Origin of the sequence: Actinomadura macra NBRC 14102 (assembly GCF_001552215.1) — a bacterium.
GTDB lineage: Bacteria > Actinomycetota > Actinomycetes > Streptosporangiales > Streptosporangiaceae > Spirillospora > Spirillospora macra.
This window is the reverse complement of the sequence record NZ_BCQT01000005.1, coordinates 57473-115143: the sequence shown is the minus strand read 5'-3', so window position 1 is coordinate 115143 and position 57671 is coordinate 57473. Positions and strand designations below refer to the sequence as shown.

Annotated in this window: 52 protein-coding genes and 1 pseudogene (2 of these 53 running past the window's edge); 33 read left to right on the top strand and 20 right to left on the bottom strand. The window is 70.7% G+C overall.

Annotated elements, in window-relative coordinates; genetic code table 11:
• The 3 genes from AMA02S_RS08495 to AMA02S_RS08485 all read left to right on the top strand — a co-directional run.
• Positions 1-423, top strand: the end of a protein-coding gene (locus AMA02S_RS08495; RefSeq protein ID WP_067454334.1) for a malate dehydrogenase. 567 nt of this gene lie to the left of the window's left edge; 423 of the gene's 990 nt are visible here — the last part of the coding sequence; its start codon lies off the left edge, out of view; the stop codon is at positions 421-423.
• A 137-nt stretch (positions 424-560) separates the two neighbouring features.
• Positions 561-2330, top strand: a complete 1770-nt coding sequence (locus AMA02S_RS08490; protein WP_067454331.1) for an HSP90 family protein — start codon at positions 561-563, stop codon at positions 2328-2330.
• Positions 2327-5113 (top strand): hypothetical protein, encoded by a 2787-nt coding sequence (locus AMA02S_RS08485; protein ID WP_067454328.1) that lies wholly within the window; start codon positions 2327-2329, stop codon positions 5111-5113. Before AMA02S_RS08490 ends, AMA02S_RS08485 begins: the two co-directional genes overlap by 4 nt.
• Positions 5114-5170: 57 nt before the next feature.
• Here AMA02S_RS08485 and galK read toward each other — a convergent pair whose 3' ends face one another.
• Positions 5171-6346, bottom strand: coding sequence for a galactokinase (galK, locus tag AMA02S_RS08480; protein ID WP_067454326.1), 1176 nt, complete (start codon positions 6344-6346; stop codon positions 5171-5173).
• Positions 6343-7296 carry a UDP-glucose 4-epimerase GalE gene (gene galE, locus AMA02S_RS08475; RefSeq protein WP_067454325.1) on the bottom strand — a complete coding sequence of 318 codons (954 nt, stop codon included), beginning with the start codon at positions 7294-7296 and terminating at the stop codon, positions 6343-6345. The genes galK and galE overlap by 4 nt, the downstream gene beginning before the upstream one ends.
• Before the next feature lie 84 nt (positions 7297-7380).
• Here galE and AMA02S_RS08470 point away from each other — a divergent pair, with 84 nt between their 5' ends.
• The 4 genes from AMA02S_RS08470 to AMA02S_RS08455 all read left to right on the top strand — a co-directional run bounded on the left by AMA02S_RS08470 (position 7381) and on the right by AMA02S_RS08455 (position 11189).
• Positions 7381-8376, top strand: coding sequence for a hemolysin family protein (locus AMA02S_RS08470; RefSeq protein ID WP_084264886.1), 996 nt, complete (start codon positions 7381-7383; stop codon positions 8374-8376).
• 18 nt (positions 8377-8394) lie between these two features.
• Positions 8395-9498: a tryptophan--tRNA ligase gene (gene trpS / locus AMA02S_RS08465; RefSeq protein WP_067454320.1), complete on the top strand. Its 1104-nt coding sequence runs from the start codon at positions 8395-8397 to the stop codon at positions 9496-9498.
• A complete protein-coding gene (locus AMA02S_RS08460; protein ID WP_245667412.1) occupies positions 9434-10102 on the top strand; it encodes a 2'-5' RNA ligase family protein in 669 nt (222 codons plus the stop codon). Before trpS ends, AMA02S_RS08460 begins: the two co-directional genes overlap by 65 nt.
• A gap of 100 nt (positions 10103-10202) precedes the next feature.
• Complete coding sequence (locus AMA02S_RS08455) at positions 10203-11189, top strand: YihY/virulence factor BrkB family protein (protein ID WP_067454315.1); 987 nt, start codon at positions 10203-10205, stop codon at positions 11187-11189.
• On the opposite strand, the gene AMA02S_RS08450 is transcribed toward AMA02S_RS08455, so the two are convergent.
• Positions 11168-12412: a D-alanyl-D-alanine carboxypeptidase family protein gene (locus AMA02S_RS08450; RefSeq protein WP_245667411.1), complete on the bottom strand. Its 1245-nt coding sequence runs from the start codon at positions 12410-12412 to the stop codon at positions 11168-11170. The two genes, AMA02S_RS08455 and AMA02S_RS08450, sit on opposite strands and share 22 nt — an antisense overlap.
• 451 nt (positions 12413-12863) lie before the next feature.
• Here AMA02S_RS08450 and AMA02S_RS08445 point away from each other — a divergent pair, with 451 nt between their 5' ends.
• From AMA02S_RS08445 to AMA02S_RS43440, 10 genes are all read left to right on the top strand, one after another.
• The gene (locus AMA02S_RS08445) at positions 12864-14030 is read left to right on the top strand and encodes a glutamate--cysteine ligase (protein ID WP_067454763.1); all 1167 of its coding nucleotides are present in this window, start codon (positions 12864-12866) and stop codon (positions 14028-14030) included.
• A gap of 499 nt (positions 14031-14529) precedes the next feature.
• Positions 14530-15774: a M20 family metallopeptidase gene (locus tag AMA02S_RS08440; RefSeq protein ID WP_084264883.1), complete on the top strand. Its 1245-nt coding sequence runs from the start codon at positions 14530-14532 to the stop codon at positions 15772-15774.
• 268 nt (positions 15775-16042) lie between these two features.
• Positions 16043-17098 (top strand): BMP family lipoprotein, encoded by a 1056-nt coding sequence (locus AMA02S_RS08435; RefSeq protein ID WP_067454310.1) that lies wholly within the window; start codon positions 16043-16045, stop codon positions 17096-17098.
• A gap of 116 nt (positions 17099-17214) precedes the next feature.
• A complete protein-coding gene (locus tag AMA02S_RS08430) occupies positions 17215-18753 on the top strand; it encodes an ABC transporter ATP-binding protein (RefSeq protein ID WP_067454308.1) in 1539 nt (512 codons plus the stop codon).
• On the top strand, positions 18750-20096 hold the full coding sequence (locus tag AMA02S_RS08425; protein WP_245667410.1) for an ABC transporter permease: 1347 nt from the start codon (positions 18750-18752) through the stop codon (positions 20094-20096). The genes AMA02S_RS08430 and AMA02S_RS08425 overlap by 4 nt, the downstream gene beginning before the upstream one ends.
• Positions 20093-21442: an ABC transporter permease gene (locus tag AMA02S_RS08420; RefSeq protein WP_067454306.1), complete on the top strand. Its 1350-nt coding sequence runs from the start codon at positions 20093-20095 to the stop codon at positions 21440-21442. Before AMA02S_RS08425 ends, AMA02S_RS08420 begins: the two co-directional genes overlap by 4 nt.
• A gap of 12 nt (positions 21443-21454) precedes the next feature.
• A complete protein-coding gene (locus tag AMA02S_RS08415; RefSeq protein ID WP_245667409.1) occupies positions 21455-21892 on the top strand; it encodes a cytidine deaminase in 438 nt (145 codons plus the stop codon).
• A 25-nt stretch (positions 21893-21917) separates the two neighbouring features.
• Entirely contained in the window at positions 21918-23192 is a 1275-nt protein-coding gene (locus tag AMA02S_RS08410; protein WP_067454304.1) for a thymidine phosphorylase, read from the top strand.
• Positions 23193-23281: 89 nt separating this feature from the next.
• Positions 23282-25132 carry a Xaa-Pro dipeptidyl-peptidase gene (locus AMA02S_RS08405; protein ID WP_245667408.1) on the top strand — a complete coding sequence of 617 codons (1851 nt, stop codon included), beginning with the start codon at positions 23282-23284 and terminating at the stop codon, positions 25130-25132.
• Positions 25133-25314: 182 nt separating this feature from the next.
• Complete coding sequence (locus AMA02S_RS43440; protein ID WP_067454301.1) at positions 25315-27210, top strand: eCIS core domain-containing protein; 1896 nt, start codon at positions 25315-25317, stop codon at positions 27208-27210.
• Positions 27211-27246: 36 nt separating this feature from the next.
• Here AMA02S_RS43440 and AMA02S_RS08395 read toward each other — a convergent pair whose 3' ends face one another.
• The 3 genes from AMA02S_RS08395 to AMA02S_RS08385 form a co-directional block, all read right to left on the bottom strand.
• Positions 27247-27861: a TetR/AcrR family transcriptional regulator gene (locus AMA02S_RS08395; RefSeq protein WP_084264881.1), complete on the bottom strand. Its 615-nt coding sequence runs from the start codon at positions 27859-27861 to the stop codon at positions 27247-27249.
• Positions 27862-28009: 148 nt separating this feature from the next.
• Entirely contained in the window at positions 28010-28312 is a 303-nt protein-coding gene (locus AMA02S_RS08390; protein ID WP_067454296.1) for a hypothetical protein, read from the bottom strand.
• A gap of 79 nt (positions 28313-28391) precedes the next feature.
• Positions 28392-28622, bottom strand: coding sequence for a hypothetical protein (locus AMA02S_RS08385; RefSeq protein WP_067454291.1), 231 nt, complete (start codon positions 28620-28622; stop codon positions 28392-28394).
• A gap of 122 nt (positions 28623-28744) precedes the next feature.
• On the opposite strand from AMA02S_RS08385, the gene AMA02S_RS40035 reads away from it, so the two are divergent.
• Positions 28745-29485, top strand: a complete 741-nt coding sequence (locus tag AMA02S_RS40035) for a helix-turn-helix domain-containing protein (protein ID WP_169806796.1) — start codon at positions 28745-28747, stop codon at positions 29483-29485.
• A gap of 90 nt (positions 29486-29575) precedes the next feature.
• Positions 29576-29788, top strand: a complete 213-nt coding sequence (locus AMA02S_RS08380; RefSeq protein ID WP_067454287.1) for a DUF397 domain-containing protein — start codon at positions 29576-29578, stop codon at positions 29786-29788.
• Between the two features lie 81 nt (positions 29789-29869).
• Here the strand turns inward: AMA02S_RS08380 and AMA02S_RS08375 are convergent, their stop codons facing one another.
• Positions 29870-31111 (bottom strand): MFS transporter, encoded by a 1242-nt coding sequence (locus tag AMA02S_RS08375; protein ID WP_245667407.1) that lies wholly within the window; start codon positions 31109-31111, stop codon positions 29870-29872.
• Between the two features lie 117 nt (positions 31112-31228).
• On the opposite strand from AMA02S_RS08375, the pseudogene AMA02S_RS44925 reads away from it, so the two are divergent.
• Both AMA02S_RS44925 and AMA02S_RS44010 read left to right on the top strand, forming a co-directional pair.
• A pseudogene (locus AMA02S_RS44925) lies at positions 31229-31330 on the top strand (hypothetical protein); the annotation flags it as partial.
• Positions 31331-31349: 19 nt separating this feature from the next.
• Positions 31350-31487 carry a hypothetical protein gene (locus AMA02S_RS44010; protein WP_245667421.1) on the top strand — a complete coding sequence of 46 codons (138 nt, stop codon included), beginning with the start codon at positions 31350-31352 and terminating at the stop codon, positions 31485-31487.
• Positions 31488-31538: 51 nt separating this feature from the next.
• On the opposite strand, the gene AMA02S_RS08370 is transcribed toward AMA02S_RS44010, so the two are convergent.
• The 4 genes from AMA02S_RS08370 to AMA02S_RS08355 form a co-directional block, all read right to left on the bottom strand.
• Positions 31539-32624, bottom strand: coding sequence for a CapA family protein (locus AMA02S_RS08370; RefSeq protein ID WP_218004890.1), 1086 nt, complete (start codon positions 32622-32624; stop codon positions 31539-31541).
• Positions 32625-32950: 326 nt separating this feature from the next.
• Complete coding sequence (locus tag AMA02S_RS08365) at positions 32951-33394, bottom strand: SRPBCC family protein (protein ID WP_067454281.1); 444 nt, start codon at positions 33392-33394, stop codon at positions 32951-32953.
• Positions 33395-33408: 14 nt separating this feature from the next.
• Positions 33409-33762 carry an ArsR/SmtB family transcription factor gene (locus tag AMA02S_RS08360; RefSeq protein ID WP_067454278.1) on the bottom strand — a complete coding sequence of 118 codons (354 nt, stop codon included), beginning with the start codon at positions 33760-33762 and terminating at the stop codon, positions 33409-33411.
• Complete coding sequence (locus AMA02S_RS08355) at positions 33759-34211, bottom strand: SRPBCC family protein (protein ID WP_067454742.1); 453 nt, start codon at positions 34209-34211, stop codon at positions 33759-33761. Before AMA02S_RS08355 ends, AMA02S_RS08360 begins: the two co-directional genes overlap by 4 nt.
• 126 nt (positions 34212-34337) lie before the next feature.
• Between AMA02S_RS08355 and AMA02S_RS08350 the strand changes: the two genes are divergently transcribed.
• Complete coding sequence (locus tag AMA02S_RS08350) at positions 34338-36968, top strand: AAA family ATPase (protein WP_067454276.1); 2631 nt, start codon at positions 34338-34340, stop codon at positions 36966-36968.
• Positions 36969-37064: 96 nt separating this feature from the next.
• On the opposite strand, the gene AMA02S_RS08345 is transcribed toward AMA02S_RS08350, so the two are convergent.
• A complete protein-coding gene (locus tag AMA02S_RS08345) occupies positions 37065-37394 on the bottom strand; it encodes an RICIN domain-containing protein (protein ID WP_067454272.1) in 330 nt (109 codons plus the stop codon).
• A gap of 451 nt (positions 37395-37845) precedes the next feature.
• Here AMA02S_RS08345 and AMA02S_RS08340 point away from each other — a divergent pair, with 451 nt between their 5' ends.
• On the top strand, positions 37846-38205 hold the full coding sequence (locus AMA02S_RS08340; protein WP_245667419.1) for a cupin domain-containing protein: 360 nt from the start codon (positions 37846-37848) through the stop codon (positions 38203-38205).
• A 113-nt stretch (positions 38206-38318) separates the two neighbouring features.
• Here AMA02S_RS08340 and AMA02S_RS08335 read toward each other — a convergent pair whose 3' ends face one another.
• Positions 38319-39350 carry a S1 family peptidase gene (locus AMA02S_RS08335; protein ID WP_218004889.1) on the bottom strand — a complete coding sequence of 344 codons (1032 nt, stop codon included), beginning with the start codon at positions 39348-39350 and terminating at the stop codon, positions 38319-38321.
• Positions 39351-39848: 498 nt separating this feature from the next.
• On the opposite strand from AMA02S_RS08335, the gene AMA02S_RS08330 reads away from it, so the two are divergent.
• Positions 39849-40736, top strand: coding sequence for a S1 family peptidase (locus AMA02S_RS08330; RefSeq protein ID WP_169806793.1), 888 nt, complete (start codon positions 39849-39851; stop codon positions 40734-40736).
• 443 nt (positions 40737-41179) lie between these two features.
• The gene (locus AMA02S_RS08325; RefSeq protein WP_245667406.1) at positions 41180-41542 is read left to right on the top strand and encodes a bleomycin resistance protein; all 363 of its coding nucleotides are present in this window, start codon (positions 41180-41182) and stop codon (positions 41540-41542) included.
• A 49-nt stretch (positions 41543-41591) separates the two neighbouring features.
• Here AMA02S_RS08325 and AMA02S_RS41515 read toward each other — a convergent pair whose 3' ends face one another.
• Positions 41592-41741: a hypothetical protein gene (locus tag AMA02S_RS41515; protein WP_157430470.1), complete on the bottom strand. Its 150-nt coding sequence runs from the start codon at positions 41739-41741 to the stop codon at positions 41592-41594.
• Positions 41742-41812: 71 nt separating this feature from the next.
• Here AMA02S_RS41515 and AMA02S_RS08320 point away from each other — a divergent pair, with 71 nt between their 5' ends.
• Positions 41813-42904, top strand: a complete 1092-nt coding sequence (locus AMA02S_RS08320) for an adenosine deaminase (RefSeq protein WP_067454258.1) — start codon at positions 41813-41815, stop codon at positions 42902-42904.
• A 7-nt stretch (positions 42905-42911) separates the two neighbouring features.
• Complete coding sequence (locus tag AMA02S_RS08315) at positions 42912-43586, top strand: PH domain-containing protein (RefSeq protein WP_067454255.1); 675 nt, start codon at positions 42912-42914, stop codon at positions 43584-43586.
• Here AMA02S_RS08315 and AMA02S_RS08310 read toward each other — a convergent pair.
• The 3 genes from AMA02S_RS08310 to AMA02S_RS08300 are packed head-to-tail and all read right to left on the bottom strand — an operon-like array spanning position 43579 to position 46511.
• Positions 43579-45213: a phospho-sugar mutase gene (locus AMA02S_RS08310; protein ID WP_067454253.1), complete on the bottom strand. Its 1635-nt coding sequence runs from the start codon at positions 45211-45213 to the stop codon at positions 43579-43581. The two genes, AMA02S_RS08315 and AMA02S_RS08310, sit on opposite strands and share 8 nt — an antisense overlap.
• A complete protein-coding gene (locus AMA02S_RS08305; protein WP_067454250.1) occupies positions 45210-46010 on the bottom strand; it encodes a purine-nucleoside phosphorylase in 801 nt (266 codons plus the stop codon). Before AMA02S_RS08305 ends, AMA02S_RS08310 begins: the two co-directional genes overlap by 4 nt.
• A 48-nt stretch (positions 46011-46058) precedes the next feature.
• A complete protein-coding gene (locus AMA02S_RS08300) occupies positions 46059-46511 on the bottom strand; it encodes a gamma-glutamylcyclotransferase family protein (protein WP_067454736.1) in 453 nt (150 codons plus the stop codon).
• Positions 46512-46582: 71 nt separating this feature from the next.
• On the opposite strand from AMA02S_RS08300, the gene AMA02S_RS08295 reads away from it, so the two are divergent.
• A complete protein-coding gene (locus AMA02S_RS08295; RefSeq protein WP_067454733.1) occupies positions 46583-47968 on the top strand; it encodes an NAD(P)H-quinone dehydrogenase in 1386 nt (461 codons plus the stop codon).
• 164 nt (positions 47969-48132) lie between these two features.
• On the opposite strand, the gene AMA02S_RS08290 is transcribed toward AMA02S_RS08295, so the two are convergent.
• Positions 48133-49521 (bottom strand): hypothetical protein, encoded by a 1389-nt coding sequence (locus tag AMA02S_RS08290; RefSeq protein WP_084264871.1) that lies wholly within the window; start codon positions 49519-49521, stop codon positions 48133-48135.
• Positions 49522-49691: 170 nt separating this feature from the next.
• Positions 49692-51461 carry an acetyl/propionyl/methylcrotonyl-CoA carboxylase subunit alpha gene (locus AMA02S_RS08285; protein ID WP_067454247.1) on the bottom strand — a complete coding sequence of 590 codons (1770 nt, stop codon included), beginning with the start codon at positions 51459-51461 and terminating at the stop codon, positions 49692-49694.
• 219 nt (positions 51462-51680) lie between these two features.
• Here AMA02S_RS08285 and AMA02S_RS08280 point away from each other — a divergent pair, with 219 nt between their 5' ends.
• The 5 genes from AMA02S_RS08280 to AMA02S_RS08260 all read left to right on the top strand — a co-directional run bounded on the left by AMA02S_RS08280 (position 51681) and on the right by AMA02S_RS08260 (position 55486).
• A complete protein-coding gene (locus tag AMA02S_RS08280) occupies positions 51681-52727 on the top strand; it encodes an SPFH domain-containing protein (RefSeq protein WP_245667405.1) in 1047 nt (348 codons plus the stop codon).
• Positions 52728-52734: 7 nt separating this feature from the next.
• On the top strand, positions 52735-53064 hold the full coding sequence (locus AMA02S_RS08275; RefSeq protein ID WP_067454244.1) for a hypothetical protein: 330 nt from the start codon (positions 52735-52737) through the stop codon (positions 53062-53064).
• Between the two features lie 162 nt (positions 53065-53226).
• On the top strand, positions 53227-54333 hold the full coding sequence (locus AMA02S_RS08270; protein WP_067454240.1) for a GTP-binding protein: 1107 nt from the start codon (positions 53227-53229) through the stop codon (positions 54331-54333).
• A 44-nt stretch (positions 54334-54377) separates the two neighbouring features.
• On the top strand, positions 54378-54920 hold the full coding sequence (locus tag AMA02S_RS08265; RefSeq protein ID WP_067454237.1) for a hypothetical protein: 543 nt from the start codon (positions 54378-54380) through the stop codon (positions 54918-54920).
• A 293-nt stretch (positions 54921-55213) separates the two neighbouring features.
• Entirely contained in the window at positions 55214-55486 is a 273-nt protein-coding gene (locus AMA02S_RS08260) for a WXG100 family type VII secretion target (protein ID WP_067454234.1), read from the top strand.
• 178 nt (positions 55487-55664) lie between these two features.
• Here the strand turns inward: AMA02S_RS08260 and AMA02S_RS08255 are convergent, their stop codons facing one another.
• On the bottom strand, positions 55665-57671 hold the end of the coding sequence (locus tag AMA02S_RS08255) for an FtsK/SpoIIIE domain-containing protein (protein ID WP_067454230.1). 2520 nt of this gene lie beyond the right edge of the window; the window shows 2007 of its 4527 coding nt (coding positions 2521-4527); the start codon falls outside the window, past its right edge; its stop codon occupies positions 55665-55667.

Below are 57671 nucleotides of genomic sequence, written 5' to 3'. Positions count from 1 at the left end.
GCCACCCAGTACCCGGACATCTTCCACGCCGAGATCGCCGGCAAGAACGCCGCCGAGACGGTCAACGACCAGAACTGGCTGGAGAGCGACTTCATCCCGACTGTCGCCAAGCGCGGCGCCGCGATCATCGAGGCGCGGGGCGCGTCGTCGGCCGCGTCGGCCGCGTCCGCCGCGATCGACCACGTCCACACCTGGGTGAACGGCACCGCCGAGGGCGACTGGACGTCCATGGCGGTCGTGTCGGACGGCTCGTACGGCGTCCCCGAGGGTCTGATCTCCTCGTTCCCCGTCACCACGAAGGACGGCGAGTGGGAGATCGTCCAGGGTCTGGAGATCGACGACTTCTCGCGCGCCCGCATCGACGCGTCGGTGGGCGAGCTGTCGGAGGAGCGCGACGCCGTCAGCAAGCTCGGCCTGATCTGAGCACGGTCATCTGAACACACGAACGAGCCCCGGACCCGGTCAGGTCCGGGGCTCGTTCGTGTGAGAAATGCGGTCAAGGGGTCGGTACCGGTCGCTAGGGTGTGATCGCTCTTACAGATGATCGGGGAGGCAGGCGAGTGGCGGAACAGGCTTTTCAGGTCGATCTGCGTGGCGTGGTGGATCTGCTGAGCCGCCACCTCTACGCCAGCCCGCGGGTCTACCTGCGGGAACTCCTACAGAACGCGGTGGACGCGATCACCGCGCGCGGTACCGGCGGTGGCCGGGTGGTCATCGAGACCGGCGGCGACGCGCTGCGGGTCCACGACGACGGGATCGGCCTCACCGAGGACGAGGTCCACACCCTGCTGGCGACGATCGGACGCTCGTCCAAGCGCGACGAGCTGGGGTTCGCGCGGCACGACTTCCTCGGCCAGTTCGGGATCGGGCTGCTGTCGGCGTTCCTCGTCGCGGACGAGATCGAGGTGGTGACGCGGTCGGCGCGCGGCGGTGACGCGGTGCGGTGGACGGGGCTGGCCGGTGGCAGCTACCGGGTCGAACCCGCGGAGCGGGAGGAGCCGGGCACGACGGTCACGCTCCGGGCGCGGTCCGGGTCGGCGGAGCTGTTGAGCCCGCCGGTGGTGGCGGATCTCGCCCGCACCTACGGGGCGCTGCTGCCGGTCGAGCTGACCGTGGACGGTGTGCGGATCACCGGCGACGGCCCCGCCTGGCGGGCCGGCCACCGCGACCCGGCCGAACGGCGGCGGGCACTGGAGCAGTACTGCGAGGAGCTGTTCGGGTTCACGCCGTTCGACGTGGTCGACCTGGAGGTCCCGGAGGCGGGGCTGACGGGTGTCGCGTTTGTCCTGCCGCATCCGGTCGCCCCGACGGCCCGTGCCGCGCACCGCGTCTACCTGAAGCGGATGCTGCTGGCGGAGAACGTCGAGGGACTGCTGCCCGAGTGGGCGTTCTTCGCCCGCTGCGTCGTGGACGCGGGGGAGCTGCGGCCGACCGCGAGCCGTGAGGCGCTCTACGAGGACGAGCTGCTGGACTCTGTGCGCGAGGGGCTGGGCGAGGTCCTGCGGCAGTGGCTGGTGAAGCTGGCGGAGACCGATCCGGCGGGGCTGGGCGGGTTCCTGCGGCTGCACCAGCTCGGTGTGAAGGCGATGGCGCTGCACGACGACGACATGCTCCGGATCGTCGACCGCTGGCTGGAGTACGAGACCTCCGCCGGGCCGATGACGCTGGCCGAGTTCCGGCGACGCCACCCGGACGGCCGGTTCACCACGAGCGTCGATGAGTTCCGGCGGCTGTCCGCGGTCGCGGGCGCGCAGGGCGTCGGGCTCGTCAACGGCGGCTACGTGCACGACCTGGAGATCATCGAGCGGCTGCCGGACCTCGATCCGGAGATCCGGATGGCCCGGCTGGACGCGGCGGAGCTGACCACCACGTTCGGGATGCTGGACCCGGCGGCGGAACTGGCGCTGCGGCCCTTCCTGGCGGCGGCGCAGCGGGCGGTGGACCGGCTCGGCTGCGAGGTGGTCGTCCGCGACTTCGATCCGGCGTCGCTGCCCGCGCTGTATCTGACCAGCCGGGACGCGCAGTTCCAGGACGAGCTGGCGCGGGCGCGGGACGAGGCGGACGAGCTGTGGGCGGACGTGCTCGGCGCGGTCGGCGCGCGCGCCGTCGCCGACCGCGCGCAACTGGTGCTCAACTACCGCAACCCGCTGACCCGCCGCGTCACCTCGCTCGGCACGGAGGGACCGGTCGAGGCGGCCGTCCAGGCGCTGTACGGGCAGGCGCTCCTGCTCGGCCACCATCCGCTGCGGCCCGCGGACACCGCGGTACTGAACCGTTCGTTCATCGGCCTGCTGGAGTGGGCCGTCCATCCCCCGGAGGCGGGCACGTGAGCACGGAGGACGTCAACGGCCTGATGGCCCGGTCGCAGGAGCTGCCCTACGGGGAGGCCCGGACCGTCCTGGTGGAGGACGCGCTGCGGCGGGCGGAGGCGACGGGCGACGAGACGCTGGCGTTCTGGGTGCGGCTCCAGCTGACCAACGCCTACCAGTACGGCGGCGAGCCCGCCAAGGCGTTCGCGACGTTCAGCCGGACGATGGCCGACAACGACCGCGATCCCGGCCGCTTCGAGGGGACGCGCCGCCTGCTCTGGCAGATGAAGGCGATCGTGAACTCGCTGACGCTGTTCCCCGAGGTCCCCCTCGACCGGACCTACGCGGTGCTGGACGACATGGAGCGCCGCTACCGGGAGGGCGGGTACAGCCTCCAGGCGGTGTACCACTACCGCAACGCCGTCGCGTTGCATGTCGGCGATGACTCGGCGGACGAGTGGTATCTGAAGTGGCGGGCCGCGCCGCGCGACGAGCTGTCGGACTGCGCGGGCTGCGATCCGACCAGCATGGTGGAGCATCTGGTCCGGCAGGGACGGTACGAGGAGGCGTTCGAGGTCGCGGCGCCGGTGCTGGGCGAGGAGCTGAACTGCACCGAACAGCCGCAGGGCATCCAGACCGCGATGCTGCCGGTCTACCTGCGCACCGGCCGCGCCGAGCAGGCCCGCGACGCGCACCGCCGCGCCTACCGGACGCACCGGATGCACCTCGCCGACCTGGACGAGATCACCGAGCACGTGGAGTTCTGCGCGGTCACCGGGAACGAGGCGCGCGCGCTGGAGATCGTCCAGCGGCATCTGGGGTGGCTCGACCGGGCGCCGAGCCCGCACGCGGAGATGCGGTTCGCCGCGGCGGCCTCGATGGCGCTGCGGAGGTTGACCGAAGCCGGGCACGGCGCGGTGACCGTCCGGCGACCAGAGTTCGGGGATCGCGTGGCGGCCGACGTGCCGCTGGACGAGCTCAGCGCGGAGCTGGCGGGAGTCGCCACGAGCCTGGCGCAGCGCTTCGACGCCCGCAACGGCACGTCCTGCCAGGGTGACCTGATCCGGGCGATGCTGGCGGCCGAGCCGGTCGTCGACTTCCTGCCGCTCGGCGAGCATCACCGGCGCAGCGCGGCGCCGGCGCCGGCCCCGGCAGCCGAGGACCTGTCCTCCGAGACGGATCTGGACGCGCTGCTGGACGAGGCCGACCGGCGTCGCGTCCGCCGCGACATGTCCGGCGCGGCGGCGCTGTGGCGGAGGTTCGACGATGTCGCCGAGACGGTGGAGCCGACGCCGCTCCAGCGGGCACGGCGCGTGGACGGGCAGGGCGGTCAGCTGGCCGTGCGGGGCGACTTCGCGGCGGCGATCGAGTGCTGGGAGGAAGCGGCGGCGTCGTTCACCGGGTTGGGCGAGCAGACGCGGCGGTACCGGACGCTCAGCCGGCTCGGCGCGGCGCGCGTCCAGGCGCGTGACCGCGAGCCCGCGCCCGGCGGCGAGCCCGTGCAGGCTGGTGAAACGGTGCAGGCTGGTGAGGCGGTGCAGGCTGGTGAGGCGGTGCAGGCTGGTGAAGCGGTGGGCCTCGCCGAGCTGGAGGCTGCCGCCGACCATTTCGCCGCCCACCCGACCGAGGACGGCGACGCGACCATCGCGCTCATCCGGCTGGCCCGCGCCTGCCTGGACCTCGAACGCCCGGCCGAAGCCCTCGCCGCGCTGGACCGGGTCGTCCCCGATGACTCGCCCGGTGACGTCGGCGAGCTCGCCTTCCTGCGGGGAAGCGCGCTGCTGATGACCGGTGAGGCCGGCGGCGCGGTCACGGCGCTGCGGGAGGGGGTCGCGGCGGCACGTGGGGCCGGCGATCCGGAGTTGCTGGCCCGTCCGGCGCTGCTGCTCTCCCAGACGCTGAACCAGATGGCGCACAACGGCGATCCCGGCGGCGAGGTCCTCGACCAGGACCCCACCGAGGAGGTGCTGGCCCTGCTCGGCGAGGTGATCGAGGCGCAGCCGGGCCCCTCGCCGCTCCTCGCCGCGGCGCACGCCGAGCGCGGCCTCACGCTGCTCGTCGGCGACCGTCCCGCCGAGGCCGTCGCCGACCTCGCCGAGGCCGTGGCGGGCTGGACGGCGGCGGGCCTGCACGAGCAGGCCACCTACCTGCGGGTGGACCTGGCCGCCGGCTACCTGGCCGCCGGGCGTCACCTGGAGGCGGCGGAGGTCGGGGAGGAGGCCCTGCCCAACGTCACGGAGGAGCTGGAGCGGCGCTGCCGCCTGGTCCTCGCGCACGCGCAGAAGCAGCTGGGCGAGGAGGAGGCCGCCGGGCTGTTCGCGTCGCTCGCCGAGGACGCCGCGAAGGACGGGGAGCCGGGTGCGGTCGGGCATTTCCTGGAGGAGTCAGGCGAGGTCCTGACGAACCTGGACAAGGACGCCCTTGCCGCGGAGCGGTTCGCCGGTGCCGCCGACGCCTACGCGGAGGTCCCGGACCCCTACGGCGTGGTGCGGACCAGGCGCCGCGCGGCGATGTGCCTGCTGTGGTGCGGCGAGACGGCGGAGGCCGCCACGGTGATGGAGGTGGCCCGCGCCGCGCTGTCGGGCCTGCCCGCCGGCAACGAGCCCGCGCGGATCTGGGAGACGGCCCTGGTCTCCTTCGACCAGGCCCGCGTGCTTGCCCAGGCCGGTCGCTTCGCCGAAGCCGAACCCCACGCGTCCGCCGCCGTGGACGAGTTCCGCGCCCTGGACGAGACCGGCCCGGCCGAGGAGGCCACCGCCCTCCTGAACGACATCAGGTCCGCGATGAACACCGCATCGGAGTGACACCGCATCGGAGTGACACCGCATTTGACTGACACTGCGGGGGAGTGGCCTCGCGGGTCAGTTGACGCGGTGGGCGCCGGCGGAGGGGATCGCGTCGAGGAAGCGCGGGGGTGGCCAGCCTCGTCGCTCATAGCTCGACGTGATCGCCTCGCGGACGCGTGCGGCGCGGTCGGTGGCCGTGAGGACGATGACCGAGCCGCCGAACCCGCCGCCGACCATCCGGCCGCCGCGCGCGCCGGCGCGCAGCGCGGCGTCCACGGCGGCGTCGGCCTCGGGCCAGGAGACCTGGAACTGGTCGCGCAGGGACAGGTGCGAGGCGTTCAGCAGGGCGCCCAGCTCGGTGACGGCCCCGGCGCGCAGGAGGCCGACGGTGGCCTCCACACGGTGGTTCTCGGTGACGACGTGCTGGACGCGGCGGCGCAGCACGGGGTCGCGGAGCGAGCCGAGCGCCCCCGCGAGGTCCTGCACGTCGCGCAGCGCGGCGACGCCCAGCTGGGACGCCGCCTCTTCGCACTCGGCGCGGCGGCGCCCGTAGCCGCCGCCGGTCAGGGTGTGGCTCGCGCGGGTGTCGGCCACCAGCAGGGTCAGCCCCGCGTCGGCGGGGGCGAAGGGCACCGGGGACGACAGGCCGCTGCGGCAGTCGAGCATCAGCGCGTGGCCGGACGTGCAGAGCAGGGACGCGGACTGGTCCATGAGCCCGCACGGCACGCCGACCTGCTCGTTCTCGGCGCGCTGCGCGAGCAGCGCCAGTTCCGCGCGCTCGATCTCGATGCCGTGCAGGTCGCAGAGGGCGAGGGCGGTGGCGCACTCCAGGGCGGCGGACGAGGAGAGCCCGGCGCCCTGGGGGAGGTCGGAGTCGATCAGCAGGGATGCGCCGCCGGTCCCGCGCTCGCTGAGGACGCGCGCGACGCCGACGGGGTAGGTGGCCCAGGCGTGCTCGGGCGGCCAGCCCTCGGCGACGACCGTGCCGCCCGTGACGGGGGCGGTGACAAGGGTCCCGCCGGTCTGCGCCGAGCGGACCTCGACGACGCCGTCGTCGCGCCGTGCGGCGGCCACGGATACGCCGTGGGACAGCGCGAACGGCAGGACGAGACCGTCGTTGTAGTCGGTGTGCTCACCGATCAGGTTGACCCGCCCGGGGGCGTGCCAGACGCCGTCCGGGGGGCGCCCGTACGCCGCGGAGAACGCGGCGGCGAGGGCGCCGGGGGTGGTGTCGGCGACCGCGCCGGTCATCGTGAGCGCAGGAAGGTCCACGCGTCCGACACCATCGCCTGAAGGTCGCGCTCCGGCTTCCAGCCGAGCTGTGACTGGATCTTCTCCGAGGACGCCACCAGAACGGCCGGGTCGCCGGGACGGCGCGGGCTCACCTCGGCGGGGATGTCGCGCCCGGTGACCTCGCGGCAGACGTCGATGACCTCGCGGACGGAGTTGCCGTTGCCGCTGCCCAGGTTGAAGATCTGGTGGAACCCGGGCGTGCAGGCGTCCAGCGCGAGCAGGTGGGCGCGGCCGAGGTCGGCGACGTGGATGTAGTCGCGCAGGCAGGTGCCGTCCGGCGTCGGGTAGTCCTCGCCGAAGACGTGCACGGACTCCCGCTCGCCCAGCGCGACCTTCAGCACGTTCGGGATCAGGTGGGTCTCGACGGTGTGCCGCTCGCCCTGCCGGCCGTAGGCGCCCGCGACGTTGAAGTAGCGCAGCGACACCCCGCCGATGCCGTGCAGCCGGGCGTACTCGGCGAGGGTGGTGTCGATCGCCAGCTTGGACGCGCCGTAGGGGTTGGTCGGGCGGGTCGGGTCGGTCTCCAGGATCGGGGTGGACTCCGGCTCGCCGTAGGTCGCGGCGGTCGAGGAGAACACGATCCGCGGGACGGCCGAGATCCGCATCGCCTCCAGCAGGGCGAGGGACTCGCCGAGGTTCTTGTCCCAGTACAGGCCGGGCTTTTCCACCGACTCGCCCACCAGGGACTTGGCGGCGAAGTGCAGGACCGCGTCGAAGCCCGCGCCGCCCAGGACGTCCGCGGCGGTCTCGCGCAGCGTGCCGCGCACCAGCCGGGCGCCCTCGGGCACCGCGTCCTCGTGGCCGGTGGACAGGTCGTCCAGGACGACGACCTCGTGTCCCGCCTCCAGGAGCAGGGCGGAGACGACGCTGCCGATGTAGCCGGCGCCTCCGGTGACGAGCAGCTTCACGAACGGACCTCCAACGGACGGCTATGGGACAGGCGGGGGTGTCCTCCAGGCTAGCCGTAACCGCGAACGGGGAAGGTTTAACACATGGACCGGACGCCGCCAATGCCGCAGCAGCCGCAGTCCCAGCCGCCGAGGCGGCTCGTCCGGCCCCTGATCTGGCTGCTGTCGGGCTCGACCGACCTGGTCGTACGGCTCGCGGGCGGCGATCCGAGGGCACTGCGCGAGGAGCTGACCGCCGAGCGGATGCGGGCGCTCATCGCGGAGAACACCCTGATCACCGCGGATGAGCGGGCGCTGATCGGGGAGGTGTTCGCGGCGGGCGAGCGGCCCCTGCGGGAGGTGCTGGTGCCGCGCACCGAGGTCGAGTTCCTGGACGCGGAACTGCCGCTGCGGGCGGCGGCGCGGGTCGCGGCGGGCAGCCCGCACTCGCGGTTCCCCGTCTGCCGGGACTCCCACGACGAGGTGATCGGCTTCGTGCACATCCGGGACCTGCTGCTGACCGACGGCCCCGACTCGCCGGGCGAGGACGGGCCGGTGGGCGAGCTGGTCCGTCCGGTGAAGTTCCTGCCCTCCTCCAAGCGGGTGCTTCCGGCGCTCTCGGAGATGCGCCGCGAGGGCTGCCATCTGGCGATCGTCATGGACGAGTACGGCGGCGTCGCCGGGATCGTCACGTTGGAGGACCTCGTGGAGGAGCTCATCGGCGACATACGCGATGAATATGATGTGCAGGACGCGCAGGCTCGGCGCCTGCACGGTGGGGTGGTCGAGGTCGACGGCCTGCTCAACCTCGACGACTTCGCCACCGAGACCGGGATCCGGCTGCCCGCCGGGCCCTACGAGACGGTCGCCGGTCACATCATGGCGGTCCTCGGCCGGGTGCCCGCGAAGGGCGACTCGGTGGAGGCCGGGGGCCGGCTGCTCGCGGTCGCCCTGATGGACGGCCGGCGGGTGGCCCGTGTGCGCGTCACACCGCGGGCGACGCCGCAGCCCATGCCGGCGGCGCCCGCGCCGCCGCCCGCGGCCCCGCGGGCGGTCGCCCCGCGAGAGACGCCGGCCCCGAACGGGTCCGGCGGCACCTGAGAGAATCGGTCCGTGCACATGCCCGAAGCGTCCAGCCCCGCTGAAGCCGCCGCGCGCCGCGACAGCGCCCCCCGCGTGCTGTCGGGCATCCAGCCCACCGCCGACTCGTTCCACCTCGGCAACTACCTGGGCGCGTTGCGGCAGTGGGTCGCCATGCAGGACTCCCATGACGCGTTCTACTGCGTGGTCGACCTGCACGCGATCACCGTCGAGCACGATCCGGCCGTTCTGCGCCGCCGCACGAAGGTCGCCGCCGCGCAGCTGTTCGCGATGGGCGTGGACCCCGAGCGGGCCGCCGTGTTCGTGCAGAGCCATGTCCCCGAGCACGCGGAGCTGGCGTGGGTGCTGGGCTGCCTGACCGGGTTCGGTGAGGCCGGGCGGATGACCCAGTTCAAGGACAAGTCGTCCAAACAGGGGACGGCGGGCACGAGCGTCGGCCTGTTCACCTACCCGATCCTCCAGGCGGCCGACATCCTGCTCTACACGCCCGAGCCGGGCCCGGACGGGCGGGCGCTGCGCGTGCCGGTCGGCGAGGACCAGCGGCAGCACCTGGAGCTCACGCGCACGCTCGCCGGGCGCTTCAACCACCGGTTCGGGGAGACGTTCGTCGCGCCGGAGGCGTTCATCCCCGCCGACGCCGCGAAGATCACTGATCTTCAGGAGCCGACCGCGAAGATGAGCAAGTCGGCATCGTCGCCGCAGGGCATCGTGGACGTGCTGGAGGACCCGGGCCCGATGCGCAAGAAGATCATGCGCGCGGTGACCGACACCGGCTCGGAGGTGCGCTACGACGAGGAGAAGAAGGCCGGCGTCACGAACCTGCTGCGGATCTACTCGGCGCTGGAGGGGACGTCCATCCCCGATCTTGAGGCCCGGTACGACGGGTCCGGCTATGGCCAGTTCAAGAAGGACCTCGCGCAGATCGTCCTGGACACGTTCACGCCGATCAGGGAGCGGACGCTCAAGCTGCTGGAGGACGAGGAGCAGCTCGACCGGCTGCTCGCGCAGGGCGCCGACCGCGCCTCGCAGGTCGCAAGGCGGACGATGGAGACCGTCCGTGAGCGGGTGGGCTTCGTCGGGTTGGGAACTGCGGGATTGGGAACTGTGGGACGTGGTCACTGACCGGGCGGCCGCAGAGGCGCCCGGGACGGGCGCGCCTCCGGCCGGGGTCCGCATGATCGGGGTGGCCATCTCGATCCCGGACCCCTACGGCGCGATGCTCCAGGGCAAGCGCGCCTCGTTCGGCGACCCGCTCGCCGGTGCGATCCCGACCCACATCACCCTCCTGCCGCCCACCGAGGTCGACGGCGCGATGCTGGACGCGATCGAGGCGCACCTGCTGGACATCGCCCGCGCGGAGCGGCCCTTCCATATCCGGTTGCATGGCAGCGGAACGTTCCGGCCCGTCTCTCCGGTCGTCTTCGTGGCTCTGGACGAGGGCATCGACGATTGTGAGCGGCTTCAGACAAAAATTCTGTCGGGGCCGCTCGCCCGGCCGCTGGAGTACCCGTACCACCCGCACGTGACGATCGCCCACCACCTGCCCGACAGGGTCATGGATCGGGCCTACGAGGAGCTCGCCGGCTACACCGCCGGCTTCGAGGTCTGGGGATTCTCGCTGTACGAGCACGGTGAGGACGGAGTGTGGCGTCCCCAACGCGACTTCGTGTTCGGCGTGGGCGGCGCGGGTCCCCGTACGGAGGACGACTGCCCCACCGCATCCTGAATCCTTTACCCGGAGGATCCGGATCGCTTGGACAACGCACCGTTTAACGGCTGATTACCGTGCGCTGCATCGACCGTCCGAATCCGGGTACGTTGCGTTCATGTGGCGGGTGATCACCAAGGTGCAACGGCAGGGCGAGACTCTGCTGGACACGGGGAAGAGCCTGCTGAGCGGCGCGCGCGCCCGCTCGAAGTGGTTCGACCATCTGGGACGAGCGTTCGAGCGCTACATGGATCGGCGCGGTGACCGGCTCGCGGCGGCTCTCACCTGCTATGGATTCCTGTCGTTCTTTCCTCTGCTGGCGCTCGCGTACTCGCTGCTCGGCTACCTCGTCGGGGTCAGCGGCCAGGCGCGCGACTACTTCGTCCGGGCGGTCAACTCGCTGTTGCCCGGACTCTCCGGTCAGCTCCAGGTGGAGGAGATCGCCCAGTCCAAGACGGCCGTCGGCATCCTCGGCCTGGTGGCGCTGCTCTTCACCGGCCTCGGCTGGGTGCAGGTGCTGCGCGAGTCCCTGCGCGACATGTGGGGAAACGAGCCGACCGGCGGCGGCAACTACGTCCTCAAGACGCTGTGGGACCTGGCTGTCCTGGGCTTCCTCGGCGTGATCCTGGTCTGCGGCATGGCGATCTCGACCGTCACCACGTCCGCGACGCACACCGTGCTCGGCTGGTTCGGCCTGGAGGACGTGCCCGGCGCAGGGACGGGGCTGCGGCTGCTGTCGCTGGCCGTGGCGATGGCGTTCGACACGGTGATCTTCCTGGTGCTGTTCACCCGGCTCTCCGGTACCCGCGCGCCATGGCGGCGGATCGCCAGGGGCGCGCTGTTCGGCGCCGTCGGCTTCGAGGCCCTCAAGCAGATCGCGACGCTGCTGATCGGACGCACGACGCAGAACCCCGTCTACGCTTCGTTCGCCGTGCTGGTGGGGTTGATGGTGTGGATCAACGTCGTGTCGCGGTTCGTGCTGTTCGCCGCCGCGTGGACGGCCACGCGGCGCATCGTCCTCAGCGCCGACGCCGACAGCCCCGAGCGGGCGGGTGCGGGCGACGACCCCGCCGCCGCCCGCGGTTACCGGCCGGTCTCGTCGTAGGACGGCTCGGTGGACCGCGCCGGAGGCAGCCCGTAGCGGCGCCGCCGCCGCAGCACGGCGATCAGTACCCCGGCCGCGAGGACCGCGCCGACCGCGCCGCCGCCCACGAGAAGCCACATCCGGGTCGAGTCGTCCGAGGCCAGCGGGGCGTCGGGCAGCAGCCCGCCCGGGCCGCCCTTGTCGGGCTCCGGCGCGTCACCCGGAGGCACCAGCGTGCCCATCGGCTTGGCCTTCCCGCGCGCCGCGAACCCCCAGTCCAGCAGCTTGACCGCGTACGGCGAGGGTGGCATGTCGGCCTTCATCAGCGAGATGATGATCGTGTGCCCGCCGCGGCGGGCGGCGGCCACGTAGGTCTGCCCGGCGGCGATGGTGTAGCCGTTCTTGCCGCCCAGCAGGCCGGTGTAGCCGTACCGCTCGCCCGGCAGCAGCTTGTTGTGCGTGTGGATCGGGTACCCGCCGACCTTCTTGCCCTTCTTGCGCTCCTTCTTGGAGGGCGGCGCCGGGAACCGGAAGTCGATCGCCTGGACGTACCTGCGGTAGTCGGCGTTCTTCAGCCCCTCGCGCAGGATCAGCGCGAGGTCGTAGGCGGAGGTGTGCTGCGTCCGCACGTTCAGGCCGAGGTCCTTGTCCAGACCGTTCGGCGACCCGGCGAGGGTGTCGCGGGCGTTGATCCGCCTGGCCTCGGTGTTCATGTCGGCGAGGGTCTTGCGCATCCCGCCGTCCGCCTCGGCGAGCGTCACCGCCGCGTCGTTGGCCGACATCATCATCAGCGCGTGGAACAGGTCCGAGACCTTGTAGCTCATCTTCGGCGTCAGCCCGACCTTGGTGCCCTCGACGTCGCACGCCTGCTGGGACGGCCGGACGAGCCGGTCCGGGTCCAGCCTCGGGACGAGGGCCAGCGCGGTCAGCGTCTTGAGGGTGCTCGCCGGAAGGTAGCGGCCGTGCGGGTCCTTGGCGGCCAGCACCTCGCCGGTGTCACCGTCGGCGACCAGGTACGAGGACGCCTTGATCTTCGGTAGGGCCGGGACGCCGGGCGCCGTGTCGACGACGAGCCCGCGGGCCCCGAGCTGTGGTCCGCCCACCGGATCGGACGGCGGCGCGGCTCTGCCGGGCGGTGCGGCCAGGGCCGGTGGTGCGGTCAGGCAGACCGCCACGAGCGGCACTGTGATCACCGTCACGGCGCGGTGCAGCCCGGCCCGCAGCCCATGTCGCTCTGGTCGCAAGCTCTCGCCGCTCCTCTTTCCCGCAGCCGCGCAGCTGCCCCCAACGCCCATGACTCCCCCGAAGACTAGGCGACGTATCCGGAGAAGAGGTACCCGAACCGAGAGAGAGCGATCCTCGGGATGTATCGGAAATCACACTAGGTGTGGGGATCCCCGGTCATCGGTTACAGTCCGTCATGACGGGTATTTTGGGACGGGCTGACTAGTCCGATCTAGTGATGCCCTCGGCATGATCGATGACCGAAAAGTGTGCTTCGCACGCTCTGGGTCCCGCCCGTACGAGTCAATTGGTCTGCAAAGGGCAAAGAGATGCGGCGGGCTCGCGGCCACGGACGCCATCATGGTGGAACACGTGACCTGGACCGGCGTTTGTCCAGGCTTAGGGACCCGCTGGCTGAATTGCGCCACGTGCCACGCAACGACCTGCAAGGATTGTGGACGGAGGTTGGCCGTGGCCATTGACTTCAACCCATCGAACGGGGCGACCCTCGGCATCGAGTGGGAGCTCCAGCTCGTCGATGTGGAGACCAGGCACCTGCGGCAGGACGCACGCGAGGTGCTCGCCGCGCTGCCCGTCCTCGCCGAGGGCACGGGAATCCCCAAGGTCCGTCACGAGCTGATGGAGTCGACGGTCGAGGTCGTGACCGATATCTGTAACACCGTGGGCGAGGCCAAGGACGACCTCGCGGCCACGCTCGCCTCCCTGCGCTCCGCCGCCGCCGAGCGCGACCTCACGCTGGCCTGCACGGGCACCCATCCGATCAGCGACTGGCGCGACGCCGTGATGGCGCCGATGGGCCGCTATGCCCAGCTCATCGAGCAGATGCAGTGGCTGGCCCGGCGCATCCAGACGTTCGGCGTGCACGTCCATGTGGGCATATCGGACGGCGCGAAGGCGATCCCCATCGTGAACGCCCTGTCGGCCTACCTGCCGCACTTCCTGGCGCTCACCGCGTCCAGCCCGTTCTGGAGCGGCAGCGACACCGGCCTCGCCTCGTGTCGGGCCGTGGTCTTCGGCCAGCTCCCGACCGCCGGCCCGCCCCACTCGCTGGACGACTGGGCCGCCTTCGAGGGCTACATGGACACCCTCCTGCGTGCCGGAACGATCCGGAGCATCAAGGAGGTCTGGTGGGATATCCGTCCACATCCGGACTTTGGGACGATCGAGATCCGCATGTTCGACGGCATCCCCACCCTCCGGGAGGTGGGCATGGCCGCGGCCCTCTGCCAGAGCCTGGTGACGCTGTTCGATCAGCAGCTCGACCGGGGCTACACCCTGCCCCGCCCCGCGGCCTGGGTGGTACGTGACAACAAGTGGCGCGCGACCAGATACGGACTCGACGCCATCGTCATCACCGATGACACTGGGAACACCGCACCACTCCGCGACGACCTCTACGAGCTGATCCGGGAACTGGAGCCCGTCTCCGACCGGCTCGGCTGCGCGGAGGAGCTCAAGGTGGCCGGGGAAGTCCTCGAACACGGGGCGCCCTATGAGCGTCAGCGCGCGATCCGCGCCGAGGGCGGCACGCTTGAGAACATCGTCGACGCGGCGATCGTCGAACTAGCGGAGGACAGGTTCGTCACACAGGGGGAGGTTGCTCATGCCGCGACCTGAGGAACCGGGCGGCCGGGACGCGGCGGGCGATCGCCCCACGGGGCCCCGGCACCGGCCTTCCGGCCCCCCGCCGGACGTTCCGCGGACGGAAGCCCGCGGTCGGCCCGGCAAGGGTGACGACAGCACAATCGACCAGACCACCGGGCGGACGCCGTTCGGCTCCGCCATCGCGCAGGGGGCGCACATGACACATCCGGGACACGGGGTGATGCCCGGCCCAGCGGCACCGACCGCCTCGGGGCCAGGGGGCCTCGCGGGGCAGGCGGCGCAGGGCGGGCAGGCGGCACAGGACAGGCGAGCACAGGGCGGACAGCAGGGCCAGGAAGGGCAGAACGCCCAGGAGGGACAGGACGGCCAGGACGGCTCCGGTTCCCCTCCCGCGTCGGGTGTGCCTGACGCGTCCGGCGCGTCCGGCGCGTCCGGCGTGTCTGGTGTGTCCGGGCCGCCTTCCGCGTCCGGCGCGGCGGCTTCCGGGCCGTCCGGCGCAGGCGGCGGAGTGGTGCTCGGCGGCGCGGCGCTGCAACCGCAGCTCGACTCCTTCCTCGCCGGCCACGAGACCGACCTGATCGCGTTCCGCCGCGACCTGCACATGCATCCCGAGCTGGGCTACAACGAGTACCGCACCACGAAGCAGATCGCCGAGCGGCTGCGCGCTGTCGGGCTGGAACCGCGGATCCTCCCGGGCGGCACCGGCCTGTTCTGCGACATCGGCCCGGCCGACGGCACGACCGTCGCGCTGCGCGCCGACATCGACGCGCTCCCGCTGCGCGACGAGAAGGAGGGCGTCCCGTACCGGTCGACGGTCCCCGGCGTCGCGCACGCGTGCGGTCACGACGTCCACACCACGATGGTGCTGGGCGCGGGCCTGTTCCTGGCCCAGCAGGCGGAGGCGGGGCTGCTGCCCGGCCGGGTCCGGCTGCTGTTCCAGCCCGCCGAGGAGACCCCCGGCGGTGCCCTGGACGTGATGGCGGCCGGCGGTATCGCGGGCGTGGACCGCGCGTTCGCGCTGCACTGCGACCCGCGCATCGAGGTCGGCCAGCTCGGGCTGCGCACCGGGCCGATCACCGCGGCCTGCGACAAGGTCTACGTGAAGGTCACCGGTCCCGGCGGGCACACCGCCCGGCCGCACCTGACCGCCGATCTCGTCTACGCGCTCGCCAAGATCGTCACCGAGTTGCCGTCGGCGCTGTCGCGGCGCGTGGATCCGCGCTCCAGCCTGTCGCTGGTGTGGGGCCGGGTGTCGGCGGGGTCGGTCGCCAACGCGATCCCGGACGACGGGATCGCCGAGGGCACCGTCCGCTGCCTGGACGACGAGGCGTGGCACCGGGCGCCGGAGATGATGAAGGCGCTGCTGCAGTCGGTCGCCGCCGCCTACGACGTGGAGGCGTCCCTAGAGTACGTCCGCGGCGTCCCGCCGACCGTCAACGAGGCGACCAGCGTGCAGATGTTCCGGGACGCGGCCGCGCAGGTCATGGACGAGGAGGGTGTCGTTCCCACTCCGCAGAGTCTCGGCGGGGAGGACTTCGGCTGGTACCTGGAGTCGATCCCCGGGGCGCTGGCACGGCTCGGCGTCCGCACTCCAGGCTCACCCGGCGAGTACGACCTGCACCGCGGCGACTTCGACGTCGACGAGCGGTGCATCGCCGTGGGCGTCCGGGTGCTGACCGCGACCGCGCTGACCGCCCTGTGGGAGGGCGGGCGTCCGGGTGACGCCCAGTCCATCCAGGGCGCCGCTCTGGCCTGACCCCCCCGACCCCCGATCTTCCGACCCCCCGCTTTGACTCCCCGTCCCTTCCCCCCGGCTCCCCGGGGGGAAGGGTTCTTCAGAGATGCTCTCCGTTTCGGAACGGTACGCGGCCCTGACCTGTGGCGATATGCCTACGCATTGGTAACGGACCTGTTGCGAAACAGTGCAAGCAGGGAGTTTTCCACCTTCCGCGAGGTAGCGTCCGATCGATTTCGGTGGCCGTACCGGCCGCCGACCGTGGGTCGGCAACGGAAGGAGCGCTACCTTGCGCCGTGGATTGAAGATTTCGCTCGTCACCGTGACGGGTGCGGCGCTGACGCTCAGCGCTTCCGCGTGCGGTGGCAAGAAGGCGGAGACCGGCAGCGGTGACGGTGACGGCAAGAAGACCCTGAAGATCGGGCTCGCCTTCGACATCGGTGGCCGCGGCGACCAGTCGTTCAACGACTCGGCCGCGGCGGGCCTGGACAAGGCCAAGAAGGACCTGAACGTCACCACAGAAGAGATCTCGGCCAAGCCGGATGAACCGGACTCCGACAAGGAGTCGCGCCTGCGTCTGCTGGCCAACAAGGGCTACAACCCGGTCATCGGCGTCGGCTTCGCCTACACCACGTCCCTGGTCAAGGTCGCCAAGGACTTCCCGAACACCAAGTTCCTCGTCGTCGACGCGGACCAGTGCAAGGTCGACGGCGCGAACGTCAAGGGCGCCTGCTTCTCCGAGGAGCAGGGCTCCTTCCTCGTCGGCGCCGCCGCGGCGCTGAAGTCCAAGACGGGCAAGATCGGTTTCATCGGCGGCGTCAACGTGCCGCTGATCAACAAGTTCGAGGCCGGATACGCCGCGGGTGCGAAGAAGGCCAAGCCGAGCGTCAAGGTGCTGCCGGCGAAGTACCTGACGCAGCCGCCGAACTTCGACGGTTTCAAGAACCCGGCGCTCGGCAACGAAGCCGCCAAGGGCCAGCTCGACGCCGGCGCCGACGTGATCTACCACGCGGCGGGCGGCGCGGGCATCGGGGTCATCAAGACCGTCGCCGCGGCCAAGAAGTGGGCCATCGGCGTCGACTCCGACCAGTACAACCTGCCCGCGGTCGCGGGGGCCAAGGAGTTCATCCTCACCTCCATGATCAAGCACGTGGACCTGGCGGTGTACGACTTCGTGGAGAGCGTCGCGAAGGGCACCTTCCAGCCCGGCACGAAGAAGTACGACCTGAGCAACGACGGCGTGGGCTACTCGGCGTCCGGCGGCAAGGTCGACGACATCAAGGCGAAGCTGGACGAGCTGAAGGCCGACATCGTCAGCGGCAAGATCACCGTCCCCACGAAGTAAGGCCGGTGGCCGTGCGCGCCCGCCGGGCGCCATCCTCGGCGAGGATGGCGCCCGGCGCGTGCTTCCCGCGGCCCGCCGACGTCTGAGGCAGCGTCCGAAGGCAGGGAGGGGCACTCGTGCCTGACCAGGTGCCGGCCGTGCGGCTGACATCGATCACCAAGCGGTTCCCCGGCGTGGTCGCCAACCGCGACATCAACCTCACCATCGAGCGCGGCGAGGTGCACGCGCTCTGCGGCGAGAACGGCGCCGGCAAGTCCACGCTGATGAAGATCCTGTACGGGATGCAGCGGCCGGACGAGGGCGGCATCGAGATCGATGGCGAGAAGGTCGCCTTCCGCACCCCCGCGGACGCGATCGGCCGCGGTATCGGGATGGTCCACCAGCACTTCAAGCTGGCCGACAACCTGACCGTGCTGGAGAACGTGATCCTCGGCGCCGAGCCACGGTCCACGGGCCTGCGCCGCGGCCGCATCGACTTCGCCGCCGCCCGCGCGAAGATCAAGGAGATGTCGCGGGCGTACGGGCTGCGCGTCGAGCCCGATGTGCTGGTCGAGACCCTCGGTGTCGGCGAGCGGCAGCGCGTGGAGATCCTCAAGGTGCTCTACCGGGGCGCCCGCGTGCTGATCCTGGACGAGCCGACGGCGGTGCTCGTCCCGCAGGAGGTCGAGGAGCTGTTCGGCAACCTGCGGGACCTGCGCGCCGAGGGCCTGACCGTGCTGTTCATCTCCCACAAGCTGGACGAGATGCTGTCGGTCGCCGACACGATCTCGGTGATCCGGCGCGGTACCACCGTCGCGACGCGGCTGGACCCGTCGCAGGTGACCTCGCGCCGCCTCGCCGAGTTGATGGTGGGATCGGAGCTGCCCACCCCGGAGCTCCGCGAATCCACCGTCACCGAGGACGTCCAGCTCGACCTCGACGGGTTGACGGTCCTCACCCCCGAGGGCCGCCCCGTCGTGGACGGGGTGTCGCTGCGCATCCGCCGCGGCGAGATCGTCGGGCTGGCCGGTGTCGAGGGCAACGGGCAGAGCGAGCTGATCGAGGCGATCATGGGGATCCGGCACGCGGACGCCGGAACGATCTCCTTCGGCGGCGACGACATCACCCACTGGGCGACCCGGCGGCGCCGCGAGGCCGGGATCGCCTACATCCCCGAGGACCGGCACCGGCACGGCCTCGTGCTGGAGGCGACGCTCTGGGAGAACCGGATGCTGGGTCACCAGACCCAGCGGCCGAACGTCCGCGGCCCGTGGGTGGACCGGCGCGGCGCCCGCCGCGACACGACCCGGATCGTCCGCGAGTACGACGTGCGGACACCCGGCATCGAGGTGCCCGCCGCCGCCCTGTCGGGCGGCAACCAGCAGAAGCTCATCGTCGGGCGGGAGATGTCCGGCGAACCCCGCCTGCTGATCGCCGCGCACCCCACCCGCGGTATCGACGTCGGCGCCCAGGCCGCCATCTGGGACCACCTGCGGCAGGCCCGTGCCGACGGGCTGGCCGTGCTGCTGATCAGCGCCGATCTTGAGGAACTCATCGGAATGTCCGACACCCTGCACGTGATCCTGCGGGGCCGGCTGGTCGCGGAGGTCGATCCGCGGTCGGTCACCCCGCAGGTGCTCGGCTCGGCCATGACCGGCGCGGGAGACGCGTCGTGAGCGGCCCGGCGGGCCCCCCGCCCGAGGACCCGTCCACCCCCAAGGACGAGCCCTCCAAGGACGAGCCCCCGAAAGACGAGCCCCCCAAGGACGAGGCGCCGACGAGCCCGGCGCCGCCGGATTCGGGCTCGAAACAGGCCGCTCCCGCCGGGGGCGCGGCCCCGCCGAAGGTTCCGGAGACGGTGCCGTCGTGGAAGGCGATCCTGCGGGGCCTCGGCCCGCGCGGGCTGGCGCTGAAGATCGGCGCGCCCGTGCTGGCGCTGCTGATCTCCCTCGCCATCACGATGATCCTGCTGCGGGTCACCGGCGCCGACCCGGTCAGCTCGATCCAGAGCATGATCGACTACGGCACCACCGAGAACTCGATCGTCGACATCATCGACCGGGCCACCCGCTACTACCTGTCGGCCATCGCGGTGGCGATCGGCTTCCGGATGGCTCTGCTCAACATCGGCGTGGACGGCCAGTACCGGCTGGCGGCGTTCCTGGCGGCGGCGCTCGGCGGGGCGCTGACCCTGCCCGCCCCGCTCGGCCAGATGCTGGTGATCATCGCGGCGATGCTGATCGGCGGGCTGTGGGCGGCGATCGCGGGCGTCCTGAAGGTCACCCGCGGGGTCAGCGAGGTGCTGTCCACGATCATGCTGAACGCGATCGCGACCGGCCTGATCGCCTACCTGCTGAACGACGAGCGGCTCGCCGAGGTCCGGCCCGGCAGCAACAACGTCGCCACCCCCAAGATCCCGGTCGAGGGGCGGGTCGGGCCGCTGAACGGCTTCCTGTCCTCGATCGGCATCGACCTGCCCGGCCACGTGTACGGGCTGCTGCCCCTCGCGATCGTCGTCGGGGTGGTGTTCTGGATCGTCATCAACCACACCCGGTTCGGCTTCGACCTGAAGATCTCGGGGCTGTCCCCGTCCGCCGCGCAGGCCAGCGGGGTCAGCGCCAAGCGCATGGTCGTCGTCACGATGGTGGCGTCCGGAGCGGTGGCGGGCCTCATCGGGATGCCGGAACTGCTCGGCGCGTCCTACGAGTACTCGCTGAACTTCCCGGCGGGCCTCGGCTTCACCGGTATCACGGTGGCGCTGCTCGGCCGCAACCATCCGGTCGGCATCGCGCTCGCCGCGCTGCTGTTCGCGTTCCTCGACCAGACCTCCGACGTGCTCCAGGAGGTCGATGTGCCCAAGGAGATCGTCGGGGTGATGCAGGGCGTGGTGGTGCTGACCGTCGTCATCGTCTACGAGCTGGTGCGGCGCTGGGAGATCCGGCTTCAGCAGCGGACCGTCGCCGACGAGCTGGCCACCGGCCGCGACCTGGCCCGTGAGGCCGCTGGGAGGGCCTCATGACCGCGACCGGGGTTCTCGACAAGGTGAAGGCGGCCGGCGGGTCGAAGCTGCGCTGGCCCCACTACCTGCTCATCGCGTCCGGGCTGCTGGTGCTGCTGTCGCTCGTCCGGGTGCTGGACGGCGCGGACGACGTCACCTCCAGCGGGACGGTCAGCGCCGCGCTCCGCCTCGCCGTGCCGATCTTCCTCGCCGGTCTCGGCGGGCTGTGGTCGGAGCGCTCCGGCGTGATCAACATCGGCCTTGAGGGCATGATGATCCTCGGGACGTGGACGGGCGCGTGGGCCGGGTACCAGTGGGGTCCATGGGTCGGCGTCGTGTTCGGCATCCTCGGCGGAGCGCTCGGCGGGCTGCTGCACGCGGTGGCGACCGTGACGTTCGGCGTCGACCACATCGTGTCCGGCGTCGCGATCAACATCCTCGGGCTCGGCCTCACCCAGTTCCTCGCCGGGCTGATCTTCAACACCGGCGAGGCGAAGGCGCTCGGCGGCGGGCCCCGGCAGTCCCCGCCCCTCGACCCCATCCGGACGTTGACACTGCCAGTGCTGTCCGGCGGCGAGATCGGCGGCTGGAAGAGCCCCGACTGGCTCGGCTCGCTGGAGCGGCACCACTGGTTCCTGGTGTCGGACGTGGCGGGCATCCTGCGCGGCGTGACCAGCGGTATGTCGCTGCTGACGCTGGTGGCGATCCTGCTCGTCCCGGTGAGCTTCCTCATCCTGTGGCGGACGGCGTTCGGGCTGCGGATCCGCTCGTGCGGCGAGGACCCGTACGCCGCCGAGTCGCTGGGCGTGAACGTCTACCGGATGAAGTACGCCGCGGTCGTCATCTCGGGCGGCTTCTCGGGCCTGGCCGGCGCGTTCCTCGTCACGGTCGCCGCACCGCTCTACCAGGACGGCCAGACCGGCGGCCGCGGCTACATCGGCCTCGCCGCCATGATCTTCGGCAACTGGCGTCCGGGCGGCCTGGCCGCCGGATCGCTGCTGTTCGGCTACACCGACGCGATGAACGTGCGCGGCGGCGGCCAGTCCGTGCACGCGCTGCTGCTGTTCGTCACCGTCCTGCTGGTCGCCGTCGCGGTCTGGCAGGCGGTCCGCGCGGGCCGGTTGCGGCCACAGATCAGGACCGACCTCGGTCGCCGCGAGGTCCGGGGCGCCTCCGTCGGCGCGGTGTTGTCGCTGGTCGCGGCCGCGGGCCTGCTGGCGTGGTTCCTCGCGAGCGACAGCGTGCCCGGTGAGCTGGTGTCCTTCACCCCGCACCTGGTGACGCTGCTGGTCCTGGCGTTGGCGAGCCAGCGACTCCGGATGCCCGCCGCGGACGGTCTGCGGTACCGCAGGGGCGAGGCGCGGTAGACGATACGGGGTATGACGAACACGGGCATGACGAACACGGGTGGCACGAACATCGACTGGCCCGCGCTACGGACCGCCGCGAGCGAGGCGAAGGAGCGGGCCTACTGTCCCTACTCGAACTTCCCCGTCGGCGCCGCCGCGCTGGTGGACGACGGCCGCGTGATCACCGGCTGCAACGTGGAGAACGCCTCGTACGGGCTCGGCCTGTGCGCGGAGTGCGCCATCGTCTCGGCGCTGCACGGCCCGGGGAAGTCGAAGAACCCCCGCCTGGTCGCGCTGTCGGTCGTCGACGGGCACGGGAACCCGCTGATGCCGTGCGGGCGCTGCCGGCAGTTGCTGTGGGAGTTCGGCGGCGCGGAACTACTGGTGGAGACGGTCCGGGGCATCCTGCCCATGGTGGAGGTCCTGCCGGACGCGTTCGGCCCCGACGACCTGATAGAGCGGCGCTGATAGACCCGCAGGAGAGAGGATCCCTTTGGACGCCATCGATGTCATCCGCGCGAAGCGCGACGGCGGGACGCTGACGCCCGAGCAGATCGACTGGGCGGTGGACGCCTACACGCGCGGCGCCATCGCCGAGGAACAGATGTCGGCGCTGGCGATGGCGATCCTGCTGAACGGGATGACCCGTCCCGAGGTGGCCCGGTGGACGGACGCGATGATCCGGTCCGGGGAGCGGATGGACTGGTCGGCGCTGGACCGTCCGACCACCGACAAGCACTCCACCGGGGGCGTCGGAGACAAGATCACGCTGCCGCTCGCGCCGGTCGTGGCGGCCTGCGGCGCGGCCGTGCCCCAGCTGTCGGGGCGCGGCCTCGGCCACACCGGCGGCACGCTGGACAAGCTGGAGTCGATCCCCGGCTGGCGGGCGTCCCTGTCCAACGAGGAGATGCTCGGCGTCCTCGCGGAGGCGGGCGCGGTGATCTGCGCCGCGGGCGGCGGCCTCGCCCCCGCCGACCGAAAGCTCTACGCGCTGCGCGATGTGACCGGCACCGTCGAGTCGATCCCGCTGATCGCCTCATCGATCATGTCGAAGAAGATCGCCGAGGGCACGGGCGCGCTCGTGCTGGACGTCAAGGTCGGCTCCGGCGCGTTCATGAAGACCGCCGCCGACGCCCGCGAGCTGGCCGAGACGATGGTCGCCATCGGGACCGACCACGGCCTGCGCACGGTCGCGCTCCTCACCGCGATGGACCGTCCGCTCGGCAACGCGGTCGGCAACGCGGTCGAGGTGGCCGAGTCCGTCGAGGTGCTGGCCGGAGGTGGCCCGTCCGATGTGGTGGAGCTGACCGTCACGCTGGCCCGCGAGATGCTCGCCGCCGCCGGCCTCAGCGGCAAGGACCCGGCCGACGCGCTGCGGGACGGCACCGCGATGGACGTCTGGCGCCGGATGATCTTCGCGCAGGGCGGTGACCCGTCCGCGCCGCTGCCCGAGGCGGCCGAGACGCACCAGGTGCTCGCGCCGTCCTCGGGTGTCCTGACCAGGCTGGACGCGTATGGCGTCGGCGTCGCGGCCTGGCGTCTCGGCGCCGGACGAGCCCGCAAGGAGGACCCGGTGTCGTTCGGCGCGGGTGTCATCTGCCATGCCAAACCGGGCGATACGGTCACACAGGGGCAGCCTCTGCTCACCCTCCATGCCGACGACGAGGCGCGTTTCGCCCGCGCCCTGGAGTCCCTGGACGGTGCCTTCGACGTCTCCGAAGGCGGCACAGCGGACCGTCACCCCCTGGTCATCGACCGGATCGCATGAACTGAGAGGTTTGTTAACTATCACCGTTGACCGGTGTTCTATCCCCTCTGGAAGCTGATCAGGTTTATGTCAGCTTCGGAGGAGCAACGGTGCGACTCTCACTACTGTCCGTCGCGGCCTTCGCGGGCATGACCGGCCTTCTCGCCGGCACCATGCCCGCGTTCGCCGACACCGGACGTCCGCACATCGTCGTCAAGGACGGCAAGACCCAGCCCACGTTCTCCTTCAAGGACGCCGTCCGCGAGAAGGTGTTCGTCGAAACGAACGTGGACAGCGACCACGACGGCAAGCGCGACCGCGTCTCGGTCTTCATCACCCGTCCCAAGGAGACCGACGGGGGGCTCAAGGTCGCCTCCATCCTGGAGGGCAGCCCCTACTACGCCGGGCTGCACGACACCCCGTACCACCCGGCCGACGTCACCGACTACCCGCGGCTCGCCGCCTGGAACGTACCGACGGCACCGCCCGGCCCGACGAGCTACTCGCGCGTCTACTACGACAACTACTTCGTCTCCCGCGGCTACGCCGTCCTCGCCGCCGACACCCTCGGCACCGGCGACTCCGACGGCTGCCCCACCGCCGTCGGCCCCAACGAGACCGACGGCATGACGTCCGTCATCAAGTGGCTCACCGGCAAGGCCACCGCCTACGACGCCGCCGGCAAGAAGATCAGCGCGGGCTGGTCGACGGGCAACGTCGCCATGGCCGGCAAGTCCTACGACGGTACCCTCCCCCTCGCCGCCGCCGCGACCGGCGTCAAGGGCCTGAAGACGGTCGTCTCCATCTCCGGCGTCGCCAACTGGTACGACGAGTACCGCGCCAACGGAGGCGTCGTCGCCCCGGACGGCTGGGAGGGCGAGGACCTCGACCTGCACGCCAAGGTCGTGCTGTCACGCCGGAACCCGGGGATCTGCGAGAAGATCATCAAGAGGCTCGAACCCGGCATGGACCGCGTCACCGGCGACTACAACCGCACCTGGGACGAGCGGAACTTCGCCAAGAGCGCGCCCGACTTCAAGGCCAGCGTCTTCATGACCAGCGGCCTCGCCGACTGGAACGTCAAGCCCATCCAGATGTCCCTGCTCTGGGAGGGCCTGAAGAAGGCCGACGTCAACCGCAAACTGTGGATCCACCAGGCCGCCCATGACGAGCCCCTTGACGTCCGCAAGAGCGTGTGGCTGGAGACCCTGAACCTCTGGTTCGCCCACGAGCTCTACGACGTCCGCAACGACATCATGCGCCAGCCCCGCGTCGACCTGGAGCGCACCCCCGGAACGTGGGAGACGTACCGCGACTGGCCCGACAAGTCGGCCCGCCCGGTAAAGCTGGGCCTGTCGACCGGTGTCCTGGGCGAGCGCGGGCGCGGCACCGACACCCTCGTGGACGACCCGTCCCGCACGGCCGAGAACCTCGCCGCCAACGAGGACAAGCCCGACCCGAACCGCCTGATGTACCTCACGCCCAAGCTGACGAAGGCCACCAAGCTGAGCGGGACCGCCCGGATCAAGGTCCGCGCGTCCGTCGACGGCAAGTCCCCGTACCTGTCGGCCCTCCTGGTCGACTACGGCACCGACGAGCGCATCTCCGGCTTCGCGCCGACCTCGGGCACCTGGTGCTACGGCGACTCCATCCCCGGCGACCAGGGTTGCCGTGCCAACCGCGGCTACTCCACCGCCGTCACCCCGTTCAAGATCGTGACGCGTGGCTGGATGGACGTCCGCAACCGGCACAGCGCGTCCGTCACCGAACCCATCAAGGCCGGTAAGGAGTACACCTTCTCCTGGCCGATGCAGCCGTATGACTACGTCTTCAAGCCCGGCCACCGCATCGGACTGATGGTCCTGGCCACCGACCACGCCTACACCCTCCGCTACCCGGCCGGCACCAAGGTCGCGGTAGACCTCCACGGAAGCAGCCTCACCCTCCCTCTCACGAAGTAGCTACTTCACGAGGTCGCTGGGCCCCGCCATCCGAGTCGGGTGGCGGGGCCCTTGCGCCGGCACAGGAAGTGTCGATGCGTGCAGCTCGGACTGCCCCCCATGCTGCCCTTCCGTCCTGGGTGAGGCCGACCGCAGGCCGCTAGCTTCTGTTGGGCCTGCGCTCTCGTCCCAAGGAGGCAAACGTGCGCGCACAGGAAGAGCGGCGTGACGGCCAGGGCACCACCGCCACCGGGCGGAAGAGGTCCTCGGAAGGCGCGAGGGTGGCGCAGGCGGCACACGCATTCGCCTCGGGGCAGGCGGCGGTGCTGCCGCCGACCTCGGTGATGGCCTTGCAACGTATGGTCGGCAACACCGCGCTCGGCCGCCTGCTCGGGCAGGACGAGCAGGAGCAGAACTCACCGCCCCCCGGCGGGCCCAGCGAAGTGCAGCGCTCCCCGGTTCACGACGTGCTGCGCTCCCCGGGGCGTCCTCTGGACCAGGGGGTGCGGGCCGACATGGAGGCCGCGCTCGGCACGGATTTCTCCGACGTCCGCGTGCACACCGACCGCGCCGCGCATGAATCGGCTGTGTCGGTCAGCGCGCAGGCGTACACCTCCGGCTCGCACATCGTCTTCCAACAGGGCGGCTATGACGCCTCGTCGTCCTCGGGACGGCGGCTGCTCGCCCATGAGCTCACCCATGTCGTCCAGCAGCGCTCGGGCCCGGTCGCCGGAACCGACACCGGCGACGGGCTGGCCGTCAGCGACCCGTCCGACCGGTTCGAGCGCGAGGCGGAGCAGGTGGCCGCCCAGGTCGTCGACGGGGCCGGGCAGGTCGCCGTCGCACGTTCGGTGAGCGCCGCGACCCAGGCCCAGGCCCAGGGCTCGGCTGAGGCCATACCCGTCGCCCGGCTGATGAGCCTCGAAACCTTCAAGCAGCGCACCAAGAAGAAGCGCGGGCACAAGATCGTCCCAGTCGAGCAGGCGCTCGCCGACTATCACGCGCTGCCACAGCAGGATTTCGTTGCCAGACGCGCGCAACTGGAGCGGCTCAGAACGGCGGCCAGTGACTACCTCAGAACGTCGAAGACCAAGAAGCACGAGGGTGTGGTCAACGAGGTGGTCGGGGAGTCGCATGGCGAGTCGAACAGCATGCGCCTGGACGCCGTCATCCAGGGGGTTCGCGAACGGGCCACGGGCCACCAGCAGATCTACACATTGATCATCGCCGTTAACCAGGTCGCGGACAGGGTGGGCCGGCTGCGCAGGCTGATGCAGGCCCAAGACGCCATCGTCGCCGAACAGGCGCACACTGACGCGGACATCGACAGCGACCTGGGCTTTCTCGTCGGCGAGGTCGCGAACTGGCTGTCCATCGTCGCCGGCCCCCTGACACCGGACGAGGCGCGCGCCCTCGTCGGCGACGACCTGGCACGCCTCACCCGCCTGAGCACCGACCCCGCCGTCCCGGAGATCACCCGGACCATCCTGAGCGAGCTGCTGGCGAATCAGGGTCTCGTCAACTTCACCCAGGGCACGCCGGGAACCACGCTCTCGCGTCCCGGTGACCCCGGGAAGTACACCCTCAAGCACAAGATGGATCAGCCGGGCGCAACGACTGAGCGCCTGGGCTCCCTCGCGCACGAGCTCACCCACGTCGACGCGGGGGAGTCGTACGACAACACCGCGATCCTGCTGCTCTTCAAGCAGGGGTTGACGGACGAGGAGATCGGCCGGCTGGCCGTCCAGCGCCGGGCCGTGAACGACCGGCTGCGGGTTCTGCTCAACGCCCATCAGGGACTCGCCGCCAGCCAGGAGCAACTCTTCGAGTACAAGCTGGATTACATGGTCGAGGAAAACAGGCTGGGGCACTATGCCACGAACTATCGCAACTCCCGCAAGATCGACCAGGCCACCTACGACAGGATCATGGCCCTCAACACTCTGACCGGCCGCAACAACGGGCTGCTGGTGGAATACGACACCGTCCTCAACCAGCTCCTCGTCTACCTGCACCAATGGGGAGTGGACCCCGAGACGCCGCTCTACGCGGAGACGCTCGGTTTCGCCGAGGATGCGCGGCGGGAGCGACGGAGCTGACCGTTCGGCCGTCCCCATCCGGCGGAGCGGCCCGCCTCACGTCCCGTCCGCCTCCGAGCGCACGCCGGAGACGGCGATGTCGAGCAGGCGGTCGGCCGTCGCGGCACCGGCGCCCGCCTGCTCGGTGACCATGGAGATGCCGTTGACGAGCATGAGCAGATCCATGATCACGATGTCCGGCCGGACGGCGCGCGCCGCGTGGGCGCGAGCGAGCAACTCGTCGCCCGCGCTCACGATCATGTCCTGAACCGTCGTGCCCAGGGGACTGTCGGCGGAGCCGCACATCAGCGAGGTGGAGAGCCCCCGGTTGGTCGCGGCGTGGCGGGCGACCGCGCGCAACCAGGTGACCAGGGCGCCCCCCGGATCCGGATGGGTGGTCAGGTCGCGGGCGGTCGCGCACAGGGTTTCGACCGTGTCCCGGAAGACGGCCTCCAACAGGGTCTGCCGCGAGGAGAAGTGCCGGTGCAGGGTCGCCGACCCGACACCGGCACGGCGGGCGATCTCCTCCAAGGACGCCTCGGCCCCTTGTTCGGCGACAACCGAGACGGCCGCGTCGAGGATCCGGTCACGGTTGCGGCGCGCATCGGCCCGCATCGGCCGCCCGCTCTGGATCGACCCGCCCGGGACCGACGGTGCGCTGCCCTGCGACATGGAACCTCCAGCGAGAAGCCCGCCAAAACGGGGTGGCCCTCCATATCGTACCCGAGTATAAATGGGGTGCCACCCCATTTATGGGGACGGGGCGCGGTCGCTGAGGAATTGCCGCGCCGTCCGAGTGCGGCGCCCTCGCTCGCCGTGTTCAGAGGCGCATCAGTTCGCGGATGAGGACGGCCACGGCCCCGTCGATGTCCTGCACCGGCTTGATCAGTCGTCCGTCCGTCCAGGTGAACCACCACGCGACCCGCGCATAGTCGCATCCCACCTCGACCGGCGGCCCGGTCCCACCATGCCGGACGACGCTCAACGCTGGCGCGTTATCTCGTTCCACCACCCCGCAAGCCAACGCCGGCCGAGTTTCCACGGCCGCGCGCAGCGTATCGAGATGCACGAGCCGCTCATCACGACGGGCGATGATCGCGTGCCAGCTCACGCCCATGAACATCCACCTCTCATATCGCGTTGGAACGGCGCGGCCGATGGGCCCGGGGGGAACGTCCACCGGCCGCGCCGCGTACTGCGGATCACCGGAACCTGACGCTCGCCTTCTCGGCCTGCCCTCGCAGGGCCTCGCGCAGCAGCTGCGCCGAGGGGAACATGAGCGTCGGCTCGACGCCCGCCCTCGGGTCGTGCAGGCTGGCGACCCACTCGCCCAGCCCGCCGTCCCGCCTCACCGCCCGCCAGATCCGCCACCCCGCAAAGTCGGCCCGAAGCCGCCCAAGCTCCTGCTCGTCAAGCTGCGCTCGCGTGCTCATCCCGGAACCCCTGACTCGTTCTGCCTCCGCTTTCGCCTCCCTACCCTCACAGCGATGACTACTCTGAGCTACAACCCCACCACACCCCAGAAGGCACCCCAGAGCCCCCAGGGAGGCCCCTCGTGACGAAGGAACAAGACGGCTACACCCGCGACCCGGTCCTCCGTGCTTTCGGGGTGGTCCTGCGCTCCTACCGGGAACAGGCAGGAGTCTCACGGCCTCAACTCGCGCAGGCACTCGGCTGTCAGCCGGGTTGGATTGAAAAACTGGAGACTGCGCAAAAGCCCTGCTCGGAGGCTACGGCCGATGACCTAGACGTGTATTTCGAGACGCCTAAGCGAATGTTTTGGAGCATGTGGTTGGAGATCAAGCGTGAAGGCAAGCACCTTGCGGCGCCTCCAGGGTTTTCCAGATACGCCGAGATTGAGGCTAAGAGCATAGCGATTCGCTCCTTCGAAGCGCAGGTTGTCCCTGGCATACTTCAGACACCCGGCTATGCGCGGGCCGTCATGAGTTCCGCCTTGACCCTTGATTCACTGGATGAGCGGGTGGCCTCGCGAATGAAGCGGCAGGAAATCCTTAAGCGTGCCGACGCGCCCCGTATGTGGTTTGTCCTGGACGAAGCGGTGCTGCGCCGATGCGTCGGTGGTCCAGAGGTGATGGTAGAACAGTTGAAGTGGTTGGTTGAGATTGCAACATCAAACTTCCGAGTTGAGATTCGGATGCTGCCATTCTCATCGATAACTTACGCCAGCCTCGATGGCGCCTTCAAAATCCTAACTCTTCCCGGAGGGGCGGATCTTGCCTATCATGAAGGGTCCGGAGGTAAGTCAGGTGATAGAGGACGGGATTGCAGTGGCTGAGTACAGAATACGCTTTGACCTGGTGATGGGCGAGTCTCTTCGGACCGAAGACTCCCTAAAGATGATCAAGAAGACCTTGGAGGACTACACGTGAGCGCGCAGGATCTTCCTAGCGGCGAGTGGCGCAAGAGCCGTCGCAGTAGCGGCCAGGGTGGTGACTGCGTGGAGGTCGCATCGTTCATCCCCATGATTGCCATTCGTGACTCGAAGGACCCGGAGGGGCCGAGGCTGGTGTTCGGTGCCGGTGCGTGGCGGGTGTTCGCTCAGCAGGTGAAGGCGAGGCAGTTCGACCTGGAGGGGTAGCCCACATCCGCCTAGCAGGTGGACGTGGTGGCTCTCGGGTGGTTGGTACCTGCCTTCAGGGGTGAGCAGGGGTGCGATAGGTCATGCGGCCGGGACCTCTTCGGACGGTGTTGCTGCCTCTGGAGCGGGCATGTGCGTCCGTTTGGGAAGGAAGAGGGGGGTTCCGAGCAGGAGGACTCCGGAGATGGTGATCGCGATGAGCGGGCTGGTGAGTGTGGCGAGGACGCCCCAGACCACCATGAGGGTGGCCTGCGCGAGTCTGCTGCTGATGCTCCACGCGTTGAGGACTTGCGCCGCATGATCGGCGGGAGTGCGTTGCAGGCGTTCGGTCGCATTGATGGGGTTGAAGATGCCCATGCTGAAGATCAGCAGACCCTCGACGACGATCACCGTGAGCAGGCCGGGGATGCCGGGCCGGGTGAGGGCGAGTCCGAGCGGGAAGATCGAGCGCAGCCAGCCGAAGACGATCAAGATGCGGTGGCGACCGTAGCGGGTGACGAGGGGCGCGGAGAGGCGGGCGCCCGCGAAGCCGCCGAGCGCTGGGATGCCGAAAGCGAGACCGTACTGCCAGGCGGAGAAGTGGTACTGGCCTAGCAGGAGGACGGTCAGGATCGGAGCGGTGGCCATGATCAGACCGCCGACCGTCATCGAGTTGAGGAACAGGCGCCGCAGGACGCGGTCGTGAAGGATGTGGCGCCAGCCGTTGAGAAGGTCGGTGGGCCGCAACCTGGTGACCGCGTCGCGGGGTGCTGCGACGTCACCTCCGCGGATGCGAAGGACCCCGAGAGCGGACAGCAGGTAACTGAGGGCATCGACGGCGACGGTGATGACCGGGCCGAGCAAGCCGATGAGCGCTCCGCCGAGAGGCGGGCCGGCTGCGGTCGCCATCCAGTTCGTGCCCTCGAACCTCCCGTTCGCGATGAGGAGAAGGTCTCTGTCGACGAGGTATTTCAGGTACGCGCCGGATGCGGCGGTGAAGGCGATGCTCGCCGTTCCGGAGATGACCGAGACGACCAGCAGTTGGCTATAGGACAGCAGGCCGAAGGGGTACGCGAGCGGAACGCTCGCCATGGCGAGGAAGCGGATCAGGTCCATCGCGACCATCACGGTCCGCTTGGCCCGGTGTTCGACCCACGGTCCGAGCGGGACCGCGAAGATCGCGGCAACGGCGAGCCCGGCGGCGCTGAGGATCGAGACGGCGAATGCCTGCGAGTGCAGGACCCGGACCGCGATCAGCGGGAACGCCCCGAAGGCGATCCATGTGCCGTAGGTGCTGACGGCGTAGGCCGACCACAGCCACCCGAAGCCGGCTCCCAGTTTCACGCGCACGCGGCTCCTCACGACAACCGGCAGTTGGGTGCAGAAGCACATCAGCCAGGTGGAGCGAGATCAAACAACCGATCCTTGACGAGCCACAACCATCGGTTGTGCGTGCCTTAGGTGAGCCAGCGGACACCGAGGCATTGCGATCGTTCGGCCGAACTCGGACGGGTGCAACATGCGGCCGATGAGCTGGGTGTGACGCAGCAGGCTCTCTCCAAGTGGATCGCTGTCCTGGAGCGTGAGCTGGGATTCCGTCTGTTCACACGAGGTACTCGTGGACGCCCTCGCGGGCTCCGCGGACGTGGCCACTCTCGTCGGAGCACGCGACCGGTACATCTGGCCGGCGAACACGATCTACACCGCATCCCTGTCGTGAACCCGACCCTCGCCTATCCACTCTCGCTCCTCCTTCGATATCGCACGTGTTCTATTTTTGGGGCGAGGCGAGTGGAACGTTGTATCCGAGGCTCCGCACGACTTTTGTTGTGCTGCTCACCGTGGCCTGGTTCGGCGAGTTCTGGCTCAGCGTGCGGACCCTGATGGGGCTGGCCGTGACGAGAGTGGGGACGAAGGAGGGCTGTGCCTTCCACCGGTTCTCGGAATCTCGGGTGAAGGTGAGGCGCGCGACGATTCCCTCGTGCGTGGCCTGAGTGTTCGCGGTCGGATTGGCGACCTGATTGCCCATGCCGTACACGACCCACTTACCGTTGATCTGCTCGAATGGCTGGACGACGTGTGCGTGGCAGCCGAGGATCAGATCGATATTGCGGGCGCCCAGCAACTTTTTCGCCACACTGCGCTGCTCGGCCGTGGCCTCGTGCTGGTACTCCGTTCCCCAGTGGAGGCTGACGATCACGACTTCGGCGCCGGACTCCTTGGCACGGTCCGCGTCAGCGATGATCTTTTCGGGGTTCAGGCCGACATTCACGATCCAGGGTTTTCCGGCGGGCTTGGGTATGCCGTTGGTGCCGTAGGTGTAGGAAAGTTGTGCGACCTTCACCCCCTTCACGTCCAGCATATTGATCTTCTTCGCGTCCTCCGCGCTCAGGGCCGTGCCGGCGTGCTGGATGCCCGCATTGTCGAGGTCGTCGATCGTGCGGCGCACACCTGGTTCTCCCTGGTCGAGGGCGTGGTTGGAGGCGGTGGAACAGGTGTCGTAGCCGAGCCAGCGGATCGTGTCCACGATCTGTGGTGGAGAGCTGAACGCCGGATAGCCGAGAAAGGGCCCCGAGGGTGGGGCCAAGGGAGTCTCGACGTGGCAGATTCCCAAATCCGTCTTGCTGATGACGGGTTTGAGCTGCGCGAGCATCGGGTCGAAGTCGAACCCCTTCTTCCCTCTGGCGCTCGCATCCGCGGCACCCTGCGCAGTCACGACCTTGTGCAGGAGGAAGTCGCCGGTCCCCGCCACGGTGAATCGATCTGTCCCGTCACCGCTGGATTCGGTCGCCCCGCGCTGGCCCGCGGGGCGGTCGTCACCACCGCTGCATCCCGACAAGGCGGCGAGCCCGAGCACACCGGTCAGCAGGACGCATGTCGTGCATCCGCCGAAGGTGAGCCGTCGAGCGTTCGAGGTCTTTCCAACGGATACTGAAGTTCCCATACATAAGGGTCTTCGACCTCTTAATTCGCTCGAAACGGCAACTTACCGGAAGTTGGACAATCGCTAGAAGTGCCTTTGTCGGAACTATTGAAAGTGGTGCTAAAAGTGCGTCATGTCGGGCTTATGGTAAACGCGCCGGATTTGACCTGGTTATGTACGACGGGCTGGATGCGCCTCCTCCGGCGCCTCCTCCGGTGGAGGCACCGGAGTGATGGCGCCGGTGGAGGCGGTGTCCTGCCTCAGTCCCAGTTGTCGATCTTGACGTCGTGGGGGGCCGGAGCGCCCTTCCCGGTCTCGACCAGGGACTTCAGGCTCATCAGGAAGATCGCCCACTTGGTGCTGCAGTGGTGCATGGACTCCACCGGCTCCTTCCAGCCCTCGTGCTTGAAGAGGACGATGGCGTGTTCGTCGGCCTGGTCGAGGTCCCAGCTCACCTGGGTGCCGATCCATTCCCCGGGGCCGTCGAGCACCTCCCACAGCACGCGCTTGCCGGGAACGAGCTCACGGATTTTCATGTCGAACCCTCCGGCCTCGAACCGGAATTTGAGAACGCCGTCGACGTTGTCGCCCTCGCCTTGCGTGTCGGTCGTCCACCATCCGGCGAGCCCTTCGACGGTGGTCAGGGCCGTGTAGACCTCGGCCGTCGACGACTTGATTCCTACTCTGTGCAGAATGTCCACCATTTCTGGTCCCTCTCTCATTGCTGGATGCCGGGCTGGCCCTTACTGCGTTGGATGACCTCGGCGATCTGCTTGATGCGCCGGAGCCTGGCGTCCCAGGCCGCACCCACCGAGGAGAGTTGGGCGACCGCGCGAGCGAGTTGCGCCTCGTCCACCCGGTACCTCTTCTCTCGTCCGGCGGGTGCCGCGTGCACCAGACCGACGCGGTCGAGAACGTCGAGATGTTTCGCGATGGCCTGTCGGGTCACGGGAAGCTGCCTGCTGAGACCGGTGGCCGTGCCATCGCCGTCCGCCAGGAGCAGGTCGAGCATCCGCCGGCGCGTCGGGTCCCCGACCGCGGACCACAGGTCGTCGTCGACGGCGGCGGTCATGGGGCCGACACCAGCCGCGCGACGTACTCGCCGAGCCGGGGGACGTAGGTGTCCCAGCCGACGACGTGATCGCGGTACTGCTCCTCCAGCTTGGCGGCCTCCCAGCCCATCTCCCGGAAGCCGGTCTCGGTGAGCCGGATCCGTGTGCCCGTGCCCGACGGGGTGAGTTCGAAGGTGATCAGCAGCGTGTTGGCGGCGTCATCGACCTTTCCGTCGGGGTAGCACCAGCGGAACGAGAACAGCCGGGGCGGCTCGGTCTTCACCACGGTTATGGGAAGGACGTCCGTCCTGTCGCCCCAGACGAGCTCACCGACGGCGCCAGGCTTGGCTTCGATGTCGGCTTCGTCGGCCCACCATTGCGAAATGTGCTCGGGGCGGCTGACGACCTCGAAGACCACCTCGGGTGAGGCGTCGACGTGGATCTCGCGTTCGATGCTGCCGTACTCCATGCGCTTCACCTCCATATGCAACCTTTGGTTGCGTGTAACGGTAGCGCGCGTCCCATGGTTGCGCAACCATCGGTTGCGGTTGCCGGAGATGGTCATCCCGATCGCACCGGGCGGCGAATAGCGGGTATGCGCGGTCTGGTGTCCGACTGGCCCTTCCTCGGGCGGGACGAAGAGCTCACGGTGATCGAGTCGGCGTTCGCTGACGGCGGTGCCGTCGCGGTCGTCATCGGTGGTCCCGCAGGTATGGGCAAGACGTGCCTGGCCAGGGAGGCGGTGTCGCACCTGGCCGCGGCCGGGTGCCGGGTCGAGTGGGTGACCGGGACGCTGTCGGCCGCGTCGGTTCCGTTCGGCGCGGTCGCTCATCTGCTGCCCGAACGGCTGCCGCCCGACGCTGATCGGTTAGGGCTGCTGAAGGCGGCTGCGGCGACCGTGGCCGGGTGGGAAGGGCGGGTGGTGATCGGTGTGGACGACGCCCACCTCCTCGATCCCGCGTCCGCGGCGGTCATCGGCCACCTGGCCACGAGACGGCTCGCGTTCTTCGTGGTCACCTCGCGGGACGGGACGCCGCTCCCGGACGCGGTGTCCACGCTGGTACGCCACGGCGAGGCGATCGACCTGGAGCTGCCGGCCCTGCCGTCCGCGACGGTCGACCGGCTCCTCGACCACAGCCTCGCCGGCCCCCTGGACGGAGCGAGCCGGCGGCGGTTGCGGCACATCGCGGAGGGAAATCCCCTGGTGCTGCGCGAGGTCCTGCGGGGCTGCCTCGCCTCCGATGCCCTCCGGCAGCACTACGGGGTCTGGCGGCTGGAGCGGGCCTACCGCGCCGAAGGCCAGGTCGCCGAGCTGATCGCCGGGCGGCTGGACGGGCTCGACGCGGCCACCCGGCTCGTCCTGGAGCTCGTCGCGTGCGGTGAACCGGTGGAGCTGGCGCTGCTGGAGAGGCTGGCCGGGACGACGGCCCTGTCGTCGGCCGAGGAGAGCGGCCTGGTCGCGGTCGAACGCGCCGGCGCCCGGCTCCTGGTCCGCTTCGCCCATCCGCTCTACGGCGAGGTGGTGCGGGCTCGGATGCCGGCCGGGCGTGCCCGGGACCGGTGGCGGCGGCTGGCCGGTGCCGCGCTCGCTGGGCCGTCCCGGCGGCGTAACGACGCCTTGCGGGCCGCGATCTGGCAGGTGCGGGGCGGGGCGGTGACCCGGCCGGACGTGGTGAGCGCCGGCGCCCTCCAGGCGGTCGGCTGGAGCGAGGTGATCTTGGCTGAGAGCCTGGCCCGCGCCGCCCGTGACGCGGCGCCGGGCGAGGACGCCGATCGGCTGCTCGCGCAGATCCTGGTCTACCGGGGACGCGGCGAGGAGGCCGCGGTCGTGCTGCCCGCGAAGGCGGCCAGCGGACCCGTCCGGACCAGGACGGCGATCACCGAGGCCGAGATGCTGTACTGGGCCGCCGGCGACGTGCGGGCCGCCGAGCGTGCCCTCGACGCGGTCGCCGACGAACCGGACGAAGAGCTGGCCCAAGGGCTGCGCTCATGGATCCTGCTGTTCGACAGGCGTTGCGCCGAGGCGCTGCGGGTCGCCCGGTACGTCCTCGCCAAGCCCGGCGCGAACCCGCTCGGGATCACCTGGGCGGCCACCGCCGGGGCCGCCGCGGCCGGTCTCCTCGGCAAAGGTGACGAAGCGGCGGAAATCCACCGGCATGGGCTGGCGGTCGCCACCGCGAACCGTACTGAGGTGCCCTGGGGCGTGGTCAACGTCGAGTACGGTCTCTGCCTGGCCCACCTGAGCATCGGCGATCTCGACCGGGCGTGGACGATCGCAGACAAGGGTTACCGGGACACCGTGGGCGTGGGCGCACCGCTCATGTCGGCCGGGTGGGCCGGTTTCCGGGGACTGGTCGATGTGGCGCGGGGGCGTCCGCAGCAGGCGGACGCGTCCCTGCGGGAGGCGGTGGCCGCCCTCGACGACAACGACATGTTCTGCTTCGTCCGCTGGTGCATCGCCGGGCTTGCCGGCGCCGCCGCACTGACCGGGGAGGTCGCGGAGGCCCGGTCCTGGCTCGACCAGGCGGACCGCCGCCGCGGCCCGGCCCCACGGCTGTTCGACCCCTGGATCGGGCGATGGCGGGCCTGGACGCTGGCGGCCGAGGGAGCGGCCGGCGAGGCCCTCGCAGCGGCGCGGCAGGCCGTGGCGGTGGCGGACGGCGCGCCCAGCGAGGAGGCGCTGGCCTGGTACGACGTGGCGCGGTTCGGTGGCGGCACCGATCTCGGCCGGCTCGGGGAGCTCGCCGACGCCCTGGGCACTCCGCTGGCCGCGGCGTTGGCCCGCGCCGCCGCCGGGCTGGCCGCCGGGGACGGCCGGGCCCTGGCCACTGCCGCGGACGAGCTCGCACTCCTGGGCCAGGACCTGCTGGCGGCCGAGATGACCGCGGCGGCGAGCCGGGCCTTCCGGCGGAGCGGCCTGCGCACCCGGGCCGAGGTGACCACCGCGCGGGCCGAGCAGCTACGGGCCGCCTGCCCTGACGCGCACACACCGCTTCTCGGTGATCTCTCCGTCGAGCTGCTGACCCCGCGCGAGCGGGAGATCCTGCTGCTGGCCGCCCAGCACAGCAGCAAGCACATCGCCGAGCGGCTCGATCTGTCCGTCCGCACGGTCGACAACGCGCTGAGCCGCGCCTACGCCAAGCTCGACCTGACCGGCCGGGGCGAGCTGCGCGCCCTGCTGGCCAGCGCGCGGGCACCTCGGCCACCATCGGACGGTGGATGGTAGGCATCCGATACCCGCGCGCTGGAGCACCGCCGCCCCGCACCGTCCGGCCGACCGGTGGCAGCCGGGGCCGCGGTGCAGCCCCTCCCTAGCGGGGTGCTACTGGGAGAGGAGGTTCCAGTGCCTGACCGCCGTATGGATGCGGTAGGCGACCCTGCATTCGTTGCCCTCGCGGCATTTGACGCCGAAGCTTTCGAAATACCAGAGCCGATTCGTCCCCTGGACGCAGTCGTACTTGCCGATCGGCGTCCCGTCAGCGGTGTTGCCGTTCGCTAAATCCATGCATTGGTTGTACTGGAGATTCTTGAACTGGAAGATCAGGTTGTCGGGCGGCCCCGCGCCGGCCGACGCCGGGTCCGCGGTCAGGGACAGCGCGGACAACGCCAGGCCGCCCGCGAACGATGCGATTTCGATCGCGTCGGGAACCACGTTCGGTCCTCCTGCGAGCCCCAACCATGGGTGAAGACTCCCCTTTCAGATCATCTGCGAGAGTCGCTTGTTGGGGCGATCGACGCCAATGGCGTGAAAGTCATTAGTTCAGACCGGGTGCCCGTGCGCCAGAGTAGGCGCATTACTCTAAAGTGCCGCGATTCCGGTTCAGCGTCTCCACGGGCGATCGGCGGGTCAGGCGGCAGAGCGGTAGCCCAAGACGAGGGTGCCGGAGCGGGCCGTGCCGGACCCGCCGTCTCGATCCTGAGCGTGGCGAGGTCGCTTTGCGCGATTCTTACGGTGTGGACGCGGCGACCGAGGCGGTGCCGCTGGACACCCCCTCGGGGCAAAGCGTTCGTCCCCGGCCGTGCAAGGAGGGCTCCCGGTGCCTTGACGCTGGTCAGCGCGGGTGCAAGCGTGGGGAATGATGGTGAAAGGGGGACCCATCGTGATGGAAATCAAGAGCATCGACAAGCCTGACGAGCGGCGGGACTTTCCCAAAGGGCATCTGGAGCTGCTCCAGATGACGGGCCTGGTCTTCGCCAGGGCGACGTTCGAGCCCGGCTGGCGCTGGACGGAGTCGCTGAGCGACATCTCGGGCACCGAACTGTGCGAGGTGCACCACAACGGTTACGTCGTCGAGGGCCGGATCCGGGTTCGGATGCGGGACGGCGCCGAGCAGGAGGCCGGCCCCGGTGACGCCTTCGTGGTCACACCCGGCCACGACGCCTGGGTCGTCGGCGACGAACCCTGCGTCGTGTTCGACTTCGCCGGAGGAATGGACGCCTACGCGAAGGCGACCGGTTCATAGTCGCCTGACCCCACCGGTCTCCGCGCCGCTGAGCGTGCTGAGCGCGCGGGGCGTGCGAAAGGGTGTGGGGCTCCCGACGGCCCGGGAGCCCCACAGGTGCGGAGGAACAGGGGTTACTTCAGGGTGAGGCCGCCTGCCTGCAACGCCTCGTCCAGCGGTTGGAAGTACGACTGGTAGTTGGTCTTGCAGGCGCCGGTGGTGCCGCCGGAGACGATGCCGACGGCGGTGGTGCCGCTCTGTAGGGAGCCGCCGCTGTCACCGGGCTGGGTGCAGGCGTTGGTCTCGATCAGGCCGGTGACGGTGCCCTCGGAGTAGTTGACCGTGCGGTCATAGCCGCGGATCGTCCCGGAGGTCGTGCCGGTCGTGGAGCCCTTCTTCTGGACCTGGGAGCCGACCGCCGGGCGGCCCACCTGGGTGAGCTGGGCGTTGCTGTTCTGCAGCGAGCCGTTGGCGACCCGGATCGTCCCGTAATCGTTGCCGGGGAAACTGGTGGTGTCCCGGTCGCCGATGGTCTGGCCGTCCTTGGTCGTCCAGCTGGCGTGGGCCTTGGTGCAGTGCCCGGCGGTGACGATGAAGTCCGTCCCGCCCTTGACGCCGATGGCCGACACCGAGCAGCGCGAGCCGCCCGAGATGATCGCGTCGCCGGGGCCGACCATCGGACGCGGCGCCGCCGCGACGCGCTTGATCTGGACGGTCTTGCCCAGCGACCGGGCGCGCTTCACGAACGCCTTGGTGGCGGCGTCGTTGTCGTCCTGGGGGACGCTGACGACGACCGTGTTGGAGATCACGTCGACGCCCCAGGAGAGCCCGGTGGTGCCCGCGGTTCCCGCGAGGCGGTCGAGCTCGGTCTTGGAGTCGGTCAGCGGCCGGATGCCGTTGTCGACGCGACGGGCGTGGGCTCCGGCGGCCGTGACCTGCTGGGCGGCGGCCGCGGTGGTGACGTTGACGACGAGGTTTCCGGCGCCGTCGACGTAGGAGCCCGCGTGCTGGGAGCCGAGCCGGCCGGTCAGCTGATCGGCCAGCGTCGTCTGGGGAGAATGAGCCTGCCGAACGGTTCCCGTCTGCTGGGTCTGGGCCGTTGCCGGAACGGCCCCGAATGCGGGGATGGTGATCAGCACCGCAGCACTCAACAGTGGGGTGGCCACGCGTTTGAGGTGCATTCCTCGGTTCACTCTTGTCCACCTTTCGCCACCGACCGCCGGTGGGCGTCGGCGGCAACCTGGGTTGCGGGGCACGCGCCTGACCACGCGAGATCGCCGGCACGAGGCTCGGGATCAGGGCGTGTGACAGCAAGGTACTTTGGCGAGCTGTCAGTAACCAGTTTCAGCCGTAACTGAAATTTCAGTGCATCCTGAATGCACACTTCCGGCCCATGTTTCGATGAATCCCGGCGATGAGCGTCGCTTTCCGGTATTTCACGGGGTGGGTCGCAGTTCTCGCGATCATTTCGGAGCAAAATCGCCCCCATGGATGTCACCCGGGCGGTACCCGCTCGGTACAGCCTCCTGTACCGCAATCGGCGCGCTGGCGGGATCGTCGGCCAGGGCCGGGACTTCTAGCGTCGAGGCACCGATCGTCAACAGATGATCCCGTCACCCGGGGGCTGGACGAGCGTTCCTCCGCTCCCATTTTCAGGAGGACCCGTGATCTCACGAATGTTCGCCATCACGAGAGCCATCGCCGGAGGGGCCCCCGCGAGCTCCCTCCGGCCGGCTCTCGTCGCGTCGGCCGTGACGCTGCTCGGACTCGGCCTGACGGCGCCGGCCGCGCGGGCCGAGCCCGGCCCGCCCAGGCCCGGCGACCCCGCGTCCACCATGATCATCGGCGGGCAGGACGCGACCGAGCCGTACTCGTTCATGGTCTCCGTGCAGGACCGGGCGGGACACTTCTGCGGCGGCAGCCTCATCACCGACCGGTGGGTGGTCACCGCCCGGCACTGCATCGAGAAGGAGAGGCCGGAGGACCTCCGGCTGCGCATCGGCAGCCTGCACAAGGACCAGGGCGGGGAGACCCGCGGTGTCGAGCGGCTGGCCTGGCATCCTCAGGGCGACACGGTCGCCCACGACATCGGGTTGATCAAGCTCGACCAGCCGGCCGCCGGCGCGCCGATCCCGCTGGACGTCCGGCAGCCCACCGGAACGCCCGTTCGGCTGCTGGGCTGGGGATGCATCGAGAGCGGCCAGTTCTGCGCCCCGGGCGGCGAACCCCCGGTGCTACAACAACTCGACTCCGCGATCCGCCAGCCCGCCGCCTGCACGGACCCCGACGAGCCCATCGACCCGGTCTCCGAGGTCTGCACCGGCAACGCCGAGACCAAGGCCGGTCCCTGCTTCGGCGACTCCGGCGGCCCACTGCTGCGCGGTACTCCCACCGGCTGGCGGCTCATCGGCGCGTTCAGCCGGGTCGAGACCTCACCCCCGGGCCCGGGGGAGCCGGATGAGGGCCCAAACTGCCGTAGCGGAGAGGGCATCTACACCGACGTGCCCGCGCACCAGGAGTGGATCAACAGCGTGGTGTCACCGACGTCCTAGAACATCCGGACATCCGCCCCGGCGCGCCACAGTCGCGCCGGGGCGGCACCCATCGGCGCAGCGGACGGCCTCAGGACTTCAGCTGGGTGAAGCGGATGTGGTTGCCGAAGGGGTCGCGGTTACCGCAGTCGATCCCGTATGGGCGCTCGGTGGGCTCCTCGGTGAACTCGACGCCGCGGCCCAGCAGCGTCTCGTAGGTCTTGCGGCATGGCGGTGAACATGTACGTCACGCTAACGCGGCGGGGCGCCTGGAAACTTATCCGAAACTGCTCGGACGGCGGTCAGGCGGTCGGCCGCGTCCACGCCATCGTGAAGCACGTCGGCACGCTCACCGCCGCGGCCTGCTTGCGGTACGCCCTCGGCAGCCCGGCCGACGATGGCGCCGAACGTGCGGCTGAAGTGTCCGAAGGGCGGGTTACCGTGGCGGGATGGAGGAGCATGCGGTGCCTATCCTGCCTAGCCGGGACCTGGATGAGACGTTGGGCTTCTATTCGCGGCTCGGGTTCGAGGAGCGGGGGTCGTGGCCGGAGTACGGCTACCTGATTGTGGCCCGGGGGAGTGTGCAGTTGCACTTCTCGCACCAGACCGATGTCGATCCGCTGACCACCGCCGCCAGCTGCTACCTCTACGTGGCGGACGCGGACGCGGTGCATCGGGAGTGGGCCGAGATCGGCGTGCCCACTGATCGCGCCACGGGCAGCCGGTTGGTGGCGCCCGTGGACACCGGCTACGGGATGCGCGAGTTCGCGCTGGTGGACCGTAGCGGAAATCTGCTGCGCATCGGCAGCCCGACCGCTCCCCGCTGAGGGCTGGGCCGCCGCGGCTGCATCACCGGAGACGGCGCGCCGGCCGCCTCTAGTCCTCGTAGCGGGTGATCGCCCGATCCCAGGTCTGGGTGTCCTTGCCGTCGCCGAAGGGCACGGTGATCGCCTTGTCCGCAGGCCAGGTGCCGAACCGGTCTCGATCGCTGGATCCGAGGACGGCGGCTTCTGGACGCCGCTGCACGGGACGTGATCTGGGCCGTCGGCCGTGAGAATGGCAGGTGAGAAGGGGGTTCCTGGCGGTAGTTTCTAGAGATGAGCGATCGGCCCACACTCGACGAAATCCGGCGCGCGCCCAAGGTGCTGCTGCACGACCATCTCGACGGCGGCGTCCGTCCCGCGACCATCGTGGACCTCGCGCGCGAGTGCGGGTACGTGGACCTGCCGACCATGGACGCGGACAACCTGCGCACGTGGTTCGAGGAGGCGGCCAACTCGGGGTCGCTGGAACGGTATCTGGAGACGTTCTCCCACACCGTGGGGGTGATGCAGTCCGCCGAGGCGCTCACGCGGGTGGCCTACGAGTGCGCCGAGGACCTCGCGAACGACGGGATCGTCTACGCGGAGGTCCGGTACGCGCCCGAGCAGCACGTCAGCACGGGGCTGACGCTGGAGCAGGTCGTGGAGGCCGTCCTGGACGGGTTCGCGCAAGGGCGCCGGGAGTACGGAATCCGTGTCGGGACGCTGGTCACGGCCATGCGGCACCAGGCGCGGAGCAAGGAGATCGCGGAGCTGGCCGTCCGGTACCGCGACTCGGGTGTCGTCGGGTTCGACATCGCCGGGGCGGAGGCGGGCTACCCGCCCACCCGGCACCTGGACGCGTTCGAGTACCTCCAGCGGGAGAACGCGCACTTCACCATCCACGCGGGTGAGGGCTTCGGGCTGCCGTCGATCTGGCAGGCGATCCAGTGGTGCGGCGCCGACCGGCTCGGGCACGGCGTGCGGATCATCGACGACATCAAGGTCGAAGGGGGAGAGCCGCGGCTCGGACGCCTCGCCGACTATGTCCGCGACAAGCGGATCCCGCTGGAGATGTGCCCCACGTCCAACATCCAGACCGGCGCCGCGAAGTCGATCGCCGAGCACCCGATCGGGTTGCTGCGGCGGCTCAGCTTCCGGGTCACGGTGAACACCGACAACCGGCTGATGGGCGGCACGACGCTGTCGGAGGAGTTCGCCAAGCTCGCGGACGCGTTCGGGTACGGGTGGGACGACCTGCAGTGGTTCACGGTCAACGCGATGAAGTCCGCGTTCGCGCCGTTCACCGAGCGCCTCGAACTGATCAACGGGGTGATCAAGCCCGGTTTCGCGCAGCTCAAGTGGAGCGGCACCCGTCCACTGGCATGATCGGGCCATGCCTGATCGTGCTTTGACCATTCGCTCCACCGGCGGGCGTGTCGCCGCTGTCGCCTGGTTCGTGTTCGCCGTGCTGAACTTGCTGGACCTCGCGTTCAACCTCACCGGCAAGGGCGGCCCGCACTACACGGTGACGTCGGCGACGATCGCGGTCCTGCTGCTGCTCGGCTGCGGGATCGCCTACGTCGCCGGGCTCCGTCCCGCGATCATCGGGGACGCGGAGGCCGTCACGATCCGCAACCCGCTGCGGGACGTGTGGGCGCCGTGGCGTGCCGTGCGGGAGATCCAGGGCACGCACGCGGTGATCGTCCAGTTCGCCGGGCCGGACGGGGCGGAGCTGAAGGCGCGGGCGTGGGTGCATCAGACCTCGCCCCGCGCCCAGGCCAAGGCGGAGGCGCGGGCCCGGCGCGACGAGCAGCACAGCAAGGTCCCCGGCGCCCAGCTCAAGGGGCGGACGCCCGCCGTCTACGCGGCGCAACAGCTCAACGAGATCCGTGACAGGAACCGGCCCCGGACGCGGTCGGGGGCACCGGACAAGGCGGCCGCGGCCAAGGCGGCCGGGGACGCGACGCCGGCGCGGGGCGCGATCACGTGGTCGATTCCCGCGCTGGCGTCGCTGGCCGTTCCCTGCGTACTCCTGGTCGTGCTCGGCGTGGTGGCGGCGCTTAACTGAGGGCCAGCGCGGCGGAGACATCCGCGCGCAGGGTCTCCAGTTCGGCGGCGGCCCGCGCGCGCGTCGCCTCGACGCCGCCCTCCGTGGGGAGGACGACCTCCAGGTAGCACTTGAGCTTCGGCTCCGTCCCGGACGGGCGGATCACGACGCGTGCTCCGCCCGCGAGGCGGAACCGCAGCCCGTCGGTCGGCGGGAGGCCGCCGTCGCCGCGGGACAGGTCGTCGGACGACTCGACCGCGCGTCCGCCGAATTCGGCGGGCGGGGCGGCGCGCAGCCGGGCCATCGCCCCCGCGATCAGCGACAGGTCCTCCACCCGGACGGACAGCTGCGCCGTCGCGTGCAGCCCGTACCGGCGGGCCTGGTCGTCCAGGAGGTCGAGCAGCGTGCGGCCGTCCCGCTTCGCCCCGGCGGCGAGGGCGGCGACCGCGAGGGCCGCGCCGATGCCGTCCTTGTCGTTGACGAGGACGCCCCGGTCGTCGCCGACGCTGTAGCCGAGGGCCTCCTCGTAGCCGAACACGAGCCGGTCGCCCGGCCGCCCCGCCTTCATGATCCACTTGAAGCCGGTGAGGGACTCGGCGAACCGGACGCCGTGCTCGGCCGCGATGGCCCCGAGCAGGGATGACGACACGATGGTCGTGACGACCAGCCGGTCGTCGCCGGAGGTGTGCCGCAGGACGTGCTCGGCCAGCAGCCCGCCGATCTCGTCCCCGGTCAGGGCCCGCCAGCCGCCCGGCCCCGGGACGGCGACCGAGCAGCGGTCCGCGTCCGGGTCGTTCGCGATCACCAGGTCGGCGCCGCGCGCGGCGGCCAGGGCCAGCGCCAGGTCGAGCGCGCCGGGCTCCTCCGGGTTGGGGAAGGCGACGGTCGGGAAGTCGGGATCGGGGTCGGCCTGCTCCGGGACGACGGTGAGGGCCGGGAACCCGGCGCCGGCGAACGCCTGGAGCAGCGTGTCCCGTCCGACGCCGTGCAGGGGCGTGTAGACGATCTCGATGTCGCGGTCGTCGCCGAGGTCAAGGCCCGTCACCGCGTCCAGGTAGAGGGACACGTCGTTGTGGACGGGCCAACCCTCGCCGAGGGGCAGCTCGTCCACCCGCCCGACGGCGTCGATCGCGGCGGAGATCTCCGCGTCCTGCGGCGGGACGATCTGCGCGCCGTCTTCCCAGTAGACCTTGTAGCCGTTGTCGCGCGGCGGGTTGTGGCTCGCGGTCACCATGACGCCCGCGACCACGTCGTCGAACGCCCGCGTGAAGTGCGCGAGGACGGGCGTCGGCACCGGCTCGGCGAACACCTCGGGCCGCAGCCCAGCCCCGGCCAGGACCGCCGCCGTGTCCCGCGCGAACTGCCGGGACCCGTGCCGCGCGTCGAATCCGACGATCACCCGGCCGTGCCGCGGCAGCCGTGCCGCGAGACCGGCGGCGGCGCGCATCACCGTCACCCGGTTCATCCGGTTCGGCCCGGCGCCCAGTTCGCCCCGCAGGCCGGCCGTCCCGAACTCCAGCCGCGCGCCGAAGCGATCCGCGAGGGCGCGGTCGTCGCCCGCGTCCAGGATCGCCCGCAGCTCGGCGCGGGTCACCGGGTCGGGATCTTGCGCCAGCCACTCCTCAGCAGATTCCCGCAGGTCGCTCATATCTTGGACAGTACGGTGCCGAGCAGGGCGCCCATGCGGCCGGCGGCGGCACGGCCCGCCTCCAGGACCTCCTCGTGGTCCAGGGGCTCGCCCGCGAGGCCGGCCGCGATGTTGGTGACGAGCGAGATGCCGAGGACGTCCGCGCCGCCCTGGCGGGCCGCGATCGCCTCCAGGACGGTGGACATGCCGACCACGTCGGCGCCCAGCGTCCGCAGCATCCGGACCTCGGCGGGCGTCTCGTAGGTCGGGCCGCGCAGCGCCGCGTACACGCCCTCCGACAGCGACGGATCGATCTCCTTGGCGAGGGTCCGCAGCCGGCCCGAGTACACCTCGGTCAGGTCCAGGAACGTGGCGCCGGTCAGCGGGTTCGCGCCCGACAGGTTCAGATGGTCGGAGAGCAGCACCGGGTCGCCCACCTGCTGGTGCTCGGGCCGCAGCCCGCCCGCCGCGTTGGTCAGCACCATGGTGCCGACGCCCGCCGCCAGGGCCGTCCGGACGCCGTGCACCACCGCGTCGACGCCGCGTCCCTCGTACAGGTGCGTCCGGCCGAGGAACACCAGCGCGCGGCGCCCGCCGCAGTCCACGACCCTGAGCCGGCCCGCGTGGCCCTCCACGGCGGGCGGGGCGAACCCCGGCAGCTCGGTGAAGGGCAGCTCGGTGATGGTCTCGCCGAGCGCGTCGGCTGCCGGCACCCAGCCGGAGCCCATCACCAGGGCGGCGTCGAAGGAATCGAGGGACGTGCGTTCGCGCAGCAGGTCAGCCGCGTCTCGTGCCAGTGCAAAGGTGTCGTTGCTCACGAAGGTGACATTACCGGTAAGACCACCCGTTTCGGTAAAGTGGGGTCCCTACTCCCCGAGTGACTTGCACGGCCGATTGCGCAGGTCCTTGACGTAGTCGTCGGGCGCGCCGGCCTTCTCCGCCGCGTCGGCGAGGATGCCGAGATAACGCGCGGACGGCAGCCCGCCCTCGTAGTCGTCGAGGACGTAGAGCCAGCACAGCGCGTCCCCGTCGAGCGTCTGCACGCGAATTCTGATCTTGTGATAGACGTTCAGCGCGGCGCCCTCCCAGGCGTCGAGCTCCTTCTCGTCCCACGCGGGCACGTCGTACATCACGACGAAGACCTGTTCGGAACGGTCCTCCACCACCGTGGCGAGGGCACCGTCCCATCCCTTGTCCTGCCCGCCGAAGGTGAGCCGCCAGCCGGTGAGCCAACCGGTGCCGCGCATCGGGGAATGCGGAGCCCGGCTCGCCATCTGCTCGGGATCCATGTTGGAGGCGTACGCCGCGTACAGAGCCACGTTGGCCAAGCGTACGCCACTGGAGGAGGGTCGGGACGGGTCACTGCCGCCAGTAGGAAACAATGGAAGACGTGACCCGCATCGTGATCATCGGAGGAGGCCCGGGCGGCTACGAGGCCGCGCTCGTCGCGGCGCAACTCGGCGCCGACGTGACCGTCGTGGAGCGCGACGGCCCGGGCGGCGCCTGCGTGCTCACCGACTGCGTCCCCTCCAAGACGCTCATCGCCACCTCGACCCGCATGGCGGTCATGTCGGAGTCGGAGGGCCTCGGCCTGCGCTTCAGCGGCGGCCCCGACGGCATCGTCGGCGGCCTGGAGGCCGACATGGCGACGGTCAACAAGCGCGTGAAGGACCTCGCACGGGCGCAGTCGTTCGACGTGGCCGAGCGCCTCGCCTACGAGGAGGTCAAGATCGTCCGAGGCGAGGCGCGGCTGGTGGAGCCGCACGTCGTCGCCGTCGGCGACCGGCGCATCCGGGCCGACATCGTGCTGCTGGCGACCGGGGCGACGCCGCGGGTGCTGCCCGGCGCCGAACCGGACGGCGAGCGCATCCTCAACTGGCGCCAGCTCTACGACCTGCCGGAACTGCCCGAGGAGCTGATCGTCGTCGGCTCCGGCGTGACCGGCGCGGAGCTGGCCGGCGCCTACCTGTCGCTCGGATCGAAGGTCACGCTCGTGTCCTCGCGCGACCGGATCCTGCCCAGCGAGGACGCCGACGCCGCGTCGGTGCTCCAGGACGTCTTCCTGCGGCGCGGGATGAACGTCATGTCGCGCTCCCGGGCCGCCGGTGTGGAGCGGTCGGGGAACGGCGTGATCGTCACCCTGGAGGACGGGTCGAAGGTCGAGGGCACCCACTGCCTGATGACCGTGGGCATGGTCCCCAACACCCAGGGCATCGGCCTGGAGGACATCGGCGTCCGCTGCGACTCCCGCGGGTTCGTGGAGGTCGACAAGGTGTCGCGGACGTCCGTCCCGCACATCTACGCCTCTGGCGACTGCACCGGCGTCCTGATGCTGGCCTCCGTCGCGGGCATGCAGGGCCGCATCGCGATGTGGCACGCGCTCGGCGAGGCCGTCCAGCCGCTGAAGCTCGGCTGGGTCGCCTCCAACATCTTCACCGACCCGGAGGTCGCCTCGGTCGGCGTCACCCAGCACATGGTCGACTCCGGAGACGTCAACGCCCGGACGGTCATGCTGCCGCTGTTCACCAACGCGCGCGCCAAGATGCAGGGCTTCGAGGACGGCTTCGTGAAGCTGTTCTGCCGCCCGTCCACGGGGATCGTCCTCGGCGGAGTCATCGTGGCGCCGCGTGCGAGCGAGCTGATCCTGGGCGTGTCGATCGCCGTCCAGCAGCACCTGACGGTCGACCAGGTGGCCCACACGTTCGCGGTCTACCCGTCCCTGTCGGGCAGCATCACCGAGGCGTCCCGCCGCCTGATGTCCGAACACGCGTACTGATCTAGTGCAATCTCGGCCCAGGGGCTCGCCTGGCGGCTCGCCCTTGACCGTGCTTGGGCGAGCGCTCCATCGCTTCGCGATCTTCCCGGCGGGCTCGCCTCCGGCTTTGCCTCACCGGTCAGCTAGCGCGCTCGCGTGACCGCTGAGGTCGCCTTTCGGTGACCCTAGAAGCCGCCGAAGTCGCCGCCTCCGCCGAAGTCGCCGCTGCCGAAGTCCCAGCCGCCGCCCACATCGCCGCCGTCGCCGCCGAAGCCGCCGCCGTCGCCGCCTCCACCCCAGCCGCCGCCCCAGCCTCCGCCCATCATCGAGCCGAGCATGGTGCCGATCATCATGCCGCTGAGCAGGTCGATCCCGCCGTAGCCGTAGTAGTAGCCGCCGGCGTACGGGGCGTACGCGGGCCCGGCGTTCCAGTACGGACGGCGTTCGCCGTTGTAGGGAACCATGCGGACGTCCGGGTCGCCGCCCTGAAGGACTGCCTCGGCGTCCGCGGCGCACGCGGGGACGGAACGCGCCGTCCCGCCCGGAGGCGCCCAGGTGACGTCCTGGACGGACGGCCCGTGCTGCGGGTTGAAGAAGCATGGGGCACGCCGCTCGGGGACGGGTTCACCGTCCAGGCGTGCGCGCGTGGCCGTCATGTAGTACCGACCGTCCTCCAGTGCCGTCGTGACCTGCTGCATGTCGTCGGGCCTGGTGGCGCGCTCACTGGCCGTCTTGGCGCTGTCATAGGAGTTCATGGCGTGCTCGTAGTCGGACCTGGTGTCGGGGTCGAGCTTCTGGTCCATGACGTTGAGGTCCAGGCGGGCGATGTCCTCACCGAGGAGCGTCACGTCCTCCTGGACGCCGCGCTTCAGGTCGGCCATCTGCTGGGCCTGCTGCACCCGGCGGCGCTTGCGGACGACCAGGAACGCGCCTGCGGCCCCGGCCACCACCAGGATCAGCACGCCGAGCATCACGAACCCGCCGATCGCGCTGGAGCGGGCCTGGTCGTCGACCTTCTTCTCGGCGAGGTCCCCGAACTGGATCAGCCGGTCCTTCAGCGGGAGCCCATTGGTGCGCGTGACGAGCTGGTTGATCTCCTTGGTGTCGAGCTTCTTGGAGATCCCGCCCATGCGCTTGCCGTCGGCGGTGACCGCTACGTACGTCTGGCCCTTGCCGACGCGATCCGCGACGCCCTTGAGCATCTGGCCGACCTCGGTGCGGGGGACGTCGTTGCGGACGACGACCGCGCGGATGTCGGCGTCGCCGTCGCGTCCGAGGGCGGCCTTGACCTGTGTCTGGTCGGCGGGCGTCAGCGCGTTCCCGGCCCCGCTCGTCACGTACAGCCGGGAGTCGATGAGGCCCTTGGCGATCTGCCCGATGTTGTCGTCGGCCCGGGCGGGGGCCGCCGCCGCGGCGACGGTGTGACCGGCCGGGGGCGCGGCGTGCGCGGCCGCTACCGGCAGGACGAGGCCGAGTGCCAGCAGGACGGCCGTGATGATTATCGTCGCCGCACCGCGGCGGGCCGTGCGGCTGCCGTGCGCCTGGGTGAGACGGGCCTGAGTCTTGGAGCTCATGATGACTGTCTGCCCCCTTTACCAGCTAAGACGTCCGGGCGCGGCGACTCGTTCCCGCACCGTTCGTCTTGCTGACCATGGAGCTGCCCGGTGAATCGCCGGAGAACCGTCTTGTCCCAGCCGGTATGACGGAGGGGCGCCCCGGCGGGGCACCCCTCCCGTCCCTGCGCTTAGGAGTCCTTGATCTCGCAGATGACCGCGCCGCTGGAGACCGTCTGCCCCACCTCGGCGGCCAGGCCGGTGATCGTCCCACCCTTGTGCGCCGTGAGCGGCTGCTCCATCTTCATCGCCTCCAGGACGACGACGGTGTCGCCCGCGGCCACCACGGCGCCGTCCTCGACAACGATCTTGACGATGGTGCCCTGCATCGGGCTGACCAGGGAGTCCCCGGACGCCTGGACCCCGCCGCCCTTCTTGCCGCCGCGCCGCCGGCCGGGTGCCGCCTGACCGGCGGCCGGCGCGGTGGAGGCGCCGAGCCCCGCGGGCAGGACGACCTCGATGCGCCGGCCCCCGACCTCGACGGTGACGCGCTCCCGCTCGGCCTGCTCCGCCTCGTCGGCGGCGGGCGCGGCCGGGTAGGGCTCGATCTGGTTGTCGAACTCGGTCTCGATCCAGCGCGTGTGGACGGAGAAGGGCGTCGTGTCGCTGTCCGGGACGAACGCCGGATCGTCCAGGACGGCGCGGTGGAACGGCAGCACGGTCGGCATGCCGTCGATGACGAACTCGGCGAGCGCGCGGCGGGACCGCTCGACCGCCTGCCGGCGGGTGGCGCCGGTGACGATCAGCTTGGCGATCAGCGAGTCGAACTCCTGCGGGACGGTCTGCCCCGCGCCGTAGCCGGTGTCGAGCCGGACGCCGGGGCCGGTCGGCGGCTCCCAGGCCGTCAGCGTGCCGACGGCGGGCAGGAACCCGCGGCCGGCGTCCTCGGCGTTGAGGCGGAACTCGATGGAGTGTCCGCGCAGTTCCGGGTCGCCGTAGCCGAGCTCCTCGCCATCGGCGATCCGGAACATCTCCCGGACGAGGTCGACGCCCGCGACCTCCTCGGTGACGGGATGCTCGACCTGGAGGCGCGTGTTGACCTCCAGGAAGGAGATCGTCCCGTCCTGGCCGACGAGGAACTCGCACGTGCCCGCCCCGACGTACCCGGCCTCCTTCAGGATGGCCTTGGACGAGCGGTACAGCAGGTCGAGCTGCTCGTCCGACAGGTACGGCGCCGGGGCCTCCTCGACGAGCTTCTGGTGCCGCCGCTGGAGCGAGCAGTCACGCGTCGACACGACCACCACGTTCCCGTGCTGGTCGGCGAGGCACTGGGTCTCCACGTGCCGGGGCCTGTCCAGGTAGCGCTCCACGAAGCACTCGCCGCGCCCGAAAGCGCTCACCGCCTCGCGGACCGCGGACTCGTACAGCTCGGGGACCTCGTCGAGAGTGCGGGCGACCTTCAGGCCGCGCCCGCCGCCGCCGTACGCTGCCTTGATCGCGATGGGCAGCCCGTTCTCGCGGGCGAACGCGACGACCTCGTCCGCGCCCGACACCGGGTCCTTGGTGCCGGCGACCAGCGGCGCGCCGACCTTCTGGGCGATGTGCCGGGCCTGGACCTTGTCGCCGAGCGCGGTGATCGCGGCGGGCGGCGGACCGATCCAGGTCAGTCCCGCGGCCTGTACGGCCGCGGCGAAGTCGGCGTTCTCGGCCAGGAAGCCGTAGCCCGGGTGGACGGCGTCCGCGCCGGCGTCGGCTGCGATCTTCAGCAGCTTGCCGATGTCGAGGTAGCTCTCGGCGGCGGTCCGCCCGCCGAGGGCGAACGCCTCGTCGGCGACCCGAACGTGCAGCGCCTCCAGATCCGGCTCGGCGTACACCGCCACGCTGGCCAGCCCCGCGTCGTGACAGGCACGGGCTATACGGACCGCGATCTCACCGCGGTTGGCGATCAGGACCTTGCGCACGTGGGTCTCCTCCCTAGCCTTGCACGCGCAGTCTAGATAACCCCTGTCCGGGGATTTCGTAAGCCCCTCGTTATGGACGGTTTCGCTCATGAGTGTGGGGTTACGGCGGGGTTCAACGGCATATATCCGCCTGAACCACCGGATCCGCGACAGACTCCCGTCCGTCTGAACAGCGAACCCGCGGGCCGCAACGGCGCGCGATGGGAGAGGAGTCGGGACGTGGCCAAGAAGGAGTCGACCGCTGCGAAGGGCGCCGGGACGGCCGGACTGCGGGCGCCGCGCAGGCGTACCGCCATCGTCATCGCGGTCGTCCTGGTCGTGGTGGTGTGGCCCGCGCTGAGCGCCTTGCTCGGCGGGTACGAGCGGACGAGCGGCGGGGAGATCGCGGTCGTCCGCAACGGCGGGTTCTTCGACAACAACCGGATCCGCCAGGTCATCGACCCCGGATCCGGCCGTACCTGGGTCGGCCTCTACTCCAAGGTCCACAAGTACCCGGCGCAGCAGCGCTTCTACACGATCACCTCCGACGCGCGTAAGGGCGAGGAGTCCGGCGTGGACGTCGTCACCGTCCCCAGCGCGGACGGCGTCAACATGGGCATCGAGGGCACCCTCTACTTCACCCTCAACCAGGACCACCAGTCGCTTCGGGCGTTCGACGACAAGTACGGCACCCGCAAGTTCCGCAGCGCCGACGGCAAGACCTACTCCCCCTTCGACGGCGACAAGGGATGGTCGGCGTTCCTCGACCAGATCGTCCGGCCGGTGATAGACAACGACCTGCGCAGCCAGATCAACAGCTTCCGCTGCGCCGAGCTCGTCTCGTCCTGCGCACTGGTGCAGAACACCTCCGCGCCGACCGTGCCCACCCCTCCGCAGACGCCGCGGCAGCCCGGGCAGCAGCCGCAGAGCAACAACGCCAACATCGCCAAGGTCCAGAACTCGATCAACACCAGCCTCGCCGCCGACCTGGAGCAGACCCTCGGCGGCAAGTTCGTCACCAACATCCACTTCAACCTGGTGCGGGTCACGCTGCCGTCGAAGGTGCAGGACGCCGTGGACCGCGCCCAGGCCGCGTTCGCACAGGTCAGCGAGGCGCAGGCGAAGGTGGCGACGGCCAAGGCGGAGGCCGCGGCGAACAAGGCGCGCCAGGACGGCTACAACAAGTGCCCGACGTGCGCGAGGATCGAGGAGCTGAAGGCGCTCCCGCAGGGCATCACGGTCTACGCCCCCGGCAACCCCAACGGCTCGCTCCTCCCGCGGAGGTGAGGCGGCGGTGCGGTTCCTGATCATCCTGGCGTTGCTCGCCGTCGCGGCCGTGGTGGTGGTCCTGCTGCTGTACGCGTTCGGTGGGCTCGCCCCCGACGGCCGGCGGCGGCCCGGCCCGTCCGCGCGCTGGGAGACCCACACCGAGGCCTCGGGCGGCGCCACCGCGGTCGTCGTCCGCCAGGTCACCCGGGACGCCTCCGGCGGCCTGCTGGACGAACTCGGCCGCCAGACCGTCGCCACCATCCCGGACGGCGATCCGGACTGGGACACCCGCTACCACGAGGCCATGGCCGAAGCCCGCTCCCGCGTCGCCGCGCTGGAGGTCGAGTCCGGCTGATGCGCGCCCGAGCGATGCGAAGGCCCGCACCTCCCCGAAGGTGCGGGCCTTCTTTCACGCGACCGGCCCCGAGCCGGCGCGCGCTTTCCTCCCCGATGGGCCGTGCGGACGCGTCATTCGTGCGAACATAACGATAACGGTTTTCGCTTTGGGAGGAGCGGCGTGCCGAGCATCCCCGTTGTCATCGTGTCCGGCCTGCACGCCGACGCCCGCGGAGAGACCGTCGACCGGCTCCTGGCGTCCGCCCCGCACTCCGTCGCCGTCCACCACGATCTCCGCGGCATCGCCGGTGGACAGGTCGAGCGCGTCGTCATGGACGCGTGGGGAGTCCGGGAGCGTGCCGACGTGCGCGTCGACCACGGCTGCGTGTCCTGCACCCTCCGCGAGGACGTCCTGCCCACCGTCGCCCGGCTGTCGGCCGACGCGAGCCTCGTGGTCATCGAGACCTGGGAATCCGTCGATCCCGGCATCGTCGCCCCCGAGCTGGACAGGATCACGGGTGTCCATCTCGCGGGCGTCCTGACCGCCGTCGCCCCCGGCCCCCTCCTGGAGGACCTGGCCTGCGCCGACCCGCTCGGCACCCGCGCCCTCGCCGCCGCCCCCGACGACGACCGCTACGTCGCCGAGACGCTCGCGCGGCAGATCGAGTACGCGTCCGGCCTCGTCCTGTCCTCGCCGGGCGATCTGGCGGAGACCGTCCTCGAACACCTCGGCGCTGGTACGCCGGTGACCCTCCTGGACGAACTGCTGCCGCCCGTCGTCCCGGTCTCCGCCGCCGACCTCGCCGCCAAGGTCTCCCCGGCCACCCTCCGGCTGCCCTGCGACCTGGAGTCGGACGGCCTCGCCACCGTCCTGTGGCGCCGGCTCCGCCCGCTGCACCCCGGCCGGCTCCACGACGCCCTGCGCGACCTCGCCGCCGGCGCCGTGCGGAGCCGGGGCCGCATCTGGATCGCCAACCGTCCGAACACCCTGCTGTCCTGGGACTGCGTGGCCGGCCTCCTCATGATCGAGGACCACGGCCCCTGGCTCGCCGCCCGCCCGCGCGCCGCCTGGACGGAGGAACCGCCCGCCCGGCGGGCCGCCGCCACGCTCGACTGGCGGCCGAAGCTCGGCGACCGGACCCAGCTGATCTCCTTCACCGGTCCGGCGGTCGACCGGGCCGCCCTCTGCACCCTCCTGGACGGCTGCCTCCTCACCCACGACGAGATGCTCGCCGGATCCACCGCCTGGGAGACCTACACCGACCCCTTCGCGGGAGTCCTCGGCTAGTCCGAGGCGGTGTATGTTCGCCTCGGATCCAGCGGAGGAGGCCGATGGTTCGCCAGTGGACCAGGGCCGGCCTGGCGATCGTCCTGGCCGGCTGCGCGCTGCTGCCCGCGTCGTCCGTCGTCCGGCGGACCTCGCCCGATGTGGACGCCGAGACCACCCGGCAGCTGACAGCCGCCGCGAGCACCCTGCTGGAGCGCCGCTCCCAGGCACTCGTCCAGCAGCGGCACCACGACCGGAGTTCCCCCACCGAGATCCTCGGCGTGCGCATCTCGCCGCGCGTGGCCCATGTCCAGGAACGGGCCGTCCGCGAACTGGAGACCCGCAACCGTGCGCCGGTCGAGGGCGGCCCCGCCTACACCGGCGCCCGTACCCGCCTTGACGGTGGCAAGGCCACCCGGACCGGCGACCGCATCACCCTGGAGGCCGTCGAGCACACCGAGGTCCGCTACGACAGCGGCAAGCTCACCCAGTTGGTCCGGCGCCGCTTCGAGTTCCGGACCCGGGGCGAGCAGATCACCTTGATCGGCGAGCGCGTCCTCGACCCGGCCGCGCGTCCGGTGAACGACCCGGACCTCCCCACCCGCTGAGGTGCGCTTTCCGGGCAATGAAGTGTTTCCCGGATAATGCACTGTCCAGCTCGCTCTGAAAACTCCTTGACGTACGGTAATGATGCACGTCACGGGATTGCGCTACGTCACCTACGGCGGCGTAAACGCCCACCTGGTGGGCTGTAGTTGTCCACATCCGGACAAGGTTCGATGGCGGGATTGTGGCCGTTTCGGAGGTGCGGCCGCTGGATTCAGGTGATCGTAGGGGCGTAGGCTGTCGCCATTCTTGACGGCAGGGCAGAGAAAGCGTTCCGGCGACGAAAGGTCGAACGGTGAGCGGTGACAAGCGCGGCGCCAACATCGGCGAACTGGAAGAGCTGTCCCGGATCTTCAGCAAGCACTCACGCAACCTCGATGCACTGATCAAGGATCTCAACGGCCGGACGGTCAGCAGTTCTCAGGTCTGGTGGGGGCCAGGCGCCGACCGGTTCCGCTCGGCCTGGGCCGAGGCCAAGACCGCATTCGACAAGATGGCTCTCGCCCTCGAACAGGGCGGCCAGGACATCAAGAAGTCCCAGCAGAACATCGAGGCCGCCACCCGCTGACGCCTCGCCCCCCAAGGACCGCGGGTCCCGGCCCATCCCCCCGAGGCCGGGACCCGCCTTTTTGTGCCCGCCATCACCCGCCCTGGCGAACTCTCACAACGAACGCAGGCGAAAGCCCCTGGTCGGCGACCTCCTCGAAACCCGTCACCAGGGTCGTCGGGATCGATCGCAAAGATCGTCAGTCGGTGGTGGGGGGTGGGAGGGCCACCTGGATCTGGGTGGTGGCCCCGGCGGCCACGAAGAGACCACGGCCGGTCGGGCCCGCCAAGGGCGCGTTGCGGGGCAGGCGCAGGCCGAACATGTCGCCGTCGTCCGGGGAGTCGATGGACAACAGGACGCCCGAGCGGGAGCGGCGGGTGTCGGAGAGGAAGCCTCGGTAGCCCCGGCCCAGGTCGGAGGTGGTGCCGCCGATGACGACGGCGTGCTCGCCGTCGCGGGCGGTGCGCAGGACGTCGCGGAGGGCGTCGTCGAGGTCGGTCTCGTCGAGGAGTTCGGCATCGTCGACGATGACGGCGTAGCGGTGCTCTTCGCCGATCGCCTTCTCCAGGTCGACGGCCTCGGAGTCGGAGGTGAGGAGCCCGAGGACACCGGGACGGCCCGACAGGAGGCGGAGCGGGGAGCGGCGCGGGGTGATCAGGACGACCGGGACGAGGCCGCCCCCGACGGCGGGATCGAGCAGCGAATGCACGATCGTCCGGAGCGTGGTGGAGCGGCCGGAGCGCGGCGGGCCCGCGACGGCGAAGCCGGGGCCCTCGTTGAGCAGGTCGACGCCGACCGGCGCGAGGGTGTCGCCGCCGACGCCGACGAGGGCCCACAGGGCCGAGGGGGCGAGGAAGTCGGGGTCCAGCGCCATCGCCTCGCGGTAGGTGACGCGGACGGGCAACTCGTCCACATGCAGGGGGCGCAGGCGGCGCGGGAGGCGGCCGTAACGGGCGACGGAGACGCGGGCGATCTCCTGGAGGGCGGCGACCTGGGCCGCCCCGGACGGGTCGTCCGAGAGCAGGCCGATCTGCGACTCCTGGAGCGGCGCGCCGGGCGCGACGGACTCCAGGGCACGGCCTGGAGGCATCGCGGCGGGGACGTGCTTCTCCTGGAGGCCCGCGTAGCCGTAGTCGTTGGGGTCGGACATGCGCAGGACGAGACGGCGGTCGAAGACGGTGGAGACCTGGCCCCCGAGACCGGAGCGGTCGCCGGTGAAGACGGCACGGAGGCCGACCGCGGCGCCCTCGCGCAGAAGGCGGAGGGTCTGGTCGACGAGGCGGCCGTAGTCGTAGTGCTCGAACGCGCCGAGGAAGCCCTCCCAACGGTCCAGGAGCAGGACCATCCAGGGGAGGCGGTCGGTGGCGGCGACGGCGGCGCGCTGCTCGGCGAGGGACGCGAAGCCGGCCTCGGCGAGCAACTGCTGGCGGCGGGCGACCTCGGCGGACAGGGCGGTGAGGAGGCGCTCGCAGCGGTCGAGCTGCTCGCGGCCGACGACGGCACCGCAGTGCGGGAGGGAGATCAGGGGCAGCAGGGCGCCCGCGCCGCAGTCGATCGCGTACAGGTGCGCGTCGTAGGGGGAGCAGGAGCCGGCGAGGGCACCGGCGATGGTGCGCAGCGCGGTGGAACGGCCCGACTGGGCGGAGCCGGCGAGGTAGAGGTGGCCGCCGGAGGCGAGGTCGAGGGCGAGTTCCTCGCGCGACTGGACGGCGGGCAGGTCGGTGATGCCGAACGGGATCGGCGGGACCTCCACGACCGAGCCGCCGGCGGCGGTGCGGGGCGCCAGCCGGACCCGTTCGGGCAGCGGGTTCAGCCAGGGGGACGGCTGGCGGGCGATGCCGGCGCGGCGGGCGGCCTCGTCGATCGCCTGGACGAGGACGGCGAGGTCGGTGCTCTGGTCGTCGGCGGCCTCGCGGGGGCCGGGGACCGGCCGCCCGAGGTGCTGCCAGGGCAGCGGCAGGACGGTGGTGCGGCGGTCGGTGGCACCGGGGCGGCGGCCCCCGATCCGCGCGGACTGGACGGCGTGCAGGGAGGACACGCCAGAGCGGACGTAGCAGCGTCCAGGGGTGGACTTGGAGATCTGCGCGGCATCGGGGGAGTCGAGGACATCGGTGGACTCGTCCGGGTCGGTGACGCGCAGGGCGATGCGCAGGTTGGTGTTGGCGCGGATGTCGGCGGTCACCACCCCGGCGGGGCGCTGCGTCGC

Bases quoted from the DNA above. Each gene is read 5' to 3' on its own strand.
- galK (WP_067454326.1), bottom strand. From the start codon at position 6,346: ATGACCGGCGCGGTCGCCGACACCACCCCCGGCGCCCTCGCCGCCGCG.
- AMA02S_RS08470 (WP_084264886.1), top strand. From the start codon at position 7,381: ATGGACCGGACGCCGCCAATGCCGCAGCAGCCGCAGTCCCAGCCGCCG.
- trpS (WP_067454320.1), top strand. From the start codon at position 8,395: ATGCCCGAAGCGTCCAGCCCCGCTGAAGCCGCCGCGCGCCGCGACAGC.
- AMA02S_RS08455 (WP_067454315.1), top strand. From the start codon at position 10,203: ATGTGGCGGGTGATCACCAAGGTGCAACGGCAGGGCGAGACTCTGCTG.
- AMA02S_RS08420 (WP_067454306.1), top strand. From the start codon at position 20,093: ATGACCGCGACCGGGGTTCTCGACAAGGTGAAGGCGGCCGGCGGGTCG.
- AMA02S_RS08415 (WP_245667409.1), top strand. From the start codon at position 21,455: ATGACGAACACGGGCATGACGAACACGGGTGGCACGAACATCGACTGG.
- AMA02S_RS08395 (WP_084264881.1), bottom strand. From the start codon at position 27,861: ATGTCGCAGGGCAGCGCACCGTCGGTCCCGGGCGGGTCGATCCAGAGC.
- AMA02S_RS08390 (WP_067454296.1), bottom strand. From the start codon at position 28,312: ATGTTCATGGGCGTGAGCTGGCACGCGATCATCGCCCGTCGTGATGAG.
- AMA02S_RS08385 (WP_067454291.1), bottom strand. From the start codon at position 28,622: ATGAGCACGCGAGCGCAGCTTGACGAGCAGGAGCTTGGGCGGCTTCGG.
- AMA02S_RS08365 (WP_067454281.1), bottom strand. From the start codon at position 33,394: ATGGTGGACATTCTGCACAGAGTAGGAATCAAGTCGTCGACGGCCGAG.
- AMA02S_RS08360 (WP_067454278.1), bottom strand. From the start codon at position 33,762: ATGACCGCCGCCGTCGACGACGACCTGTGGTCCGCGGTCGGGGACCCG.
- AMA02S_RS08355 (WP_067454742.1), bottom strand. From the start codon at position 34,211: ATGGAGTACGGCAGCATCGAACGCGAGATCCACGTCGACGCCTCACCC.
- AMA02S_RS08350 (WP_067454276.1), top strand. From the start codon at position 34,338: ATGCGCGGTCTGGTGTCCGACTGGCCCTTCCTCGGGCGGGACGAAGAG.
- AMA02S_RS08340 (WP_245667419.1), top strand. From the start codon at position 37,846: ATGGAAATCAAGAGCATCGACAAGCCTGACGAGCGGCGGGACTTTCCC.
- AMA02S_RS08320 (WP_067454258.1), top strand. From the start codon at position 41,813: ATGAGCGATCGGCCCACACTCGACGAAATCCGGCGCGCGCCCAAGGTG.
- AMA02S_RS08315 (WP_067454255.1), top strand. From the start codon at position 42,912: ATGCCTGATCGTGCTTTGACCATTCGCTCCACCGGCGGGCGTGTCGCC.
- AMA02S_RS08310 (WP_067454253.1), bottom strand. From the start codon at position 45,213: ATGAGCGACCTGCGGGAATCTGCTGAGGAGTGGCTGGCGCAAGATCCC.
- AMA02S_RS08290 (WP_084264871.1), bottom strand. From the start codon at position 49,521: ATGAGCTCCAAGACTCAGGCCCGTCTCACCCAGGCGCACGGCAGCCGC.
- AMA02S_RS08265 (WP_067454237.1), top strand. From the start codon at position 54,378: ATGGTTCGCCAGTGGACCAGGGCCGGCCTGGCGATCGTCCTGGCCGGC.